This is a genomic window from Ruegeria sp. (assembly GCF_040830605.1).
Taxonomy (GTDB): domain Bacteria; phylum Pseudomonadota; class Alphaproteobacteria; order Rhodobacterales; family Rhodobacteraceae; genus Ruegeria.
Genome location: NZ_JBFOMD010000015.1, coordinates 1 through 55,318 on the forward strand (window position 1 = coordinate 1; position 55,318 = coordinate 55,318).

Annotated in this window: 59 protein-coding genes and 3 tRNA genes (1 of these 62 cut by a window edge); 25 read left to right on the plus strand and 37 right to left on the minus strand. The window is 62.7% G+C overall.

Going from position 1 to position 55,318, the window contains the following annotated elements:
• Positions 1-148: FAD-dependent oxidoreductase (locus tag AB3N21_RS19095; protein WP_367936842.1), on the minus strand; the 148-nt coding region annotated here is incomplete at its 3' end.
• A gap of 318 nt (positions 149-466) precedes the next feature.
• Between AB3N21_RS19095 and AB3N21_RS19100 the strand changes: the two genes are divergently transcribed.
• A complete protein-coding gene (locus AB3N21_RS19100) occupies positions 467-886 on the plus strand; it encodes a hypothetical protein (protein ID WP_367936708.1) in 420 nt (139 codons plus the stop codon).
• Here the strand turns inward: AB3N21_RS19100 and AB3N21_RS19105 are convergent.
• The 4 genes from AB3N21_RS19105 to AB3N21_RS19120 form a co-directional block, all read right to left on the minus strand.
• Positions 883-1,479 carry a DUF924 family protein gene (locus AB3N21_RS19105; RefSeq protein WP_367936709.1) on the minus strand — a complete coding sequence of 199 codons (597 nt, stop codon included), beginning with the start codon at positions 1,477-1,479 and terminating at the stop codon, positions 883-885. The genes AB3N21_RS19100 and AB3N21_RS19105 overlap by 4 nt on opposite strands.
• 107 nt (positions 1,480-1,586) lie before the next feature.
• A complete protein-coding gene (locus tag AB3N21_RS19110; protein ID WP_367936710.1) occupies positions 1,587-2,858 on the minus strand; it encodes an MFS transporter in 1,272 nt (423 codons plus the stop codon).
• A gap of 110 nt (positions 2,859-2,968) precedes the next feature.
• Positions 2,969-4,015, minus strand: coding sequence for a tRNA preQ1(34) S-adenosylmethionine ribosyltransferase-isomerase QueA (gene queA, locus AB3N21_RS19115; protein WP_367936711.1), 1,047 nt, complete (start codon positions 4,013-4,015; stop codon positions 2,969-2,971).
• 45 nt (positions 4,016-4,060) lie between these two features.
• Positions 4,061-7,450 (minus strand): DUF3971 domain-containing protein, encoded by a 3,390-nt coding sequence (locus AB3N21_RS19120; protein ID WP_367936712.1) that lies wholly within the window; start codon positions 7,448-7,450, stop codon positions 4,061-4,063.
• Positions 7,451-7,510: 60 nt separating this feature from the next.
• On the opposite strand from AB3N21_RS19120, the gene AB3N21_RS19125 reads away from it, so the two are divergent.
• The 7 genes from AB3N21_RS19125 (at position 7,511) to AB3N21_RS19155 (ending at position 12,377) form a co-directional block, all read left to right on the plus strand.
• The gene (locus tag AB3N21_RS19125) at positions 7,511-7,975 is read left to right on the plus strand and encodes a peroxiredoxin (RefSeq protein ID WP_367936713.1); all 465 of its coding nucleotides are present in this window, start codon (positions 7,511-7,513) and stop codon (positions 7,973-7,975) included.
• 69 nt (positions 7,976-8,044) lie between these two features.
• Entirely contained in the window at positions 8,045-8,884 is an 840-nt protein-coding gene (locus tag AB3N21_RS19130; protein WP_367936714.1) for a ferritin-like domain-containing protein, read from the plus strand.
• A gap of 184 nt (positions 8,885-9,068) precedes the next feature.
• Complete coding sequence (locus AB3N21_RS19135) at positions 9,069-10,397, plus strand: DUF5930 domain-containing protein (RefSeq protein WP_171179479.1); 1,329 nt, start codon at positions 9,069-9,071, stop codon at positions 10,395-10,397.
• Positions 10,387-10,893: a polymer-forming cytoskeletal protein gene (locus AB3N21_RS19140; RefSeq protein WP_367936715.1), complete on the plus strand. Its 507-nt coding sequence runs from the start codon at positions 10,387-10,389 to the stop codon at positions 10,891-10,893. Before AB3N21_RS19135 ends, AB3N21_RS19140 begins: the two co-directional genes overlap by 11 nt.
• 282 nt (positions 10,894-11,175) lie before the next feature.
• Entirely contained in the window at positions 11,176-11,634 is a 459-nt protein-coding gene (locus tag AB3N21_RS19145; RefSeq protein WP_367936716.1) for a MarR family winged helix-turn-helix transcriptional regulator, read from the plus strand.
• Complete coding sequence (locus tag AB3N21_RS19150; protein ID WP_171179473.1) at positions 11,631-12,008, plus strand: hypothetical protein; 378 nt, start codon at positions 11,631-11,633, stop codon at positions 12,006-12,008. The genes AB3N21_RS19145 and AB3N21_RS19150 overlap by 4 nt, the downstream gene beginning before the upstream one ends.
• 51 nt (positions 12,009-12,059) lie before the next feature.
• Positions 12,060-12,377 carry a monooxygenase gene (locus tag AB3N21_RS19155; protein WP_367936717.1) on the plus strand — a complete coding sequence of 106 codons (318 nt, stop codon included), beginning with the start codon at positions 12,060-12,062 and terminating at the stop codon, positions 12,375-12,377.
• Positions 12,378-12,447: 70 nt separating this feature from the next.
• Here AB3N21_RS19155 and AB3N21_RS19160 read toward each other — a convergent pair whose 3' ends face one another.
• Positions 12,448-13,410 carry a DUF3179 domain-containing protein gene (locus AB3N21_RS19160; RefSeq protein WP_367936718.1) on the minus strand — a complete coding sequence of 321 codons (963 nt, stop codon included), beginning with the start codon at positions 13,408-13,410 and terminating at the stop codon, positions 12,448-12,450.
• Positions 13,411-13,875: 465 nt separating this feature from the next.
• On the opposite strand from AB3N21_RS19160, the gene AB3N21_RS19165 reads away from it, so the two are divergent.
• Entirely contained in the window at positions 13,876-14,730 is an 855-nt protein-coding gene (locus AB3N21_RS19165; protein WP_367936719.1) for a sulfotransferase family 2 domain-containing protein, read from the plus strand.
• Between the two features lie 47 nt (positions 14,731-14,777).
• Here AB3N21_RS19165 and AB3N21_RS19170 read toward each other — a convergent pair whose 3' ends face one another.
• The 3 genes from AB3N21_RS19170 to AB3N21_RS19180 form a co-directional block, all read right to left on the minus strand.
• On the minus strand, positions 14,778-16,454 hold the full coding sequence (locus AB3N21_RS19170) for a Hint domain-containing protein (RefSeq protein ID WP_367936720.1): 1,677 nt from the start codon (positions 16,452-16,454) through the stop codon (positions 14,778-14,780).
• Between the two features lie 201 nt (positions 16,455-16,655).
• Entirely contained in the window at positions 16,656-17,231 is a 576-nt protein-coding gene (locus tag AB3N21_RS19175) for a peptidylprolyl isomerase (RefSeq protein ID WP_367936721.1), read from the minus strand.
• Positions 17,224-17,730 (minus strand): peptidylprolyl isomerase, encoded by a 507-nt coding sequence (locus AB3N21_RS19180; RefSeq protein ID WP_367936722.1) that lies wholly within the window; start codon positions 17,728-17,730, stop codon positions 17,224-17,226. Before AB3N21_RS19180 ends, AB3N21_RS19175 begins: the two co-directional genes overlap by 8 nt.
• Before the next feature lie 135 nt (positions 17,731-17,865).
• Between AB3N21_RS19180 and pgk the strand changes: the two genes are divergently transcribed.
• The 6 genes from pgk (at position 17,866) to AB3N21_RS19210 (ending at position 23,694) form a co-directional block, all read left to right on the plus strand.
• Entirely contained in the window at positions 17,866-19,062 is a 1,197-nt protein-coding gene (pgk, locus tag AB3N21_RS19185) for a phosphoglycerate kinase (RefSeq protein ID WP_367936723.1), read from the plus strand.
• Between the two features lie 201 nt (positions 19,063-19,263).
• On the plus strand, positions 19,264-19,563 hold the full coding sequence (locus tag AB3N21_RS19190; protein ID WP_367936724.1) for a septum formation initiator family protein: 300 nt from the start codon (positions 19,264-19,266) through the stop codon (positions 19,561-19,563).
• A 176-nt stretch (positions 19,564-19,739) separates the two neighbouring features.
• A complete protein-coding gene (pdhA, locus tag AB3N21_RS19195; protein ID WP_367936725.1) occupies positions 19,740-20,729 on the plus strand; it encodes a pyruvate dehydrogenase (acetyl-transferring) E1 component subunit alpha in 990 nt (329 codons plus the stop codon).
• Positions 20,730-20,743: 14 nt separating this feature from the next.
• Positions 20,744-22,120 carry a pyruvate dehydrogenase complex E1 component subunit beta gene (locus tag AB3N21_RS19200; protein ID WP_367936726.1) on the plus strand — a complete coding sequence of 459 codons (1,377 nt, stop codon included), beginning with the start codon at positions 20,744-20,746 and terminating at the stop codon, positions 22,118-22,120.
• Positions 22,121-22,124: 4 nt separating this feature from the next.
• Positions 22,125-22,385: a hypothetical protein gene (locus AB3N21_RS19205; protein ID WP_367936727.1), complete on the plus strand. Its 261-nt coding sequence runs from the start codon at positions 22,125-22,127 to the stop codon at positions 22,383-22,385.
• A gap of 1 nt (position 22,386) precedes the next feature.
• Positions 22,387-23,694 carry a pyruvate dehydrogenase complex dihydrolipoamide acetyltransferase gene (locus tag AB3N21_RS19210; protein WP_367936728.1) on the plus strand — a complete coding sequence of 436 codons (1,308 nt, stop codon included), beginning with the start codon at positions 22,387-22,389 and terminating at the stop codon, positions 23,692-23,694.
• 45 nt (positions 23,695-23,739) lie between these two features.
• Here the strand turns inward: AB3N21_RS19210 and AB3N21_RS19215 are convergent, their stop codons facing one another.
• The gene (locus AB3N21_RS19215; protein ID WP_367936729.1) at positions 23,740-24,429 is read right to left on the minus strand and encodes a winged helix-turn-helix transcriptional regulator; all 690 of its coding nucleotides are present in this window, start codon (positions 24,427-24,429) and stop codon (positions 23,740-23,742) included.
• A 96-nt stretch (positions 24,430-24,525) separates the two neighbouring features.
• Between AB3N21_RS19215 and AB3N21_RS19220 the strand changes: the two genes are divergently transcribed.
• Positions 24,526-25,332: a class I SAM-dependent methyltransferase gene (locus tag AB3N21_RS19220; RefSeq protein ID WP_367936730.1), complete on the plus strand. Its 807-nt coding sequence runs from the start codon at positions 24,526-24,528 to the stop codon at positions 25,330-25,332.
• 48 nt (positions 25,333-25,380) lie between these two features.
• Here AB3N21_RS19220 and cysE read toward each other — a convergent pair whose 3' ends face one another.
• The gene (gene cysE, locus AB3N21_RS19225; RefSeq protein ID WP_171179445.1) at positions 25,381-26,190 is read right to left on the minus strand and encodes a serine O-acetyltransferase; all 810 of its coding nucleotides are present in this window, start codon (positions 26,188-26,190) and stop codon (positions 25,381-25,383) included.
• Positions 26,191-26,275: 85 nt separating this feature from the next.
• On the opposite strand from cysE, the gene AB3N21_RS19230 reads away from it, so the two are divergent.
• The gene (locus tag AB3N21_RS19230; protein ID WP_367936731.1) at positions 26,276-26,614 is read left to right on the plus strand and encodes a TraR/DksA family transcriptional regulator; all 339 of its coding nucleotides are present in this window, start codon (positions 26,276-26,278) and stop codon (positions 26,612-26,614) included.
• Here the strand turns inward: AB3N21_RS19230 and AB3N21_RS19235 are convergent.
• The 20 genes from AB3N21_RS19235 to hemA form a co-directional block, all read right to left on the minus strand.
• The gene (locus AB3N21_RS19235; RefSeq protein ID WP_367936732.1) at positions 26,595-26,891 is read right to left on the minus strand and encodes a hypothetical protein; all 297 of its coding nucleotides are present in this window, start codon (positions 26,889-26,891) and stop codon (positions 26,595-26,597) included. The two genes, AB3N21_RS19230 and AB3N21_RS19235, sit on opposite strands and share 20 nt — an antisense overlap.
• 7 nt (positions 26,892-26,898) lie before the next feature.
• A complete protein-coding gene (locus AB3N21_RS19240; protein ID WP_367936733.1) occupies positions 26,899-30,837 on the minus strand; it encodes a glycoside hydrolase/phage tail family protein in 3,939 nt (1,312 codons plus the stop codon).
• Positions 30,837-31,280 (minus strand): NlpC/P60 family protein, encoded by a 444-nt coding sequence (locus AB3N21_RS19245; protein WP_367936734.1) that lies wholly within the window; start codon positions 31,278-31,280, stop codon positions 30,837-30,839. The genes AB3N21_RS19240 and AB3N21_RS19245 overlap by 1 nt, the downstream gene beginning before the upstream one ends.
• Positions 31,280-32,167 carry a DUF2163 domain-containing protein gene (locus AB3N21_RS19250; protein WP_367936735.1) on the minus strand — a complete coding sequence of 296 codons (888 nt, stop codon included), beginning with the start codon at positions 32,165-32,167 and terminating at the stop codon, positions 31,280-31,282. Before AB3N21_RS19250 ends, AB3N21_RS19245 begins: the two co-directional genes overlap by 1 nt.
• On the minus strand, positions 32,167-32,799 hold the full coding sequence (locus AB3N21_RS19255) for a TIGR02217 family protein (RefSeq protein ID WP_367936736.1): 633 nt from the start codon (positions 32,797-32,799) through the stop codon (positions 32,167-32,169). Before AB3N21_RS19255 ends, AB3N21_RS19250 begins: the two co-directional genes overlap by 1 nt.
• A gap of 14 nt (positions 32,800-32,813) precedes the next feature.
• On the minus strand, positions 32,814-33,476 hold the full coding sequence (locus tag AB3N21_RS19260; protein WP_367936737.1) for a phage tail tape measure protein: 663 nt from the start codon (positions 33,474-33,476) through the stop codon (positions 32,814-32,816).
• Complete coding sequence (locus AB3N21_RS19265; protein WP_171179431.1) at positions 33,463-33,672, minus strand: rcc01693 family protein; 210 nt, start codon at positions 33,670-33,672, stop codon at positions 33,463-33,465. Before AB3N21_RS19265 ends, AB3N21_RS19260 begins: the two co-directional genes overlap by 14 nt.
• Positions 33,669-33,989 carry a gene transfer agent family protein gene (locus tag AB3N21_RS19270; protein WP_171179429.1) on the minus strand — a complete coding sequence of 107 codons (321 nt, stop codon included), beginning with the start codon at positions 33,987-33,989 and terminating at the stop codon, positions 33,669-33,671. The genes AB3N21_RS19265 and AB3N21_RS19270 overlap by 4 nt, the downstream gene beginning before the upstream one ends.
• A 6-nt stretch (positions 33,990-33,995) precedes the next feature.
• Positions 33,996-34,409, minus strand: a complete 414-nt coding sequence (locus AB3N21_RS19275; protein WP_171179427.1) for a phage major tail protein, TP901-1 family — start codon at positions 34,407-34,409, stop codon at positions 33,996-33,998.
• Positions 34,410-34,433: 24 nt separating this feature from the next.
• Positions 34,434-34,847: a DUF3168 domain-containing protein gene (locus AB3N21_RS19280; protein ID WP_171179425.1), complete on the minus strand. Its 414-nt coding sequence runs from the start codon at positions 34,845-34,847 to the stop codon at positions 34,434-34,436.
• Positions 34,844-35,182, minus strand: a complete 339-nt coding sequence (locus AB3N21_RS19285) for a phage head closure protein (RefSeq protein WP_171179424.1) — start codon at positions 35,180-35,182, stop codon at positions 34,844-34,846. Before AB3N21_RS19285 ends, AB3N21_RS19280 begins: the two co-directional genes overlap by 4 nt.
• Positions 35,179-35,778 (minus strand): head-tail connector protein, encoded by a 600-nt coding sequence (locus AB3N21_RS19290; RefSeq protein WP_367936738.1) that lies wholly within the window; start codon positions 35,776-35,778, stop codon positions 35,179-35,181. The genes AB3N21_RS19285 and AB3N21_RS19290 overlap by 4 nt, the downstream gene beginning before the upstream one ends.
• A 174-nt stretch (positions 35,779-35,952) precedes the next feature.
• Entirely contained in the window at positions 35,953-37,131 is a 1,179-nt protein-coding gene (locus AB3N21_RS19295; protein WP_367936739.1) for a phage major capsid protein, read from the minus strand.
• Positions 37,132-37,166: 35 nt separating this feature from the next.
• Entirely contained in the window at positions 37,167-37,724 is a 558-nt protein-coding gene (locus AB3N21_RS19300; protein WP_367936740.1) for an HK97 family phage prohead protease, read from the minus strand.
• A gap of 28 nt (positions 37,725-37,752) precedes the next feature.
• Entirely contained in the window at positions 37,753-37,977 is a 225-nt protein-coding gene (locus tag AB3N21_RS19305; RefSeq protein ID WP_367936741.1) for a hypothetical protein, read from the minus strand.
• Entirely contained in the window at positions 37,970-39,142 is a 1,173-nt protein-coding gene (locus tag AB3N21_RS19310; protein ID WP_367936742.1) for a phage portal protein, read from the minus strand. The genes AB3N21_RS19305 and AB3N21_RS19310 overlap by 8 nt, the downstream gene beginning before the upstream one ends.
• A 333-nt stretch (positions 39,143-39,475) precedes the next feature.
• Positions 39,476-39,943 (minus strand): N-acetyltransferase family protein, encoded by a 468-nt coding sequence (locus tag AB3N21_RS19315; protein WP_367936743.1) that lies wholly within the window; start codon positions 39,941-39,943, stop codon positions 39,476-39,478.
• Positions 39,944-39,946: 3 nt separating this feature from the next.
• A complete protein-coding gene (gene ispG, locus AB3N21_RS19320) occupies positions 39,947-41,080 on the minus strand; it encodes a flavodoxin-dependent (E)-4-hydroxy-3-methylbut-2-enyl-diphosphate synthase (protein WP_367936744.1) in 1,134 nt (377 codons plus the stop codon).
• 70 nt (positions 41,081-41,150) lie between these two features.
• Entirely contained in the window at positions 41,151-42,365 is a 1,215-nt protein-coding gene (locus AB3N21_RS19325; protein WP_367936745.1) for a helix-turn-helix domain-containing protein, read from the minus strand.
• 130 nt (positions 42,366-42,495) lie between these two features.
• Positions 42,496-43,719 (minus strand): 5-aminolevulinate synthase, encoded by a 1,224-nt coding sequence (hemA, locus tag AB3N21_RS19330; RefSeq protein ID WP_367936843.1) that lies wholly within the window; start codon positions 43,717-43,719, stop codon positions 42,496-42,498.
• A 346-nt stretch (positions 43,720-44,065) separates the two neighbouring features.
• Between hemA and AB3N21_RS19335 the strand changes: the two genes are divergently transcribed.
• Positions 44,066-45,451, plus strand: coding sequence for a M20/M25/M40 family metallo-hydrolase (locus AB3N21_RS19335; protein WP_367936746.1), 1,386 nt, complete (start codon positions 44,066-44,068; stop codon positions 45,449-45,451).
• A gap of 35 nt (positions 45,452-45,486) precedes the next feature.
• Here the strand turns inward: AB3N21_RS19335 and AB3N21_RS19340 are convergent, their stop codons facing one another.
• From AB3N21_RS19340 to AB3N21_RS19355, 4 genes are all read right to left on the minus strand, one after another.
• Positions 45,487-46,512, minus strand: a complete 1,026-nt coding sequence (locus tag AB3N21_RS19340) for a hypothetical protein (protein WP_367936747.1) — start codon at positions 46,510-46,512, stop codon at positions 45,487-45,489.
• Positions 46,513-46,636: 124 nt separating this feature from the next.
• Positions 46,637-46,713 (minus strand) — tRNA-Asp (locus AB3N21_RS19345).
• 52 nt (positions 46,714-46,765) lie between these two features.
• Positions 46,766-46,842, minus strand: a tRNA-Asp gene (locus tag AB3N21_RS19350).
• A gap of 368 nt (positions 46,843-47,210) precedes the next feature.
• Positions 47,211-47,396 carry a hypothetical protein gene (locus AB3N21_RS19355; protein ID WP_367936748.1) on the minus strand — a complete coding sequence of 62 codons (186 nt, stop codon included), beginning with the start codon at positions 47,394-47,396 and terminating at the stop codon, positions 47,211-47,213.
• Between AB3N21_RS19355 and AB3N21_RS19360 the strand changes: the two genes are divergently transcribed.
• Positions 47,395-48,372 (plus strand): LysR family transcriptional regulator, encoded by a 978-nt coding sequence (locus tag AB3N21_RS19360; protein ID WP_367936749.1) that lies wholly within the window; start codon positions 47,395-47,397, stop codon positions 48,370-48,372. The genes AB3N21_RS19355 and AB3N21_RS19360 overlap by 2 nt on opposite strands.
• 59 nt (positions 48,373-48,431) lie before the next feature.
• On the opposite strand, the gene AB3N21_RS19365 is transcribed toward AB3N21_RS19360, so the two are convergent.
• Entirely contained in the window at positions 48,432-49,304 is an 873-nt protein-coding gene (locus AB3N21_RS19365) for a MurR/RpiR family transcriptional regulator (RefSeq protein ID WP_367936750.1), read from the minus strand.
• A 181-nt stretch (positions 49,305-49,485) separates the two neighbouring features.
• Here AB3N21_RS19365 and AB3N21_RS19370 point away from each other — a divergent pair, with 181 nt between their 5' ends.
• From AB3N21_RS19370 to AB3N21_RS19395, 6 genes are all read left to right on the plus strand, one after another.
• Entirely contained in the window at positions 49,486-50,004 is a 519-nt protein-coding gene (locus tag AB3N21_RS19370) for a TRAP transporter small permease subunit (protein WP_367936751.1), read from the plus strand.
• Entirely contained in the window at positions 50,004-51,329 is a 1,326-nt protein-coding gene (locus AB3N21_RS19375) for a TRAP transporter large permease subunit (RefSeq protein ID WP_367936752.1), read from the plus strand. Before AB3N21_RS19370 ends, AB3N21_RS19375 begins: the two co-directional genes overlap by 1 nt.
• A gap of 62 nt (positions 51,330-51,391) precedes the next feature.
• Positions 51,392-52,423, plus strand: coding sequence for a TRAP transporter substrate-binding protein (locus AB3N21_RS19380; protein ID WP_367936753.1), 1,032 nt, complete (start codon positions 51,392-51,394; stop codon positions 52,421-52,423).
• A 254-nt stretch (positions 52,424-52,677) separates the two neighbouring features.
• Positions 52,678-53,400 (plus strand): porin, encoded by a 723-nt coding sequence (locus AB3N21_RS19385; protein ID WP_367936754.1) that lies wholly within the window; start codon positions 52,678-52,680, stop codon positions 53,398-53,400.
• Between the two features lie 140 nt (positions 53,401-53,540).
• Positions 53,541-53,615 (plus strand) — tRNA-Val (locus tag AB3N21_RS19390).
• A 71-nt stretch (positions 53,616-53,686) separates the two neighbouring features.
• Positions 53,687-54,211, plus strand: a complete 525-nt coding sequence (locus AB3N21_RS19395; RefSeq protein ID WP_367936755.1) for a GNAT family N-acetyltransferase — start codon at positions 53,687-53,689, stop codon at positions 54,209-54,211.
• A 227-nt stretch (positions 54,212-54,438) separates the two neighbouring features.
• Here the strand turns inward: AB3N21_RS19395 and lon are convergent, their stop codons facing one another.
• Positions 54,439-55,318, minus strand: partial view of an endopeptidase La gene (gene lon / locus AB3N21_RS19400; protein WP_367936756.1) — the 3' end only. Its footprint extends 1,532 nt past the window's final position; only the last 880 of its 2,412 coding nucleotides appear in the window; its start codon lies off the right edge, out of view; its stop codon occupies positions 54,439-54,441.

Here is a 55,318-nt window from a genome sequence, read left to right on the forward strand (position 1 = left end):
GAATGCAGCCCCAGTTCAGGCAGATGCCGCCCAGATGCTCACGCTCGACCACCGCCGTCTTCAGCCCCAGCTGAGCGCCCCGGATTGCAGCAACATAGCCACCAGGGCCCGCGCCAATTACGATCAAATCAAAGGAGTGTGCAGCCATGTTTTCCTCTCGGCGCAGGTCGGTTGAAAACTAGTTTACCGTTAAACTATTTTCCTCACGGCAGCAATGCCCACCTCCCGCGACATATAGGACGCAGGCGCAAACTCGTGTTTTCCGGCTGATTTCAGCCTATACCCGGGATTGGCAAATGACTACAGCGTTTCGAGAATCCGTAGAGGCCCTTACATCGCCAATGTCCCAAAAGCACTGAATATGTGGCAGAGTATTGGCGATTCAACATTCCCCCGAAACACTGTAGCATCTGAATTCAGACGGATGTCGCCGGCTGGTCCGGTCACCAATTCAGGAGGTTGTAAGTTGATCAAAACGCTCAAAGATCTGGTGCTGGCACTGCTCAATGCAACGCTCATCCTACTGTCCATATGCCTGTTTCTGGGATGGAAGCTGTTTGCGACGCTGAAGGAAGCCCGCGAAGGTTTCACCGAAAACCTCAGCCTTGTCGCGCCCCTGCGGGATGACGTCCGGGGCGTTCGTTCGGACTTGCAGGGCCTGCGGTCACAGTTGGCAACATTGAGTGAAACCGGTGCTGCTCAACCACAGATCCAAAGAACACTGGCGCGTCTGAATGAAATCGAGGGCAGAATCGAAGCAGCGCAAACGCGACTATCGGACCTTGCCGACAAACCAGAGCAATTGATCGACTACACGATCACCAAATCCGCCGACGCATTTGCCAATCGCGTCGCCGATTTGCGAGGCTGTTCGCCCGCGTCTTAGCCGGTCGCCCGCAGCTCGGTCGTAGCCTGCATTTCACGCAGGGTCTGGCCATAGCCGCCATTGCTGACATAAGCCGCTTCCAGCTCGGTCGTTTCGCGATCCAGCGCCTCGTTGCGGTATGGGAACCGCCCGAACTTGCGGATAACCTCGCGATGGGCCCGCGCATGCAACAGGTTGGACGGACCGCCTTCGGGCATCCGCTGGCACATCAGGCGCACGCAGCGTTCCTGATCACACAGGTTTTCTGAATGCATCATCGGCAGGTAAAAGAACTGCCGTGCGGGTTCGTCGATCCGCATGTCCCAGCCCTTGTCAACTGCGCATTTCGCTGCCGCCAAAGCCGCCCGATCCGAGGCGAATGCCCGCCCCTCGCCGCGGAACATGTTCCGCGGGAACTGATCCATCAGGATGATGTATGCCAGTGAACCGCTCGGATATGTCAGCCAGAGGGAGAACTTGCCCTCGCATGCTGCAATCCAGGTCTCAAGGAAACGATCACGGATTTGCGCATCAAGCGCGTCATCCTGCTTGTACCACCCCTCAGGACCAATTTCATCCAACCAAAAACTCAGTACCTCTTCAGGACTTACCATTGCCCTTGCTCCACTATTAAATCCCCCCCAGGGGTAACTGTATTAAATGCACTTTTACCAAAAGCTAACAGTAACATATTGCAACAGAGCCGACATAAAACCAAGCCCTAAGCGACTTCTTGCGGATTTTGCTCCTCTTGATCCGCCTCGATGGCCACTTCTTGCGCAACTTCGACCGCAACCGGAGAGATGGTTGGATAGATCGGGGCCATCATGCCTGTCTCATCCACCGGCACCGAGGCGCGCTGAGTCATCCGGTAGGCGGCATAGACCGCGGTGATGAACAGCAGCGCGGCGATGATGAGGAAAAAGCCGGACGGGCCAAACACCCCGTCCCCCATCAACCAGCCGGTAATCACCGGCCCTGCAATGGCGCCCAGACCGTTGATGAACACCAACCCGCCCGAGGCCGCCGCCATATCTTCGTGGCCCAGGTAATCGTTAGTGTAGGCGATCAGCAGCGAATAAAGCGGGTTCGACATCCCACCGATCATGAAGGCCGCAACCAGCAGCATCGGGAACTGTCCGCCAAAGAACATGCCGATCAGCGCGCCGGACCCACCGACAACCCCGACCAGCAGGATCAGGAACCGGCGATCCATCCGGTCCGAGAACCACCCCAGCGGGTATTGCAACAGCATGGCACCCACATAGAAGGACGCGACAAAGATCGAGATCTGCGGCAACGTCAGGTTGGCTTGTGCGCCATAAACCGCAGCCATGCCGAACTGGGCCGAAAAGATGCCGCCCAGCAGAAACATGCCAACACAGCCCAGCGGGGAAATGTCCATCAGTTGCTTCAGCGTCATCGGCTTGGCCGTATCAAAGGCCGGCGTCGGAGAAATCGACAGCAGGATCGGCGCAAAGGAGATCGAGACCAGGATCGAAGCGATCACGAAGGTCTCGTATCCTGCCGGATCGCCGACCAGCATCAACCCCTGCGCACTGACGATACCGATCATCTGCACGATCATGTAAAGCGACAGCGCCTGGCCCCGGTTTTCGTTGTTCGCCGCGTTGTTCAGCCAGCTTTCGGCGGTCACGTACACGCCGGAAAAGCAGAACCCAATCACCACACGCCCCAGCGACCAGGCGATCGGGTCGGCCAGCAGCGGGTACATGATCATCACCGCCGAGATAAACGACGCCAGCGCCGCGAAGACGCGCACATGCCCTACTCGCCGGATCATCTCGGGCGCCAAGCGCGATCCGCCCAGAAAGCCCACGAAATAGGCCGACATCACAAAGGACATCTGCAGCGTCGAGAACTCCTGAATTTCTCCGCGAACACCCAGCAGCGTGCTTTGCAAGCCGTTGCCGACCATCAGCAATCCCATGCCGAGGAGAAGCGCCCAAGCGCTGGAAAGAACCTGAAGCATTGCGGGCCTCCGCCTTGTGCCTGTTCGCGTTGACGTCAGGGGCGATCACATACCGCCCTCAGCGCGCTTGTCCACGACAATTCGGGGATTCGGCCCGGAAAACGCGCCATTCAAGGGATCAAAAGCGACGCGTCGCCATAAGAGAAGAAGCGGTATTTTTGCGCGACCGCATGGGCATAGATCTTGCGCACCCTGTCCTGCCCCACCAGTGCCGAGACCAGCATCAGCAAGGTCGATTTCGGCAGGTGGAAATTGGTCATCAGGGCATCGGTGACCCGGAAGGTAAAACCGGGATAGATGAAGATGTCGGTGTCGCCCTCCCACGCCGCGATCTCGCCGCCGCGTGCGGCGCTTTCGATCAGACGCAGGGCGGTGGTGCCGACCGGGATCACCCGACCTCCGGCGGCCTTGGTGGCGCGGATCTCGGCGACGGCCTCGGCGCTGACCCGGCCCCATTCGGCATGCATCTTGTGGGTGGTCACATCCTCGACCTTGACCGGCAGGAAAGTACCCGCGCCCACATGCAAGGTTACATGCGTGATCTCGACCCCGCGTGCGACCAGCGCCGCCATCAGCGCGTCGTCGAAATGCAGCGAGGCTGTGGGGGCCGCGACGGCACCGGAATGGCGGGCCCAGATCGTCTGGTAATCGGTCTTGTCGCGCTCATCCGCCGGGCGCTTGGCCGCGATATAGGGCGGCAGTGGCATGGCCCCCGCCTGCTCAAGCGCGGCGTCGAAGTCATCGCCCGTCAGGTTGAAGCGCAGCATCGCCTGCCCGTCCTCGACCCTCTCCAACACGGCGCTGAGCTGGTTCGAGAACACGATCTCCTCGCCCGGCTTCACCTTTTTCAGCGGCTTGATCAACGCGGCCCAGGTGCCGTCGGCGCGCGGGTCGAGCAGCGTCGCCTCGATGCCGGCCGAGACCGGGCCTTGCGCGCTTTGCCGGTGACGGCGTCCGCTCAGCCGGGCGGGGATGACGCGGGTGTCATTCAGGACCAGCCGGTCGCCGGGGCGCAGCCGGTCCGGCAGATCGCCGACGCTGGCATCGGTCAGCGCATCGCCCTCAGCCACCAGCAGCCGCGCGGACGAGCGCGGGCTGGCCGGGCGGGTGGCGATCAGGTCCTCAGGCAGGTCGAAGTCGAAGTCACTCAGTTTCATGGGCCGCGCCTTAGCCTGCGCGAAGAGATTCGGCCACAGCCGTCCTTACCGGTCTTCGCCCCGCGGGGTCACTCTGGGTTTCTCGCGCGGCGCTTCGGGGATGATGATGTCCGTTGCTCCCCCTGGCACCCGGGGTGGCGGCGCCCGTAGCAGGTTGCGTAGGAAGGCGGGCGCCAATCCCGACAGCGGATTGACGTTGACCTGCGGATTATCGAGCGGCCCGGTCAGCGTATAATTGAAACCGATGATCCCCTCGCCTTTGCGGGTCAGCACGGCCCCGATGGCATTGACCAAGTATATCGGAGACACCACACCGCGCAGGTTCAGCCAGTGCCGCTCGGTATCCACGCGCCCATCCACCGACAACCCGATTGAGGGGCCCACCGCGCTGCCGCTCAGCACGGTGATCTCGTTCGGCGTTACCCGCATGCGGCTTTCGATCTCGTTGAAAACAATGCCCTGCCCCGACATCTCGTCGAGCAGCCCGACCAGACTGATCGCATTCAACAACGCAGCCATTGCAGGCGCGTCCCGCACCCGGGTGTCGCGGATTTTCAACAGCGCGTCATAGTTCCCCGGTCCGCCCACCGGTTCCAGCGCCAGCCGGAAATCGCCGCCACGCGCCTGGTTGAGCACCCGGGCCGAGCGCAACACGCCGCCTGCATCATCGGATTGCAAAAAGACCCGGCTGCGATTGCCGCGCGGCGACACCTCGCCATTGATCGCCGTCGCGCCGTTGACGCGGCCGGTAAACGCCCCCTTCAGGCCGCCCGTCGTCGTGAAGCCACCCTGCACACCGGTCAGTGCTACGGTGTCGGTGATCTGCAACCGGTCAAGCCGCATGTCGATTCGGGGGCTGCCACCGCCGCCGCCTCCACCGCCGGCCCCGAAGGTCGAATTGCGCATATCCAGCACGCCGCCCAGCACCCGGATATCCGGCACCGCCGCACCGCGCCCGACCAGTTCGGCAGGCACCGCCAGCCAGTTGCCCAGCTCGAACGAGGAAAACCGCAGCCGCTCGAGATTTTCGTCAGCGGTGAAACTGGCCGAACCCTGTGCCCGCAGGCCTGCAGCGTCGATGGAAAGCGCGTCTATCCGACCGGGCTTGCCCAGCGTCGCCTCCATCTCGAACGCTCCGGAGGTTGAGGCACCCTTGCTCCAGCCCAGCTCGGGCACGGACAGGCGCACACCGGTCAGGTCAGACCGGGCGACAAGCGCCGGTGGGTTCCCACCGCCGAGATCCACAGTCACGTCGGCCACACCCTCGCCGGTGACCATCCCCCGCGGCAGCCCGGCGCGGATCTCCTGTAGCAGCCGCGGCGACAGCTCGATCTGCCCGGTCAGGCGGCTGCGCACCGGCTGCGGACCACCAATCGGCTGGCGCCAACTGGCCTGCATCGGCACTGCCCCGAACAGCCCCTCACCGCTGAGCGTGAGCTGCGTCTGATCCCCGACGACCCGCAACCGCTCGGCGCTGACCGTGACATCGGGCACCAGCCCGTCGCTGCGCAGGTTGCTGAGATTTCCGGACAGATGGAACGTCATATCCTCCAGCTTGACCTTGTCGCGCAGTGGCAGGGCCAATGTGCCCTCGATCCGCGCCGCGCCCTCGGCGACATCGACCGGCAGGTTCGCCTTGGTCAGCAGTTGCAGCGGCGGTCGGTCCAGTAGTGACAGCGCGGCCGTTACGCTGCCCTTGGCCCGGATGCGGGCAATCCCGGGCGCGGCCTTGGGGATGCCGATATCGGGAATGATGAACGAGGTGCCCGTCGCGTCGACCGGCCCGCCGGCCTCCGGGAAAATCTGTCCACTTTGTGCGATGACGGCAAAGCGGCGGTCGATCAGGCTGGCTTGCCCTTGCGCGTCAACCAGCGGCGGCAGGGTCTTGGCGAACTTGATCCGTGCCTTGTCGAAATCGAAATCGGCATACAAGTCGGGCGAACGCCCCGGTTGCAAACGCAACGCCAGATCGAGATCGGTCAATTCCCCTTCGGTCAGGTTATCGCTGACCCACTCGCGGGGTTTGATCGCCGCCCCCTCGGGCCAATACCGCAACAATTGCGCCGGGGTCAGCTCGTCCATCTGCGCATCCAGACTGACACCCCAGCCGTCAGGCAGCCCGGTCAGGTTGCCCAACAGGCGCAGCCTGCGGTCCTCATGCTCGACTACCATCTGCCCGAGTTGCAGGCGGAACGGAGCCAGCTTCATCTGGAAATCCACCTCGGCCCCAGAGAGAGCCAGAGGTTCGGGATAGACATCTGCCGGGTTCACCCGCAGCCCGGACAGGCGGAACTGCGCGGCCAGGTTCTGCAACCGCCCGGTCTCAACCCCATCCAGATAAGCCCGCCCCTCAGCGGTGGCCGAGCCCCAGGCGGAATCGATTGAGACCTCGTTGAAATCCAGAAGCTGTTGCGCCGGATCGTAGGTGAAATAGGTCCGGGCCGATTGGAACGGAACCGGGCGGGTTTCCGGGTTGGGCTGCAGCACACCTTCGTCAATCTGCAATGTTGCAAAAACCGGCCCGAGCGCGCCCTCGGCATCGATGCCGCCGCGCAAAGCGCCCGAGATCGGCGCGCGCAGCACCTGCAGCCAGGCCAGCGCCGGGCTTTGACCGGCGATATCCTCGGCGGCCAAATCCGACACGGTGATGCCGAACTGCGCAGCGGGTGAGCCCAGCTGGCTTGTATAATTGGCCTCAATCGTGCTGGCAAAGTCGCGCCCGCCCAGCAGCGAAAACCCGGTGGCGATGCGGATCTCGTCCTGACTGCGCGTGACCTGAAGATGGCCGCCATCCAGCGTCCAAGACCGGCCCTGTCGCTGGTCCTGGTAGTCTAGAGTGATGGCGTCCAGCTCGAACGATGTCAGCGCTGACAGCAACGGTGCCAGAAACAGACCGTCGGCGCTTTCGATCAGGCGGGCCATGTTGGGCGCCTGCTCGACCGGCGCGCTCTCCGGGCCGACCGCCAGGGAAAACGCCCCGTCCTCGCCCCGGCGCAGGGTCACATAGGCCCCGCTGAGCATGATACGCTTGGGCCGGACCTGCCCCCGCAATAGCGGGCGCATCGCCAGACTGGCGCGCATCTCGGAGAGCTGCGCAATCGCACGCCCCTCGGCATCGCCCAGCGTCACATCCTGCAGCCGCAGCCGGGGCCGCCAGCCCTCGTGAATGATAAAACTGACCTCACCGAAATTCAGCTGCAGCCCGCCCAACGAGCGCTCCAGCCGCGCCTCGATCCGGTCGCGCAGCCAGGCTGGCGCGTGCAGCCTCTGGCCGATCACCATCAGCGCCGTGAGTGCGGCAAGAAACAACAGGATCAGCGTCCCCCGCATCGCCCACAGGCTGGCCCTGCGGCGGCGCGAGCGGCGCGGCGGCGCATCCTTGGCCGGGTTCTCCCCGCCCCCCTGCGCCTGATTTTTTTCCTGTGCGTCTTTCAACTTGCCGGTCCCGGCCTATGTTGCGGTTCGTCTGATTTCAAACTTCGCCGGAGTAAGCCCATGCCCGAGATTTCCGATACTGCCCCCGACTTTACCCTGCCCCGCGATGGCGGCGGCGAGGTCACCTTGTCGGACCTGCGCGGTGGTGCGGTTGTTCTGTTTTTCTATCCCCGTGATGATACTCCGGGCTGCACCAAGGAATCCATCGGATTTTCCGAACACTTGCCAGCCTTTGCCGATGCCGGGGCGCAGGTCTTTGGCATTTCGCGCGACAGCGTGGCCAAGCACGACAAGTTCGTGGCCAAGCACGGGCTGACCACACCGCTTTTGTCCGACGAAGGCTCGACCGTGTGTGAGGATTATGGGGTGTGGGTGGAAAAGAACATGTATGGCCGCAAGTCCATGGGGATCGAACGCTCGACCTTCCTGATCGACTCTGACGGCAAGATCGCGCGCGTCTGGCGCAAGGTGAAGGTGCCCGGTCACGTGGATGACGTGCTCGAGGCAACGCGGGCGCTGGCCTGAGCCAGCTCTCGACGCTCGGCCCCAACCGGTCTATGACCCGCGCGGAAGATTTCCGAACGGAGCAAGTATGTGAGCCAGACCCTGACCCAGATGGCGACCGAAGTGCTGGAAACCGCCGACGGGCGCGCCAAGACCGCGCTGTCGCGAAGGCACGCCGCCACCTGGTTTGCCTCGCGCAAGGGTGAGGCGCCCGCGATCGAGATCGGCATCGCTCGGCCACCGATGCATCCCGCCCGCCCCGAGCGGCCTGAGTTGTTGTCGCCGCGCGACGTGCCCAAACGCCGCCCGGGCTCCGAGGCCGGGCGGATCGCTTTGTTACATGCGGTGGCGCATATCGAGTTGAACGCGGTCGATCTGCACTGGGACATCATCGCGCGGTTCGGTCATGTATCGATGCCCATCGGGTTCTACGACGATTGGGTGAAATGCGCCGAAGAGGAATCGCGCCATTTCGAGTTGGTCTGCGATTGCCTGCAGTCCATGGGCAGTCACTACGGCGCCTTGCCCGCCCATGCGGGTATGTGGCGTGCCGCCGAAGACACCGCCGAGGACCTGATGGGCCGTCTGGCCGTCGTGCCCATGGTGCTTGAAGCGCGCGGATTGGATGTGACCCCGGGCATGATCGACATCTTCCGCAAGGCCAAGGCCGAGCAGGCGGTCGCTGCGCTTGAGGTGATTTACGCCGAAGAGGTCGGTCATGTGGCCTATGGTTCGAAATGGTTCCACTTTCTGTGCGGGCGCGAAAACGCGGACCCTAAGGATGTGTTCCACACGCTGGTGTGCCGCTATTTCCACGGCGCGCTGAAACCGCCTTTCAACGAGGAAAAGCGCGCCGAGGCCGGGCTGCCCCCGGATTTCTACTGGCCGCTGGCCGAGGATATGCCCCCGCCGGGTACAGCCGGTCGGTGATCGCAACTCCGCTGGCCGCCGTTACGTAATCGGCAATTTCTTGCTCAAGTTGCGTGCAAATCTCCGTGAAATCCCGATGCGCTGTTAACAAACTTGCCCAAAACGCCCGCCAAAGGTATGCAAACGCCCCAAGGGACGGCACGCCACTCATGGCCTGTCTCGGTATGGGGAAAAGGAAAGACGCGTGAGAACACGTCTGGCGATTAAACTGCACGCTCTGCTCGAGAAGCGTTTTCCTGAACGCAGGGTGTTTCTCAAATCCGACAGTGATACGCGATTCATCCGGTTGCGACCTGAAACTCAACTTCTGGCCTTTGCCGGGGTTGCGGTGACGGTCGGCTGGACCATCGTGGCCACCGCGATCATCCTTATGGACAGCATCGGCTCGGGCAATTTCCGCGAACAGGCGAAACGGGATCAGGCCACGTATCAAGAGCGGCTGAACATCCTGTCCGGCGAACGCGACATGCGGGCCGAGGAGGCGCTGGCCGCGCACGAACGCTTCAATGCGGCGCTGGAGCAGATCTCGATGATGCAGTCCGAGCTGCTGGACTCGGAAAACCGACGCCGCGAGCTGGAAACCGGGATCGAGGTAATCCAAACCACCCTGCGCTCGGTCATGGATCAGCGCAAGGAGGCGCGCATGGCACTGGCCAAGCTGGAGCAGGAAACCGGCGACGAGACGGCGACCTATAAGATGGCCATGTCGGCGCCCGCTCAGATGACCTTCATGTCCGAAGCATTGGGCCGCACCGCGCAGGAGCGCGATCAGATCCTGGCCGATGCGCAATCGGCGCTGGATGAGCGCGACGAACTGGAGCTGGAGATTCAGCTTATGCGCGAGCGCAGCGACCAGATATTCCGCCAGTTGGAAGAGGCAATGGTGATCTCGGTCGAGCCTCTGGACAAGATGTTCCGCAGCGCGGGCATGCCCACCGACCGCATCATCGAACAGGTGCGGCGCGGCTATAGCGGTCAGGGCGGTCCGCTGACCCCTTTATCCTTCAGCACGCGCGGTGAAGAACCGTCTCCGGACGAGATCCGCGCGAACCGTCTGTTGCAACAGATGGATCAGCTGAACCTTTATCGTATCGCTGCACAAAAGGCGCCCTTTGCAAGTCCGGTTCATGCGGCCGTGCGCTTTACCAGCGGATACGGCACACGCCGGGACCCAAAAACCGGTGGTCGGCGTATGCATAATGGCGCGGATTTCGCAGGGGCGCACGGCACCGATATCTTTGCCACTGCCGATGGCGTCGTGACACATGCCGGGTGGCAATCGGGCTTTGGACGCCTGGTCAAAATCAAGCACGCCTTCGGGATTGAGACACTTTACGCTCATAACACGAGCATTCGCGTCAAGGTTGGTCAAAGGGTCTCGCGCGGGGATCATATTGCTGATATGGGTAGCACCGGACGGTCTACCGGCACGCATCTGCACTACGAGGTGCGCGTGAACGGCAAACCCGTGAACCCAATGACTTACATCAAGGCTGCGAGAAATGTTTTCTAAGAGCAAAATCAACGAGCCCGGTTCCAAGGCGCCCGAAGCGGCCAAGCCCGCTACGCCTGCAACTCCTGCGGCACCCGCCCCGAGCGAGCAGAAACCCGCCGCACCCAAGCCCAAGCCGCCGGCATCGGTGCTGTCCTCGGACCTGCATATCACCGGCAACATCAAGACCACCGGCGACATCCAGGTCGAAGGCACGGTCGAGGGTGACATCCGCGCGCATCTGCTGACCATCGGCGAAACCGCCACCATCAAGGGCGAAGTCACCGCCGACGACGTTGTGGTCAATGGCCGCATCGTAGGCCGTGTGCGTGGCCTGAAAGTTCGCCTGACCTCGACCGCACGGGTCGAAGGCGACATCATCCACAAGACCATCGCGATCGAAAGCGGCGCCCATTTCGAAGGGTCGGTGCAGCGTCAGGACGACCCGCTGAACCCAGGACGCTCCAGCAAATCCTCGGGCAACCCGGCTGCCGCGACCGCCGAGGTCAGCCAGTAAGGCAGGCAAACCCGAAGCTCTCAAAGTCGAACGCGCCGCAGGTCCATGCGGCGCGTTTTGCTTTTTCAGGCCTGGTCCGTGCGGCGTGCGCGCTTCGGCTAAGCGTCTGTCTTGGTCAGTAGGTAGGGATTGATGGCGTACCTCAGCCCCCCCCTCTGCTGACGGAGTTTACCGGCACGGGATCGCGCTTACTTTAGAGATGTAGGCCGATCCGAATGGCTTTATTGCAAACAATCGCGGGGGGGGCTTGAAATTATCCCTAACTAGGGATAAATACACTACATGAGCACACAGGACCAAGACAAAGAAAACCAAACCCTGGTGTTGGCGCTGCTGCGCAGTCATCAGCTGTTCCAACGCGCAATGGGACCGGTTTTTCGGGATGCGGGCCTCACGGCTCCGCAATGGGACACGCTGGAAACACTGAACAGCAAGAAAGCACTGTCCATCAACGACCTGATGCAGCAGACGCTCGGCACCTCGGGCAACCTTGACGTTGTGGTCAAGAACCTGATGCAGGCGGGTCTGGTCGAGAAGACCGTGGATGAGAAGGACCGAAGGGCGCGGGTTTTGCGCCTGACGCCTGCCGGGCGACAGAAAGTCAAAGACTTCATGCCGGCGCATAACCGGGCCCTGGACCAGATATTCGGCCAGCTCAACCCCGAGGAAAAGCGTCACACAATCAAGACACTCATCCAGCTCCGAAAGAAGCTGGCCCAGACAAAGAAAGATCAAGGATGACAAACCGAACCTTCCTGACAGCACATGGTGCCGTTTACGCCTTTTTCGCACTGGCGCTGTTCTTCATCCCGACAGTTCTCTGGCCGAATTACGGCCTGCAACTGAATGACCGGTACGCGGTCTTCCTGTCGCAGCACAACTCGATCTTTCTCGGCGGTATCGGGATCATCAGCCTTCTGTTTCGCGACGCGGATCACGGGAGCGACACGGCCCAACGGATTCTGACGGGCCTGATGTGGACCAATATCCTTGGGGTCGTTATCACCCTTTACGCCTGCCTGACCGGCGTCTTTACCGGGTTTGGCTGGTCCGATCCGATCTTCTTTGCACTGCTGGCCGTTCTCAGCTTCATCCAGATCGGCAAGAACCGCTGAGTTTCACCGGGCGCATCAACCACACTCACAACCAATCGAAGGCACACTGCAATGAGCACACTGAAAATCTGGGACCTTCACATGACCTATGATGGTCCGATCACCGAGGAGTTTCTGGCCGGGACAAAACAACTCGCTGAGAGTATCGCCAAGGAGCCGGGGATCATCTGGAAGATCTGGACCGCCGAAGAGGGAACGAACCACTACGGCTCAACCTATCTGTTCAGGAACCGCGACTATCTCGAAAAGTACAAGGCGATGCACATGAAGCGACTCAGCTCGATCGGCATCACCGTCACCGCGGATCATGTCTTTGACATCATGGAGGATGTCAGCGCGATCAACAACGCGCCCTTAGGTGACGGTTGACCACGTGCAACGCAAGATCGGACATGTGGCTGAACTGCAGATGTCCGGGCAAGCCTCCGCTGGCAGACGCTCAGTTTGCCAGCATCCACCTACCGTCCGGCCAGAATGCGTGAAAGGCAAAGGCGAACATCACATCATGAGACACGTCCCTTCCCTGCCCGTCCTTCACGCGAATGGACCCCACGTCGCGCCCCTTGCCGATCCGCCCGCTATCAAGCGCCGAGGCCTGGCCCTCGGTCCAACTGATCGTCACCCCCGCCTCCTTGACCACCCCGGCACGGGCAAGACGGCTCATCGGCCAGGCCCTGTTACCCACCCGCACGATGCGTTCCAGAGGGTTGATGCCATGGGGCGGCATCTCGCCCGAATAGAGGAACGGACGACGGGAGGTATCGTATCCGCGATACGGATTGCGCCCGTAGTCGCGGTTGTGCCGCGGCTCGGCCATGACAAGCCCCTCCGGGTTGCGGGTGCGAAATTCATCCCAGCTCTCCATCCAGGCCGGCAGGGTTTTCAGCTTCGTGCCAGTCAGATCGCCGACAATCGCCTCGCCAACGGCCTGCTGCCACCAGCTCTGGGTTTCGCGGTCATACATGACCATGTCGGAATGGCGCAGCTTGCCTGAGACGCCAAAGCTCAGCACCCCGTGGCGGGTGCGCCGATCAAAGGTGATGGCCGAATTGCAGAGTGGGCAATAGGTGACGGCGATGGGGATGCCGCCGACCCGGTCATTCACGATCTCATGCCAGATCAGGTAGCGGATCGGATAGGCGCGCGGTTCAGCGCCCCCAATCTCAACCGTAATCACCGGCTCGCGCAGGTCGATGCCGCGCTTGCCGGAGGCGCGCACGAAACTTGGATCGCTCAACGCGGGAATGCCATCCTTTGGAGGGCCACCGGACAGGATCTCTCCCCAGTTCGCAACACTGGTCTTGTCGAAATTGGTCTCAGGCCACTCATTGCGCCAGAAGTCTGGGCTGGCGTGCACGGCACCGGCCAAAAGAGCGGCGAGGAGAACGGCGAGGATACGCATGGCTCTGTTCCGGTCTGATGCACAATCGTGACCCGCGGCGCGCGCAGGAAACAGCCCTTCACACGCAGACGTGAAAGGAGTTTAGGGGCTGCGCGCAGATTTGAGTGGCCAAGTCCCATCCGCCCTGAGCAGAAAATCCCAATCCCGCCGGGACCAATAGAATCCGGGACGCATGAGAGAGCACCGACGGGTCGACCTCTGGCGAAGATACAACCCATGAGTGGCGCCTTTCCGGCTTTGCGCACCGGCCAGACCTGACGGCGAAGCGTGCGCACACATAAAGAAAAGGTTCCCAGGGGCCGGGCTTTGTTGCTTGTCAGTTTCAGCAACACTGAGGTAGGTACTGCCACTAAGAACCGCGATTGCGGCTTGTCATCGGGACTCAATACAAAACCCTCTCGACGCAAACGAAAATTGACGGGACAGCCCCGGTGGTATCCCTTTTTCCTGTTCAGGAGCCTGAATATGCAGAGCGAGCGCGACCAGCTTCGGCTATTCGACGAACCGGTCCCAGTCTCCCGGCGCAATGCCGCCATAGAGGCGTCGCGCAAGGCCTTTCCTGAGGAGCTTCCGACGGTACACGCGGCGCGACGTTTTCTGTCGCAGGTGATCATACCGCCCTCGATGCGCTGGGGCTTTATTTCCGTGGGCAAGAATGCGTCGACATCGACCCTTCGTTTTCTCTTTCAGGCGGAGTTCGGCTGCGATCTGACCGTTGATGTCACCCCGTTGCACGACATCAACCCTTCGGCCTCTGTACATATGATTGCCGACCACGACGTGTTCTCCCGCGCCCTTTTGCGCGGCATGGCAGCACAAGAACTGTCTGGCCCGCAAGGCCCGGAGGAGCGTGTCTGCATCGTGCGAAACCCCTTGTCGCGAGCGGTCTCAGCTTATCGCTATCTTTGCAAAAGCCATCATATGGCCAGCCGGTGGTTCGCGCGTGACAGGTTTCGGATGAATGCTGTCACAGGCTTCGACTGGGGCCATCATACCGATACCGAAGAAGGCTTCGTGCGGTTCCTCGATTACGTTGCGTGGCAAGTCAACACAGAGGGCGCCGATAAAGTGAATGCACACTGGTGTCCTCAGGCAAGCTTCATCAAGCCAACCGTTTTTAAGCCCACGATTATCGGGAAAATGGAAGATCTGGATCATTTTTTCCGGATGCTTTCCTCGCGTCTTGGCACTCCTCCGACCGATACCGCGCCGTGGGAGAACCGTCAGTCAGGCAGAGCAGACGCCCTGCTCGAATGCCCGCGAGCCCGGGCTCGGTGCGAAGAGATTTATGCCGAGGATTATGGGACGTTTGGATACTAAGTTTTTGAGCGCTACGGTTTCGCCTAGAGACGTCCCCGACTGCTCCGCTATGCGATCTGAGCGGTCCGCGCGAACCTAGCCTGATTGGCCGTATCACCAGTGCGGATCAGAGGTTTACCATTCTTTAGATGCCGCTCGATCAGCCGCTTCTGCCGTTTAGCGGGCGGGATCGGACGGGCCGGCATCGGAACATGATCCGGGCGCCGGATCTCGGGAAACAGCCCAAAGATTTCCGCCCGCGCCTCCGGAGCAAGGGCTTTCAGGGCTTGCGGGCCGGTGTAGAGGCTTTCGGTCGGCGCCCCTTCGGCAAAAATGACCTGATGCTCGTCAAACAACAGGTGGTAGTAAGTTACGCTCTCGACTTCCTGCTCGACGGATATTCCCGGCAGACGGGTTAGTTTGATCGCGGGAACCAGAACCTCGGCACTGCCGAACATGCGGGTGGCGATGGCCGAGTCCACGACCATCCTGTGCTGGCGCGAAACCAGCAGATCGTTCACCGGCAGACCCCGGCCCAAGGCCCCTTTTGAGATGCGCACAGGTCGGAATTCTGGCCGTTGGCGCAATTCGTCCACCCCCACCGTCCGGCTGAACACGCGCCGCAGGACGGCATGAGACGGCCCTTTGCTGTCGGAGCAAGGGCACACTTCGACCAGATCGCCCTGCTGCAGCTCTTCAATCGGTTTAAGCCCTGCCGCTGTCGCAACCTTTGTCCCCCCTGCCAGACACGGAATACCAACTGCGCGCAGTTCGGGTTTCGTGTCCAGATCAGAGGGCGGCACGTCCCGCAATATAACCTGTTCGCCGTTGGGAAAGGTCAGGATCGAACCACCCTGCCCGTCCGAGGTAACAACCACATCCTTGAGACCGATCGGGTTTCCGTTTGCGTCGGTCAGGCCCGAGACGTCCAGCAGGTCCTCACCAATGGTGAAATCGCCGACTATATCGGTGCCACCACCGTCGGTCAGGGCAATGGTATCGTCGCCGATGCCGCCTTCGATGTAATCATTCCCGGTTCCACCGGTGATGACATCGTCGCCCTCCTGACCATAGATGCGGTCATCGCCTGCACCGCCGTTCAGCGTGTCGTCGAAACTGAACGCGCTCGCGGCAGCGGACGCCTCGGTCAGGGTGATCTGAACATTGTCCAGCAACGGCCCGAGGCTGTTGTCCTGACTCGGTAGTTCGCGGAAACCGATGGTGTCGGTTCCCGAAACACCGGTAATCGTCAGTGTGGTGGTGGTGAAAGTAGTCGTCGAGGACGGTGAGATCGTGGCTATCACCACCCCGTTATGGGTGACCTGGAAATCGTCGTTCACGGACGATCCGGCACGCGCCGCGTGATCGAAACTGAGCGTGTACGTCACGCCCGTATCCAGCTCGACATTGGTTTGAACGTGGTCGATACCGGCCCGGTTGCCGTCCAGTTCGATAAAGGTGCCGCCGTCATCCGTCGGCAGCCCGAGGAACCCGTCCCCCCAACGCTCGATGGTCCCGTTTGATCCGGGGTTGAACCAGCCATCGACGGCACCGGGCGACCAGCTGTTGTCGGGCTGATCCGAGTCGAGCCCGCCATTGGTCAGATAGGTGACGTCGCCATAGATTATGTCGGCGCCACCGCCGCCATCTATGACATCGTTGCCCTCTTCACCGGCAATCACGTCGTCGGCGTTATCGCCGACAAGCGTGTCGTCGCCCGAAGTTGGTGTTCCAGAGACCGCCATGGCCCATCCGCTCGCGAAACCGGGCCCATTCAGCCCTCATTCGACGCATCGGATATCTTGGGTACGGGTCGGATTTAAGGCCAAATTGGGGCCAATGGCGTCAAAAACAGAATATTATGTCAGAATCTGCCTCAAATGACCGATCCGTGAGCCAGTCGGCAAGCGACTGGACCCGGCACGCAAACGCGCCGGGTCAAAGAGTCACTCTGTTACCGTGACCTTCTTCATCACATCAGGCTGGCCGATCACCGCCCCGTTCGGGCCGTCACCGCGCTTGATCGCGTCGACCACATCCATACCGCCGGTCACCTTGCCCACGACGGTGTACTGACCGTCCAGAAACGGACCCGGCTCGAACATGATGAAAAACTGCGAATTGGCACTGTCGGGGTCTTGCGCCCGCGCCATGCCCACCACACCGCGGTCATAGGTGATGTCCGAAAACTCGGCAGGCAGGTCGGGACGGTCAGACGCACCGGTGCCTGCCCGACGCATGTCACCACCCAGCTTGCCGAACTGCACATCCCCGGTCTGAGCCATGAAGCCCTCAATCACCCGGTGAAACACCACCCCGTCATATTTGCCTTCAGCAGCAAGGGCCGCGATCTGCTCGACATGTTCGGGAGCCACATCTTCCAGCAGGTCGATGGTGACGGTGCCGTTGGCGCCTTCGCCCTCGATCTCGATCTCCAGGCCCGTCGCGCCCGCAGGCGCGCCACTGAAAGCGACCAGCGCGGGGCTGGCCATCACGGCAAAAACAGCGGCCAGCTTACGCATCGGCGGCCACCTTGACGCTGATCATACGGTCAGGGGTCGCTGGCGGCTCGCCACGCACGATGGCATCCACATGCTCCATCCCTTCGATTACCCTGCCATAGACGGTGTACTGGCCGTTCAGGAAATGGTTGTCCTTGAAATTGATGAAGAACTGCGAATTGGCCGAGTTGGGGTTCTGCGACCGTGCCGCGCCCAGTGTACCCCGGTCATGTGGTAGCTTCGAAAACTCCGCCGGCAGATCCGGCAGCGACGAACCACCAGTACCCGCCATGCGCAGGTTGAACCCGTCTTCCATATCCCCATGCTGCACGTCGCCGGTCTGCGCCATGAAGCCGTCGATCACCCGGTGAAAGGCCACGTTGTCATACTCACCCCCGCGCGCCAGTTCCTTCATCCGCTCGCTGTGCTGGGGTGCCACGTCGGGCAGCAGCTCGATAACGACATTGCCGTCCTTGAGTTCGACGATGATGGTGTTTTCGGGATCCTTGATCTCGGCCATTGGGCCCTCCTGTCTTTGGATATTGGCCGAATACCTAAGCCGGGCCTGCGCGAAAGCCAAGTGACGCATTGACCTGAGCGCGGATTCCGGGGAAAGAGCGCGCAGTTTTGCGAAAATTCAGGCGGAGTGTCTCAGATGGGCTGGAAAAACCTCGACGACATGGATCTCGGCGGCAAGTGCGTTCTGGTGCGCGTGGACATCAACGTCCCGGTCGAGGATGGCAAGGTGACCGACGACACCCGCATCCGCCGCGTGCAGCCCACGATCCGCGACATTCTCGCCGCCGGAGGCCGCCCGATCCTGCTGGCCCATTTCGGCCGCCCCAAGGGCAAGGTGGTACCCGAGATGTCGCTGCGCCCGCTGGTGCCCGCGCTTGAGGCCGCCTTCGGCGCGCCCGTCACCTTCTGCGCCGATTGCCGCGGCCCCGCCGCACAGGCCGCCGTGGACAGCCTGGCCGAGGGCGCGATCCTGCTCTTGGAAAACACCCGCTTTCATGCGGGCGAGGAAAAGAATAACGCGGGTCTCGCCGCGGAGATGGCAGAGCTGGGCGATATCTATTGCAATGATGCTTTCTCGGCAGCGCACCGCGCCCACGCCTCGACCGAAGGCCTCGCGCGCCTGCTGCCCGCCTGCGCGGGCCGCCTGATGCAGGCCGAGCTTGAAGCGCTGGAAAGCGCCCTTGGCCAGCCCCAACGTCCGGTCGTAGCCGTGGTGGGCGGCGCCAAGGTCTCCACCAAACTAGAATTGCTGGGCAATCTGGTGGAAAGGGTCGACCATCTGGTGATCGGCGGTGGCATGGCCAACACCTTCCTCGCGGCGCAAGGCATCGACGTCGGCAAATCGCTCTGCGAGCATGAGATGACCGGGACGGCGAGAGAAATACTCGTCAAGGCAGAGACAACCGGGTGTAAGATCTTGCTGCCCTCGGACGTGGTCGTGGCGCGCGAATTCAAGGCCGGGGCCGAGAATGAAACTGTCGCCGCCGACGCCTGCCCCGCCGACGCGATGATCCTCGACGCAGGCCCCGAGACCGTGGCCCGTGTGGCCGAGGTGATGGAGGGCGCCAAGACCCTGATCTGGAACGGCCCCATGGGCGCCTTCGAGATCGCCCCCTTCGACGCCGCCACCAACGCGGCAGCGAAGCAGGCCGCTGCTCTGACCAAGGCCGGACAACTGATCACCGTCGCCGGCGGCGGCGATACCGTGGCCGCACTGAACCAGGCCGGGGCCGCAGCGGACTTCACCTATATATCCACCGCAGGCGGCGCCTTTCTGGAATGGATGGAGGGCAAGACCCTGCCCGGCGTCGCAGCACTAACCCCGCAGGCCTAAGCCCCCTAGAGCTTCTTCTTGCGCCAAATACGCAAGCCGAAGGCGGCGCCCCACTATGGGGCGCTTTTTCGCCAGCCCATTGGAATCACGGGCGGATTTTTGTGACAAAGGGGATTCACATCGCGAATCACCTATGACATAGTGACCGCAGATGCCCGCAAAGGGCACGTTTCTGAGGCAGTTCATACGGCGGTAAACAGAGTGTCCCGTTCCCATCGGCCCAGCCTGGGCGCAGTGTTGTTCTTCGCGGTGGCGTTTGCGCTGGGTGTCTATTTCACCTTCGCGGCCGTGCAGGGCGATTTCGGCCTGTTCCGGCGGGTCGAGATTGCAGCGGAGCGGGACGCCCTGTCGCGCGACCTCGCCCGGCTTGAGGGTGAGATCGCAGAGATGGAAAACCTCACCCGCCGCCTCTCGGACACCTATCTCGATCTCGACCTGCTCGACCAGCAAGCCCGTTCGATTCTGGGCCTGCTGCGCGCAGATGAGATCGTGATCCGCTAACCCGAGCTCAAAAACCGCGGTATTGCACCCTCTTTCCTTGTTCAAACCGGCTACTCTCTGAGCGGTCTCCGGCCCGCTCCGACGCTGCGTCACATTTCCCCTCGCCAGACAGCACGAAATGCATTATGAGATAGTTTAACGCTAAACTATCTTGCCGAAAGGGAGAGGTCGCCACGATGGCTGCGCGAAAAACCACAAAGAAACCAAACGTTTCGGCGGACGAGCTGAAACACTACTACCGCGAAATGCTGCTGATCCGCCGATTCGAGGAAAAGGCAGGCCAGCTTTATGGCATGGGTCTCATCGGCGGTTTCTGTCACCTTTATATCGGACAAGAGGCCGTTGTGGTCGGGCTTGAGGCGGCGACCGAAGAGGGCGACAAGCGCATCACCTCGTACCGCGATCACGGCCACATGCTGGCCTGCGGCATGGACCCGGGCGGCGTGATGGCCGAACTCACCGGGCGCGAGGGCGGCCTGTCCAAGGGCAAGGGCGGCTCGATGCACATGTTCTCGAAAGAGAAGCACTTCTATGGCGGCCACGGCATCGTCGGCGCGCAGGTGCCGCTGGGCGCCGGTCTGGCCTTCGCCGATCGCTACAAGGACAATGGCCGCGTGACCTTCGCCTATTTCGGCGATGGCGCCTCGAACCAGGGTCAGGTCTATGAGACCTTCAACATGGCAGCACTTTGGCAACTGCCGGTGATCTTCGTGATCGAGAACAACCAGTACGCCATGGGCACCGCCCAGAAACGCTCGACCTCGACACCGGACATCTACACCCGCGGCGAAGCCTTCGGCATTCCCGGCGAAACCGTCGATGGCATGAATGTTCTGGCCGTCAAGGAAGCCAGCGAAAAGGCCGTCGCCCACTGCCGCGCGGGCAAGGGCCCCTACATCCTCGAGGTCAAGACCTACCGCTATCGCGGCCACTCGATGTCGGACCCGGCCAAGTACCGCACCCGCGAAGAGGTGCAGAAAATGCGCGAGGAACGCGATCCGATCGAGCAGGTCCGCGAGATGCTGCTGACCGGCAAACACGCGTCCGAAGACGACCTCAAGGCGATCGACAAGGAGATCAAGGAGATCGTCAACAAGGCCGCCGATTTCTCGAAAGAAAGCCCCGAGCCGTCCGTGGATGAGCTCTGGACAGACATTTACGCCTGAGAGGACGATTAGACATGGCAACCGAAATTCTCATGCCTGCACTCTCGCCCACGATGGAAGAGGGCACATTGGCCAAATGGCTGGTCAAGGAAGGCGACACCGTAAGTTCCGGCGACATCATGGCCGAAATCGAAACCGACAAGGCGACGATGGAGTTCGAGGCCGTTGACGAAGGCATCGTCGGCAAGATCCTGATCGCCGAGGGCACCGAAGCCGTCCGCGTGAACACCCCCATCGCGATCCTCGTCGAAGAGGGCGAAAGCGTCGACGCCATCCTGTCGGCACCAGCCGACGCGGGCAACGAGGCGGCCCCCGCAGGGGGCTCCGAGGCGCACGCAGCCCCTGCCCGGGCAACTGCACCCGCAGCACCTAAAGTGGACCTCTCGCCCGACTGGCCCGCAGATGTCGAGATGAAGGCACAGACCGTGCGTGAAGCCCTGCGCGACGCGATGGCCGAGGAAATGCGCGCCGACGAGGATGTCTACCTGATGGGCGAGGAGGTCGCCGAATATCAGGGCGCGTACAAGGTCAGCCAGGGTCTGCTGGATGAGTTCGGCTCTAAGCGCGTCATCGACACCCCGATCACCGAGCACGGCTTTGCCGGGATCGCCGTGGGCTCGGCCTTTGGCGGATTGAAGCCCATCGTCGAGTTCATGACCTTCAACTTCGCCATGCAGGCGATCGACCAGATCATCAACTCGGCGGCCAAGACGCTCTACATGTCCGGCGGTCAGATGGGCGCGCCGATGGTGTTCCGCGGCCCCAACGGCGCCGCAGCCCGCGTGGCGGCGCAGCACAGCCAGGACTATGCCGCCTGGTACATGCAAATCCCCGGTCTGAAAGTGGCGATGCCCTACTCCGCCGCAGACGCCAAAGGCTTGCTGAAATCCGCGATCCGCGATCCCAACCCGGTGATCTTCCTGGAAAATGAAATCCTCTACGGCCGCAGCTTCGACGTGCCGGTCGTGGATGACCTCACCATCCCCTTCGGCAAGGCCCGGATCTGGCGCGAGGGCTCGGACGTCACCATCGTCAGCTTCGGCATCGGCATGCAATACGCGCTCGAAGCCGCCGACAAGCTGGCCGAAGAAGGCATCAATGCCGAGGTGATCGACCTGCGCACGCTCAGGCCCATGGACACCGGCACCATCATCAACTCGGTGATGAAAACCAACCGTCTGGTCACGGTCGAGGAAGGCTGGCCGCAAGGCTCGGTCGGCAGCTACATCTCGTCGGTTGTGATGCAGGAAGCGTTCGACTATCTCGACGCCCCTGTGACCAACTGCACCGGCAAGGACGTGCCTATGCCCTATGCGGCCAACCTGGAAAAACTCGCACTGGTCACCACCGATGAGGTGATCGCGGCGGTGAAACAGGTGACCTACCGGTAAGACGATGGAGATCAGGGGCCGCGATCCAGCAACGGAATGCTACCGCGTCGATTTGGACGTCGACGGTCGCACCGTCACTGCGCTCGTGCCCGAGCGTCTGGCGGCGGATATGCGGCTGATCGGCACGCGCCCCTCCCATCAGACGGCCTATGTCTGGATGGCTGAAAACAAAGAGAAAATCGAGGCCGCGATCGCCATGCTCGCACGCGGTACCGGGCGCCCCAGGGCGCCTTTTGACCAAATTACTCTGATTGAGGAGCGCTGAGATGCCCACCGAAATCCTAATGCCTGCCCTCTCTCCCACGATGGAGGAAGGCACGCTCGCCAAATGGCTTGTCAAAGAGGGCGACACCGTCTCCTCCGGCGACCTGCTGGCCGAAATTGAAACCGACAAGGCCACGATGGAATTCGAGGCCGTCGACGAAGGCGTGGTCGGCAAGATCCTGATCCCCGAAGGCACCGAGGCGGTCAAGGTCAACACCCCCATCGCTGTGCTGCTGGAAGACGGCGAAAGCGCTGATGATATCGCCACCACCCCGGCCAAGGCGCCGGAGGCTGCACCCGCAGCCGACGCGGGAACCGGGGCGGCCCCCTCAGGGGGCTCCGAGGCGCCCGCCCCTGCCCCGGCAGCCCCCAAGGCGGCAGATGGCAACCGCATCTTCGCGTCGCCGCTGGCCCGCCGCATCGCCGCCCAGAAAGGCCTGGACCTGAGCCAGATCGCCGGCTCCGGCCCCCATGGCCGCATCGTCAAGGCGGATGTGGAAGGCGCGACCGCAACCGCCCCGGCCCCGGCTGCCGCCCCCGCCGCAGCAGCGCCGACACCTGCCGCAGCCCCGGCAACCGGCCCCTCGGCGGACATGGTCGCCCGCATGTACGAGGGCCGCGACTACGAGGAAATCAAGCTCGACGGTATGCGCAAGACCATCGCCGCACGTCTGGGCGAGGCCAAGCAAACCATCCCGCATTTCTACCTGCGCCGCGACATCAAGCTCGACGCGCTGCTGAAATTCCGCAGCCAACTCAACAAGCAGCTTGATGCACGCGGGGTCAAACTCAGCGTCAACGACTTCATCATCAAGGCGGTTGCCAACGCGCTGCAGCAGGTCCCGGAATGCAACGCCGTCTGGGCAGGCGACCGGGTGCTACAGCTCAAACCCTCGGATGTAGCCGTCGCTGTCGCCATCGAAGGCGGCCTCTTCACTCCGGTTCTCCTGGATGCCGACACCAAGTCGCTCTCGGCACTTTCGACCGAAATGAAGGACCTTGCGGCCCGCGCCCGCGAGCGCAAACTCGCACCGCATGAATATCAGGGCGGTACTTTCGCGGTCTCGAACCTCGGCATGTTCGGCATCGACAATTTCGATGCCATCGTGAACCCGCCCCATGCAGGTATCCTAGCCGTCGGAACCGGCGCCAAGAAACCTGTCGTGGGCGAGGATGGAGAACTGACAGTGGCCACCGTAATGTCCGTCACCATGTCGGTCGATCACCGCGTCATCGACGGCGCGCTGGGGGCGCAACTGCTGCAGGCCATCGTCGACAATCTGGAAAACCCGATGGTCATGCTGGCCTGATCCAGTCTGAAACATCCAAAGCCGGTCCTTAGGGCCGGCTTTGCACTATCCGGCGACGCGACGGGACCCCACTTTGGTCAAAGGGCTTAGGTTGAGCCAGCGCGTGAATGCCCGGTGCGCCCATCCATCGCCCAGAAGTTCCAGACGCCGGGTTTCTACCGCCATCTCAGGCGTCAGATCGCCCCTGACGATGTAGATCGCGTCCGCCAGCGTGCAGGCCAGATACAGATTCACCTCCCCCCCGGGATCGTCCACGCACAGCTCGCATTTTTCCTCGTGGTTCAGAAACCACCAGAACTGTTTGGACGGAATCTGATCGGTCAGTTCCAAGCGAAGCAGGCATCTTTTTCCATCAAACGCGCCCGGATCGCAGGAACTTTCAAGGCTCCACACCAGCAGCCCCACATCCATTTCCTGCTCTTCGAGTTCACGACGCGTCCACCGCTGTCCCCAGATGCCAAGCGCCTCGACAAGGGGGACGAATTCGCGCCCGGCCTCGGTCAGCACATACCCTTTGTGCTGGCCATCCAACTCGCAGCGCTCGATCACGCCCTCGCTGACAAGCCACTTTAGCCGCGCGGATAAAAGCGACGGAGACATAAGCGGTACGCCGCGCTGCAACGCGCCGAAGCGGCGCGGACCTGCGGCAAGATCCCGTATGATGAGCGCGTTCCATCGTTCACAAAACAACTCAGCCGCTTTCGCGACCGGGCAGAACTGACCGTAGGACTTCATGGCCTCGCCTTTCGTGCCACTACAAAATTCGAACTATACTTCGTGGCACGCAAAAGGTCACGCTGCCCCAGGTGAACAACATCGACAGGTGACGACATGACGACGCAAGCTGCCATCGCGGGCCAGGTCTCGACCACCGCCGCTGAAATCTACGATGAAATCTTCGTTCCCGCGCTCTTTGGCGCGTGGGCGGGGCCTCTATGCGACCGGGCCCGCGTTGCGCCCGGCCAAACCGTGTTGGACGTCGCCTGCGGAACCGGCGCGACAACCCGCGAAGCGGTGCGACGCGTATCACCCGGTGGCGGGGTGACCGGGCTTGACCGAAATGAAGGGATGCTCGCAGTGGCAGCAACCCATGCAGACGAAATCGAATGGGTGGAGGGGCTTGCCGAAGCGCTGCCGTTTACCGATGGAGAATTCGACGCCGTACTGTGTCAGTTTGGCGTAATGTTCTTTGACAATCGAACACAGGCCTTGAACGAGATGCGACGCGTGGTCCGCCCGAATGGCCGGATCGCCCTGTCCGTCTGGGATCGGGCCGAAAATTCCCCTGGATATGCCGAGATGATCGGACTGATCGAGTCGATGTTCGGAGCCCAGGCCGCTGACGCCCTGCGCGCACCCTTCAATCTGGGTGACCGGCATGAGTTTCAGAATGTGCTTAACGCAGGCGGGTTGGACGCCGCGCACATAACCACCGAACCCGGCGTCGCCCGGTTCGCCTCAATTCGCGAGTGGGTTCGCATGGACGTTCGCGGCTGGACGCTATCCGATTTCATCGACGATGACGGTTTTGAGGCACTCGTTGCTGCGGCCGAAGAAACCTTCGGTCAGTTCACCAACCCGGAAGGAGCGGTCGAGTTTCCCGCCCCTGCCCATATCGCCGTTTGGGAATATCATTAACGAAAAAAGCCGCCCGGATTGGGCGGCTTTTCTATTTTTCGGCAATGGTTATTGATCTTTGCCCAGCATGTGATCCATCGAGATCGCGGGCTGATCGCACCCAGCCTCGCCGACGATCTTGGCGGGGATTCCAGCCACGGTCTTGCACGCCGGCACCTCCTGCAGCACCACCGAGCCTGCCGCAATGCGGCTGCAATTGCCGACCTTGATATTGCCCAGAACCTTGGCCCCCGCCCCGATCAGCACACCGTTGCCGATCTTGGGATGCCGGTCCTCTTCCTCCTTGCCGGTCCCGCCCAGCGTCACCGAATGCAGCATCGAGACATTGTCGCCCACCACCGCCGTCTCACCGATCACGATGGAATGGGCGTGGTCGATCATGATCCCCTTGCCGATCCGGGCGGCGGGATGGATGTCGATGCCGAAAATCTCGGATGAGCGCATCTGGAAGAAATAGGCCAGATCGTACCGGCCCTTCCGCCACAGCCAATGCGCCACGCGATAGGCCTGCATCGCCTGATAGCCCTTGAAATACAGGATCGGCTGCAACAGGCGGTGGCAGGCCGGGTCACGCTCGAACACGGCCATCAGGTCGGCGCGCGCGGCCTCGACCACGTCGGCGTCATCCGCATAGGCCTCATCGACGATCTCGCGCAACACCATCATCGACATCTCGTTCGAACACAGCTTGGCCGAGATGCGATAGGACAGCGCCCGCTCAAGACTCTTGTGGTGCAGAATACAGGCGTGCACGAGCCCGCCCATCAGCGGCTCTTTCGCCACGGCGTCCTGCGCCTCAGATGAGATGCGGTCCCAGACAGGGTCTACGGGTGTCAGTTTTCTGCGCGTTTCGATCATGGCCAAACGTCCTTTGCTGCGCCTAGAATACCCATCTAAGGCGGAAAATACCAAACGCAAACCCATGATGCGCGGGATAACAGAAATGAATGAGACCGATCTCGACCATTTCAGGCAGATGATCCGCAATAAGCTGGCAGAACTGGACGAAAGTTCCGCCGCCGGTCTCGATGCGCAGGCCGTTGTCCAGCTCGACCAGCAGGCGGTCGGCCGCCTGAGCCGGATGGACGCACTGCAGAATCAGGCCATGGCCAAGGCGCAACAGGCGCGCCGGGATGTCGAGGCGCAGCGACTCCGCGCCGCCCTCCAGCGGATCGACGAAGGTGAATACGGCTATTGCGAGGAGTGTGGCGAGGATATCCCTCGTGGTCGTCTTGAGCTTGACCTCGCCGCCAGCCGCTGCGTCAGTTGTGCCTCCGGCTGAGCCGGAATCGCACTACCTGTCGCAACACCATCTCGAAACAGGCGCAATAGTTCGGGTCGTCAAACCCGGGCTCATCCGCCAGCATCCGCTTGCGCGCCGCCGCCATCAGCGAGCCGTTGCCATAAAGCGGATGCAGCCTGCCGGTGGCCGCCACATGCCGATCCGCAATCTCGGCCTCGACCACCAGACGCCTGCACAACCGGTCCCGCTGCGCGGGCGGCGCATACAGCAGCGCCCGCGCAGCCGAGCTGACATCACCGTGCAAAACCGGGCGCATGGCCGCCTCAATCCACGGTGATGCGTGAGGCCGGGCCTGCGCCATATGAGGCGGAGACCTGCGCCACCTCAACCTCGAACGGGGTCGTAACCCCATCCTCGGCCTGCATCGCCGCGCCATAAAGCCAGCCGGGTGCCCCCAACGTCACCTCGCGCAGAACGCTGCCATTCTTGCGTACCCGCAGCAGGTAGGATTCGCTCTCTTCGCCCAGCGGCACCTCGACGCCGCTCCAATCGTCCCCATCGATTCGGGTCCGTCTGATCCAGCTGATCCGGGTTCCGCCCCCCTCCGGCATCGCGCTCAGGTGCGCGGGCGAATAGGGCCGCAGGCCGTTGCCGTCGAACGCCTCAACCAGATGCCCATAGGAAGGGTCGTCATAGCCACGGCGCGCGGGCCCGATGCGGTAATGCTTGGCCACCCTGCGCTCGGACCGGGTCAGGCGGGTCTGCACCACTCGGCGATCCAACAGAACAAAGGTCGACCCGGCAGGCCAGACATCCGGCATCAGCGCGTCGCTTCCCAACTGCCCCCGCAAGCGCCCGGACAGCAGATAGGTCCCTTCGGCCACTAGATCGGCATCGCTGAACTGAAACAGCTCCCACCGCCCGCTGCTGCCATCCCCGATCGCGGCTAGATTGGCCCCGTTCAGCACCGCATCCCGGGGCCGCGATTCCAGCGCCCCGCTGATCAGCTTCACCCGCAGCGCTAGGCCATCATCCCACAACCCCACCGAGGCCCGGGGCAAGGCCGTCTCGGTCATCCCTACGACCGCCCGGCTGGCAACGATCTCCTGCAGCGCATAGTTGTCGTCGCTGGGCGAGGAATAGACCGCCACGCTGCCGGGCCACGGCTCAGCCGTAACCGCCAGGTGCGGCGCGTGCGGCACCTCGTCCCCGGTCATCAGTGGCAAGTCCATGAACAGCGGCAGCACCGGCAAAGGCGGCACGAAACTCCGGACGCCCGGCAGATCCTCCTGGATCTCCGATGGCACGTAGAAATTCGGCTCGATCCGCACCGCGTCCACCAGTTGCAGCTCGGCCTGCTCGACCCGGTCGATACGATAGCGCACCTTGTCGCCACCGTCCGTCTCGGGCAGATGCACGATATCCCCCGCACCCAGCGCCATCATCGACGGCGGCAGCGCGAACCGCGCCGTCTCGCGCGAGACGCGTGCCTCGGTCAGCCACCGCTCAACGGTTTGACGACCCTCGGAACGGGTCATCGACAGCGGCATCTCATTCGTGGCCACCGCATGGGTCGCGGTATCGGGCAGCACCGCCTCTTCCGCGACCACATCGTGATCGGCATCCGACTGCACGAATTTCAACCGCACCCGCCCGGTCATCTCGGCCTCGGCCTCGCGGCGATGCTCCACCGTCCCGTCCACCTCGGAACTCCGGGCAAACTGATCCGCTTCCAGATCCAGCGGCCGCACTCCGTCACGCATCCGGAACTTCAGCACCCCGTCCCGTTCGATCGCATCGAACCCGTAGCGCAGCATCAGCGGCTGCAGCGCCGAGCGTGCGTCCGAGACATCCTCGATCAGATAGCCGCGCACCACGCCCCACAGCTCGGACGCATCGATATCGGTCACACCCGAGCGGCGGCAGATCTCAGTCACCACCGAGGCCAGCGTGCGATTGCCCGCCCGCCCGTTCAACCAGTGACCACGCGCATAGTTGCTGCCATCGCTCCACAGCTCCCGGTGGTTCGGAAACACCGGAAACGGGCGCGCATCCCAGGCCCAGACATAGGCGTTCGACAGATCGATCATCCGCCCGCCATATTCGGACGAGATCGGGTTGTTCCTCGACTGCCCCCAATATCCCAGCATCGCCCGCAGGTACTGGATCTGGATCAGATCGTCCCGCGCGCCGCTGGATTGTTTCGGCAGCTTCGATTCCGAGGATTTCGGGTCCAGAAACTTGTTCGGCTGATTGGTCCCCTTGTCGATGGCCGCACAGCCCAGCTCGGTAAACCAGATCGGCTTCGACTTGGGCTCCCACGCCGTCGCGTTCGCCTGCCGCACGCCCCCGATCCGCTCGTGATGAGGCTCGGACCACCAGCTGCGCAGGTCCTTGTAGCGCCACACCCACGGCTCGTCATGCTCGCCATCGGTGATGGGCGTGCGGATCTGCGCCTGCTCCGCCTCAGACGAGTGATAATACCAGTCGTAGCCCTCGCCTCCCTCGATATTGCCTTGCAGGTAATCGAGCTCATAGATCGAGCGCGTACCGGCCCTGGCATCCACATGCTCATCCCCGTCGCGCCAGTCTGAGAGCGGCATGTAATTGTCGATGCCAACGAAATCGACATTGTCATCGGCCCAGAGCGGATCGAGATGGAAGTACCGGTCCCCACTGCCGTCCTCGGGCTGATAGCCGAAATATTCCGACCAGTCCGCCGCATAACCGATCTTGGTGCCCGGCCCCAACAATGCGCGCACCTCCGCCGCCAACTGCCGCAACGCCGCCACCGCCGGAAAGCCCGCCGCGCCCCGGATCTGGGTCAGCCCGCGCATTTCCGAGCTGATACAGAAGGAGGATACGCCGCCGGCTGCCGCACAGAGGGCCGCATTATGCAGGATGAACCGGCGCAGGCTCCACTCATCCGGCCCCGAATAGGTCACCGTCCCGTCTCCCACGGCAAAATCCGAGGCCGAGGCTGTGCCGAAAAACGCAGCCACCTGCGCATCCGCCTGCGCCGTCCCGTCGGGTGAGCCCTCCTGTCCCGGCGCCGCGCTCAGCGTGATCCGCCCCCGCCACGGCAGATGCGGCTGATCATCCGCATCGCTCCACGGGTCCGGCAGGCCATTGCCCTCAAGCTGATCCATCAGGATGAACGGATAGAACATCACCCGCTTGCCACTGCCGTTCAGATGCCGGATCGCCTCAACCACCGCCGCATCCGCAGGCGTGCCGCCATAGATCGGACGGTCGTCGACCCGCACGATCTCCTGCGCGGTGGCCCGGGTCAGCCCCGAGACCCGCCACGGCATGTTGTGCCCATCGATATTGGCGCGCTCGATCTTGGGCCGGATCTCACAGGACCCGCAGCGCAGATCGCCCCCGAACCACGACACGATCAGCGAGGCCGCCTCGCATCCCGGCAGCTCCGCCTCCAGCGCGTCCATAGAGGTCAGGAAATCGGTCTTGCCCGAGGGCGAGTTCGTGTTCGCCGCCCAGTAACTGCCCGGCCCGTTGGTATAGTTCACCTGCGTGGTCGCCAGCGAATACTCCCCGGTGCCCGGCATCAGCGCCACGCCCTTGACGATCTTGCTCAGCCGGTCGCCGTAATCGGGCTGCCCCGGCTGCTCCTGCCGGACCACCTCGAAGGAAAACTGCGGCACCCGGTTGCCATAAGGTTCAAGCGGCAGATCCTCGATCACCACATACGCGGTGCCCCGATAGGCGGGCACCTGCCCGGCGCCCTCGACCGCCTCCATCAGCGGATCGGGCAACTGGGTCTTCGTCCCGCGATAGGCGCGCATGTTCAGATCGGCATGCGGGATTTCCTCGCCATCCGCCCAGATCCTGCTGATCCCGGCAATCTGCCCGGCACCCACCGCAATGGCCAGCGACACCGAGTAGCTGTGGCTGGTGGTCGTCACCTCCGGCTGCCGGGGCGCCCCCTTGCCGCCACCGCCGCTGGTGGTGGTCTGCGTGCTCTCCAGAAACTCCGAGGCCCAGATCACCTGCCCGCCCACGCGCATCCGCCCGTAGACATCCGCAACCGGAGACCCCTCGCCCGATTGCGTCAGCCGGAACCGGTCGACCTTGCCGGTCTCGACCGCCTCGCTGCCGCCGCCCAGCAGGCGCTGGTCGATTAGTCGCCCCAGCGTGGCCCCAACCGCCCGGCCGATCACGGCGGTCGAAAGCCCCGCCACCGTGCCGCCGATTGAGCCACCAATCGCGGCCCCCGCCGCAGACAGAAGTATCGTCGCCATCAGAGCACCTCCAGGGGAAATTCGAACCGAGCGACCACCCGTTTCAGCCAGGGTTCGCTCAGGGGGCTTTCGACAACGCCACGCCCCGAATAGGCGTGCACGAAACTGGGCCGTGCGCCGGTCCCGGCCGCGATCCCCACATGTTTGGCCACCGCCTCCGCCCGCATCCGGAAAAGCAGCACGTTTCCGGGCTCCAACCCGTCCCGGGGCGCCTCGCTCAGATGCCGCCGCGCGGCGGCCCACATCCGCTCTTCACCCTGCGGCTCGGACCAGTCCATGCTGTAGGCCGGCACCGCCTCGGGTTCGGCCCCATAGAGCTCCCGCCACACCCCGCGCAGAAGCCCCAGACAATCCGTCCCGGCCCCCCGAACCGAGGCCTGATGTCTATAAGGCGTGCCCAGCCAACCCCGCGCCGCCTGCACCACATCCATCCGCGCGCCCATCACCTGCGGCTCCCGCCGGTATTGGCGCCGGTCTTCTTGGGCACCACCATCACCCAATCCTCATTGGGCAGGTCCGGAAACCCCTGAAAATTCACCAGATTGTTGAACTTCAGCCGACAGGTCCCCATCCGCTTGTCGCACCCCGCCACCAGCTGCACCCGGTCTCCGGCCTGCACCCCGCCGCGCACCGGTTCCCACAGCTCGATGACCCGAAACCCGCCGTCAAAGGCATCCCGCTTGATCGACCCCCACAGGTCCTTCGCCGAGCCGCTGACAACCGTCAGCCGCCCGCGCTGGAACCACCCCGGCTCGAACCCGGTCATATCCGGCCAGCGAAAGACCCGCGCATCATCCACATACGCAATCGGCACCTCGGTCGAATAGCCAGGCGTCGAGGTCTTGAATTCGCACTGCGCATCGCCCAGCACGGCGGTACACGGCTTCTGATAAATCCGCCCCAACGGACGGTTCAGCGCATCCGTCAGCCCCCGGATCTCGGCGTGAAACGCGCCACCCGCCCTGCGCAGCTCGCCAATCGAGCCGCGAAACTGCAGCCACCGCTGATCCGGTTTCGCCCAGTTGACCAGCCAGGCGCGCACCTCGGCCCCGTCGAACCGGCCCGCCTCGATGTCCTCGTCGCGCACGGCGGCATCCGACAGAACCCCCATCGCCTCGCTGTTGTCGATCGACAGCCCCGTCGCCTGCTCGACCGCCATCGCGGTCAAACCGGTATCGGCCTTGAAGGTCATCCCCTCGAACGACAGCGCGCAATCGTGATCGGTAAACCCGTATTCCACCCCGTCCGCGCGGGTGATCGCCCAGCAGCGGCAAAGCGTCGTCAGGCCGCTCTCAACATGGGCGCGAAATGCCTCGCTCATCCCCGCCATCAGACCCGCACCTCCACCACGGGCACGTTGGGCACGTCACCGGCCTGAAAACTCGCAACGCTGGTCTGAATCCGGTCGGTGTCAAAGCGCACCGGCACGTCGAACTCGAACCCGGCGGTGATCTGAACATCCTCGGCAGGCGGTGTGGCAAAGGTGACAAGGCCCGAGGTCAGATCCACCTCGAAGTCCACCGCCTCCCTCATCTCGTCCTGCTCGATGCCGATCCGCACGGTGCCCTGCACCGGCTTGACGATGGGCCGCGCATAGCTGAACTCGCCCGACCGGTAGGTCTTGATCAGCGGAAAGGCGGTCTTCACCCCGTCCCCCTGCGCGATCACCTGATCGCCAAACGCGACATCGCCCGAGGCCAATCCGGATTTGAAATCCGACCAGTCCTTCCAGCGAAACCCGTACATCTGCCCCTGCCGCGCCTCGAAAAACGCAATCAGCGTCTCGATATCGTCCAGCGACCGCATCCCCAGCCCAGCATCGTAGCGCCGCCGCGAATGCGCCCAGGGCGTGTTGCGCTCTTCGTACCCGTTGGCCAGCGTCACCACATCCGTGCGCCGCTCCGGCCCGCCGACCGAGCCAAAGCTTAAGTTGGCGGGAAATCTCACCTCGTGAAAATTCATGTCTATCTCCCCGATCAGCGATTGCGGTTGCCACGGCCCAGCGCGCGGCTCATCTGCGCCGCGATCTGCCCCTGGCTGCGGCGGAACCCCTGCACATCGGGGGTCGAAATGTTCATCACCACGCTCACAGGCCGCCCGCCGCCGGAATTGCGCACCCCCAGCTTTCCGTCCGCACCCCGCGCCAGCGGCATGATCGCCTCGGGCCCGGCCTCACCCATCAACCCGATGCCACCGCGCATCGGAAAGGTGGTCGGACCGCTGACCACACCGCCATTGGCAAAAGGCATCACCCGGCCCTGCGCAAAACTGCCGCCATCGGCAAAGGGCAGCAGCCCGCCAACCAGATTACCGACACCCTTGGCCAGCATGCCGCCGAAATGATCCGTCACCGGCTTGATCGCCGCCGAATAGGTGGTCTGGATCATCGACCGCGCGACCGTTTCCAGCGCATCCGACAGCTTCATCCCGTCAAACACCACGCCGTCGAAGGCGCGCCGCAACCCTTTGGACAGCCCCCGCTCCAGCGTCGCGACATCCTTGCCGGTCTCTGCAAAGGCCGACCGCACCCGGCGCAGCTCGGCATCGAAGCCGGCCGCCATGGTCGCCGCATCGCCCAGCGTTTCCCCCAGCGTCTCGCCGGTGTCCTGAAGGTCGTCAAACCCGTCACGATCCGTCATCACTCTCTCCTCGTGTCTTGTCCGGATAAGCCGCCAGCAGGGCGTCCAGCCCCGCCCGGTTCAGCGCGGGGTGCCCGGCGCCCTGCCCCAGCATCAGCCGCAGCTCGGCAGGCGTCAGACGCCAGAACTGCTCCGGCGTCAGCCGCAGCCCCACTAGCCCGGCCCGCATGAGCGCAGGCCAGTCGAACCCGCTCATGCCTCACCCGGCACCATGAAGGCCCGCGCCAGCAACTCCGCCGCCGCCCGCGCCGCCGCCATCGGCCCGCCCGCGATCTCGGCGCGCAGCAGATCGGCCCGCGCCACATCGGCGCCGCCGCCCCGCAGCCCGGCCACGACCAGCGCCAGCACATCCCGGCTGGAATACCCCCCCGCCTCGAACCGCTGCACCAGCTCGACCAGAGACCCCGTTTCCAGTTCCTGCTCCAACTCGGCCAATGCGCCCAAGGTCAGCTTGAGCACCCGCCGCTCCCCGTCGATGGTCAGCGCCACCTCGCCCGTCCACGGATTGGCCATGGCGGTTTACAGCGCGGTAAAGCTCAGCGCCCCGGCGCTGGCCATGCTCATCTCATAGGTCGCCTCGCCATTGTGCGAGCCCGCATACTCGATGCCGGTCACCTGAAACGGCCCCTCGACAATGCCGAAATCTGGGATGATCACCTGGAACGCAGGCGTCTCGCCATCAAAGAACAACTGCCGTGCGCGCTCATCGGTGCCGGCGTCCTTGAACACGCCCGAGCCCGAGATCGAGGCCGACTTGACCCCCGCCCCCGACAGCAGTTCGCGCCAGCCGCCCTGGCTCTCCAGGCTGGTCACATCCACACTTTCCGCGTTGAAACTCACCCGCGTGGCCCGCAGCCCCGCGATGGTCTCGAACAGACCCGTACCATTCATGTCCACTTTGACCAGCAGGTCCTTACCGTTCTGGGCACCCATATGCTCTCTCCAAAGATTGGTTGCTTAGTCGTCTTCCACGCGGGCGCGGAATCTCAGATCGATCTGGCGGATCGCGCCGCCGGTTCCGGTACGCCGGGCCGAAGCCCGCTCGAACCACAGCCCCACCACCCGCCCCCGGGCCAGCGTCAGCGGCGCCGCCTCCAGCGCGTCACACACGGCGCCCGCCAGCGTCTTGGCGGCGCCAAACCCGGCCGCCTCGGACACCACCGAGACCGTGAAGCGATGCACCGCCCCGGCGCCAGTCCCGTCGGAGGCCTCGCGCACCTCCTCGGGCCCAAGCGTCACATAGGTCTGCGGCACAGAACCCGACGGCACCGCGTCGTAAATCGCCCCATCAGCCAGTGCACTGACCTCCGCATCCGCAACAAGCTGCTGATACACCGACGCCTGCAGCGCGGCTGATACGCCATAACTCATGCCGCCACCTCCTCATCCGCGAAACAGGTCAGGTACTGGCCCGCCGGATCGCGCTCGGCCACCGCCCGGATCACGAAGCGGCGCGCACCATCGCGAAACCGCTGATCCGGCGCCGGGCGCATGCTCGACCCTTCCGGAGCCCCCCGCACGACGATGCGATAGCTCACCCGCGACACCGGCACCCCGGCAATCGATCTCTCAGACCCGCTGCGCGCACTCACCTCGGCCCAGAGCGTGCCCAGCACCGCCCAACTCTCGGTGTACCCCCCCGCGCCATCGGCACTGCGCACCGGTGCCTCCAGCACCAGACGCCGGTTCAGATGCGGCGCCTTCAATGCACTACCCCGGCACCAAACCGCACCATCCGATAACGCTGGATCAGACTGGTGACCCCAAAGGGCATGCAGCCATCGCCCAAGGCGGTCTCGTTACGATATTCGTAGTAATGCGCCGCCAGCAGCAGCACCGCCTGGCCCAGATCGGCCGGCAACCCGCCCCAATCCGCCGCCATCCCGGCGGTAAAGGCGATCTTCACCGACCCACCGGTCCCAACCGCAGGCAGCAACGCGCCTGCCGGACGCAAACGCGGCCGCTGGCTGTCGGGTTCCAACCGGTACGAACCAACCTCAACCACCGCTTCGACGCCCTCGGCATCCGCCAGCGTCACCGCGTCGACCCCGGTCACCGGCGCCACCGGCAGCACCTCGCCCCCGCGATCGCGCCAGCCGTTCAGGCTCCAGGAAAATTCCCGCGCGATCAGCACCTTGCCCGTCCGCGCCTCGATCGCCGCAATCGCCGCCCGCAGAAAGCTCTTCAGCACCTCGTCCTGCACATTGTCCTCGGCAAACCCGGTGCCCAGCCGCAAATGCGCCTTGAACTGGTCCACCGGCAGCGCGGCATCCGGAACCGAGGTCTCTTCGATCAACATCATCAATTCACTCCGCAAGCTCGAACCCCTCCGGGGGCCCTCATCTTCAGGAAAAGCGGGCACGTGCCGCCCCACGTTGCTCGGACGGAGGGGAGCAGCTAGACAACGCAGGGGATCTCACCCCGGCCCGTGCCCGCCACCCGGGGCGGGTCACCCCGCCCCGGCTCCGGCGCGCGCTCAGGCGGCGCCGAATTTCACCAGCTTGATCGCGGCAAAGTCGCTCACATCGCCGCCCACACGCTTGGTGGCGTAAAACAGCACATGCGGCTTGGCGCTGAACGGATCGCGCAGCACGCGCAGATCGGGACGCTCGGCGATGGTGTAACCGGCAGAAAAATCGCCGAAAGCAATCGAGAAACTGTCCGATCCTGCATCCGGCATATCTTCGGCGATCAGCACCGGATAACCCATCAGGCGCGCAGGCTCACCGGCGGCCAGACCGTCCGACCACAGAAAGCGACCATCGCTGTCCTTCAGCTTGCGGATCACACCGGCGGTTTTCGAGTTCATCACGAAGGTGCCGTTGACGCGGTACTGCGCGCCCAGCGCATAAACCACATCGACAATCGCATCCGCATCGACGCCACCGTCGATACCGGTCGGCACATAACCGATATTGCCCCAGGTCCAGACATCGTTGTCGACCTTGGCATGATCCAGAATGCCCTTGGGCTTGTCGGCCCCGTCGCCCGAGATAAATGCCGCCGCCTCGGCGCGGGCGAACTTGTCGGCGATACGACCGGCCAGCCAGCCCTCGACATCGAACGCACTGTCATCCAGCAGGCGTTGGGATGCCTTGGGCAGCGCGCTCAGTTCGTGCAGCGCAATCGAAATCCGGTCGATGGACGGCGTCGCCGTCTCGGTCGCCGCCGAATTCTCATCCGCCCAGCCCGCGCCCACATCGGTATGGTCGATCAGCACATCGAACGAGTTCGCCTCGACATTCACCACCGACGCAATCGAACGGATCGACGCGGTCGATTTCAGCACCGACTTGATGATCTCGGCGGTCTGCGGATCGACCAGATAGCCGCCATCGCTGTTGACCGCGCTCGACAGCGACTTAGCCTCCATCTCCAGCCCGCGCAGGCCATCGTCGTCGCCCGAACGCACATAGGCGTCAAAGGCCTTCTGATGCGGCGCGCCCTCGTCGGTAAAGGCCGCCAGATGCGGACGCGCCGCGATGGTTGATTTACGATCCAGCATGGTCAGTCGCTCTTCTGTCTGTTGCAGTTTGGTTTGAACTTCAGCCTGTAGGCCCTTGAACTCATTCACGAAGCCAGTCATCGCCTGCTTCACCTCCTGAGCCAGGGGCACACCCTCTCCGGCCAAGGCCGGCACTTCGGTCTTGCTCATCAGCACTTCCTTCTTGGGGGTGAGTTTTCGGCGCGCTAGTTTCGCGCCAGCTCCAGCCGGGCGTCTCTGAACACCTCGGCAATCTCGCGCCAGATGTCCCCGGCCTCGGGGGTTGCCCCCTTGGCCGCCACCCGCGCACTGGGCAGCATCGGAAAGGTCACCAGCGACACCTCCCACAGCTCCAGTTCCGTCAAGAGCCGCTGGCCCTTCTCGTTCTTCAAGGCCCGCCTGGTGCGATAGCCGATCGACAGCCCGTCAATCGCGCCCGCCTTGATCAGCGCCGCCGCCTCGCGCCCGGTCTGGGTGCTCTCCAGCAGCCGCCCCTTGACCCACAGGCCGGTCTCGTCCTCGCGCACCTCGTCCCAGACGCCGATGGGTTGCGCCGGATCGTGCTGCCACAGCATCTTGACCCGCTGACCCGCCGACTCCAGCCCCTTGAGCGAGGCCCTATACGCGCCCTTCTGCACATTGTCGCCGCCCTGATCGGTCTGGCCGAACAGGCTGGCATAGCCCTCGATCACCGCATCGTCCGTCACCGTCAGCCCGTCGCCGAACCGCGCGAACTTGTGTTCAAGCCCGGTGTCCATCTCCATGAAACACTCCTTGTAACCCGTTGAAATCCTAAGGCGCCGCCACCAAAACCGATTGAAACGCCTGCGCCAGGATCACCGCCACAACCCCGTAAACGGTCAGCCACAACCGCTTTTCCAGCCGCTCCATCATCTCTTCGATCTGATCCAGCCTGCGGCACAGATGCTCATGCTGGATCGCGGCCACCCGCTCATGCGCGGCCAGTTGCAACCCCGGAGCACACTCGAACGGCGGATATCCCGGCCCATCAGCCATCGGCAGTCTCCGCCAGCACCGGCAGCCCCAGCAGCGCCCGCTTCTCGGCATCGGTCAGGAAATCGGCATTCGTCACCCGCGCCCACTGCGCATCCCGCTCGGCGGACAAGGCGGGCACCTGATCCAGATCCGGCTTCAGCACCAGCTCCTCCCCGATGAACCCCGACAACCAGTCCGACAGCGCCGCCGCCACCCGCGTCACCAGGGGCAGCACGGTCAGGCGATAGAACGCCCGGTTGGCCTCCTGATAGTTCGAATAGGTCGCATCCCCCTGAATTCCCAGCAGCATCGGCGGGACCCCAAAGGCCAGCGCGATCTCGCGGGCGGCGGCTTCTTTGGTCTTCTGAAACTCCATATCCGAGGGCGAGAACCCCATAGGTTTCCAATCGAGCCCCCCTTCCAGCACCATCGGACGCCCCGCATTGCGCGCGCCGCGATAATTCGCCTCGATCTCGTCACTCAGCCGCCGGAACTGATCCTCGGCCATCACGCCCTGCCCGTCGCCACCGTTCCAGACCAGCGCACCGGACGGCCGCGCCGCGTTGTCGAGTAGCGATTTCGACCAGCGCGAGGCACTGTTATGCACATCCACCGCCATCGCCGCCGCCTGCATCGGCGAGAACCCGTAATGGTCATCCTGCGGATGGAACGACTTGATGTGACAGATCGCCGAGGCGTCAAAGCGGTGCTTTTTCGCCCCCACCGTATAATCATACCCCACCGGCCAACCATCGGCGCCGGGCACCACGCTCATCCGGTCCGAGCGCAGAACGTGCAGTTCGACCGGCAGACCCTCTTCCGCCTGCACCGCCTCGACATAGGCATTGCCCGACAGCAACAGCTGCCCGAACAGCGCCTCCAGCAGTTCCGCCTTGCCCTGCACCGCATTGGGCCGCCGCATCAGCGCCAGCAAGGGATGCACGTCATAGCGCTGCTCCCGGTCCTGCAGCACCAGCGGCAGCGCCGCCGCCGCCTCGGCAATCAGCTTGACGGACCGGAACCCCACCGGGTTGCCCGAAAAACCCGTCCGCGTCAGCGACACGGTATCGCGCGGGCTCCACGCCACCCGGCCCGCATTGTGCCAGGCCACCACCGGCCCGGCAGCGCTTGCCTTGGCCTCCGGCGCCTCGCCAGCCGATCCACGACGCAAGAAATCGAATACCATATGTGATGCTCCTGTCTGCCCGCCGCGATGCCCGGCCTTTCGTTGCCGAGGGTTATCCCGCAGATAGGTTGAAGCCTTCGAAACCAACCGTGCGCCCCGCCGGCAACACAGGCACCAAACAGGGGCGTGACAAAGATGAGCTGTCACTGATCAGGCCCGAACTGTCGTGTTCGGACGTTGCTTTCCGTTGCCACTGTTTAGGGTCAAATGAGTTGGCAAAGCGCCACCCGTTGGAGTGCTCCAATAGGAAGGGCCGAGGCGTTGTTAGCCAGAGATGCCAACGGGCAACCGGCATCGAACCTTGCTCAGATAATCAGCCGACCAAGGGAGTCCTTAATCCAAAGGCTTCTCAAACGTCGCCCTGGCGAAATCTCCGGCCTCGGGGCCGTCGCGATGAGTCTCGACCCACCCGTTGCGCAGGTAGAATCCAATGGCTTGCGCGTTGCCCACAAAGGTCTGCAGATGCCCCCGGTCATGGCCTGCCGCGCGCATCTGGGCCTCGACCCAATGCAGGATCGCGGTGCCGACACCGCTGCGATGCAGGCTGATCTCCACCATCATCAGGTGCAGAAACCCCTCCCAGAAGATCGCAAAACCGACGATCCGGCCCTCGGCGCGGGCCACATAAAGATTCGACAGGTGATCCGAGATCTCGTCATCCGTCTGCCCGCTTTCGATCAGCGCGGCAACCGTCTCTTCGCCCAGAAACACCGACGCAGTCCGGCGCAGCGTCTCGCGCGCGATGGCCTGAACCGGAGCAATATCCTCAGGTGTTGCGCGCGATATGACGAGGCCATCCATGGTCTATTCGGCGGCGTCCTGTGCAGCGTCTTCGGAGGCTTCGATCTGAGCGGCCTCCTTCTCGACCTCCTCCACGATATGATCGATCATCTGCTCGTTCGACATCTTGTGGCTGGCCTTGCCCGCCAGATAGACCATACCGGACCCGGCCCCGCCGCCGGTAAATCCCACATCGGTCATCAGCGCCTCACCGGGGCCGTTCACCACGCAACCGATGATAGACAGGCTCATGGGCGTCTTCACATGCTCCAGCCGCCGTTCCAGCGTTTCGACCGTCTTGATCACGTCGAACCCCTGCCGCGCACAGGACGGGCACGAGATGATATTGACGCCGCGATGGCGCAAACCCAGAGATTTCAGGATCTCGTAGCCGACCTTGACCTCCTCCACCGGATCGGCGGACAGGCTGACGCGGATCGTGTCGCCGATCCCCATCCACAGCAGGTTGCCCAGCCCGATGGCGGATTTGATGGTGCCGGAAACCAGTCCTCCCGCCTCGGTGATGCCCAAATGGATCGGCGCATCCGTGGCTTCCGCAATGCCCTGGTAGGCGGCAGCCGACAGGAACACGTCGGAGGCCTTCACGCTGATCTTGAAGTTGTGGAAATCGTTGTCTTCGAGAATGCGGATATGCTCCAGCCCGGACTCGACCATCGCCTCGGGGCACGGCTCGCCATATTTTTCCAGCAGGTGCTTTTCCAGGCTGCCCGCATTGACCCCGATCCGGATCGAGCAACCGTGGTCACGGGCGGCCTTGATGACCTCTTTCACCCGGTTCTCATCGCCGATATTGCCAGGGTTGATGCGCAGACAAGCAGCCCCCGCCTCAGCAGCTTCAATCCCGCGTTTGTAGTGGAAGTGGATATCCGCCACGATCGGCACCGGGCATTCGGGTACAATCTCTTTCAGGGCGCGCGACGATGCCTCGTCAGGCACCGAAATCCGCACCAGATCGGCCCCTGCCTCTGCCGCCGTCTGCACCTGTGCGACGGTCCCCGCCACATCGGTGGTCAGCGTGTTGGTCATGGTCTGGACCGAGATCGGCGCGTCGCCCCCCACGGGAACATTGCCAACCATGATCTGACGGGATTTACGGCGGTAGATGTTGCGCCACGGGCGCACGTGATTCAGCGACATGAGGCGAGGTCCGTCTGCTCCGGGTCTGCCGGTTACATAAGCCGCGCGCGAAGGCCCTGCAATGGGCCTGTTAGTCGCTGGGGGTCTCGACGGGGTCTTCGGCGACAGTCTGCGCCTCTGCCACCATACGGGCCAGATCGCCGTCCTGCTCCATATCCGCGACCTGATAGCGCTCGGTCACAGCGTCGATCGAGAGCGCGATGTTCTTGGTCACCACTCCACGTTCGCCCACGGGGCCGAAATGCTCGCCATTGGTGGCAAAGTAGATCGCGCCGCTCTCGCCGGCCCGCAGCGTAGGCGGCTCTTCGGTCAGCGGCACTTCGTAGGTTTCGCCGGGCTCCATGATCTTTTCGAAGATCGAGGTGCCGTCGGCGGCGGTCACCCGCACCCAGGACGGGCGCACGGCCACCATGACCAGAGACGGCGCAACCTCCTCCAGAACTTGCGGTACGGCTGGAAGGTCCGCTGCCGGGCGCTGCGCCTCGGAGATCTGGATCTCGGGCAGGTCCGGCGTTCGGAAGGTGCCGACATTGCGCGGATCGAGGGTCGAGATCGGGGCGTCACGCGCCACCAGAACCGGCACATCCAGCGCCTGCGGACGATAGAGACGGTCCAGCGCATCCGCGCTTGGTGTTACCAGACCGGCATTTGCAGTCACGGTCTCCCGCCCCCGCGCCTCATCCAGCGGGTCCAGATCCGACAGCACCAGCGGCGCCTGCTCCACCGGGGTCACCTGCACCTGCTGCACTTCTTTCAGCACGGTCCAGCCGCCATAGCCGATCCCCGCGATCAGCGCCAATAGTACGAAGGACGAGCCGATGGCGCGCGGTTCGATATGGCTGAAGAACGATTCCTTACCGGGCACAAAGGGTGTGTTGGGCGACATGAATGGATCACGGCCCATCGGGCCCTTGGACGGCAGCGCACCGTCGGATTTCTTGACCACCGAGGCCTGCGCTGACATGCCGTGCGCCACCTGGAACCCGCTCTCCTGGCAGAAGGTCGAGAACGCTTCCTCGGGGTCCATGCCCAGATAGCGGGCGTAGGAACGCACATACCCGGCGATGAAGCCGGGTGTGTCAAAAGCGTCAGGGTCGGAATTTTCGATGGCGGCGATGTAGTTGGCCTTGATCCGAAGTTCGCGCTGTACGTCCAGAAGCGACTTGCCCATCGTCGCCCGCTCGCCGCGCATCACATCGCCGAGCCGCAACTCGAAGTCGTCAAAGCCCCTTGGCCGGACGACTTCCTCTTCGTCTGATTCGCGCTGAGTCCTGCGCCCAATCATTCCTGCTGCCCCATTTTAGCCTGCCGCGAGTTTTGCTGAGTCCAGCGAGTCGTCCCATAACGATTCGACTGAACCTATTGTTAACAACACCATAACACGCGGCACACAAGTTGCACACTAAGCTGTGATGTTAACCTGCAAGTTCGGCGCGATTTAGCGCACAATGCGACCAAAGTGCGTCAAGAGCGTGCACGAGTGCGTTCATCTCGTCCGGCCCATGCACCGGAGACGGGGTGAAGCGCAACCGCTCTGTACCACGCGGGACGGTTGGGAAGTTGATCGGCTGGACATAGATGCCATAGCTCTCAAGCAGCATATCACTCAGCTTTTTGGTGTGGACCGGATCGCCGACGATGACCGGCACGATATGGCTGCCATGGTCGATCAGCGGCAGGCCCATGCCCTTGAGACGGGTCTTGAGGATTTTCGCCTGGGTCTGATGCTGCTCGCGCAACTCCGGCGCGCGCTTGAGATGGGCAACCGAGGCCGCCGCCCCTGCCGCAACCGCCGGCGGCAGTGACGTGGTAAAGATGAAGCCCGGCGCGTAAGATCTTATGGCGTCACACATTTTCGCACTTGCAGCGATGTAGCCGCCCATCACGCCATAGGCCTTGGCCAATGTGCCGTTGATGATGTCAATACGATGCGCCAGACGGTCGCGCTCGGTCACGCCGCCGCCGCGCGGGCCGTACATGCCGACCGCATGCACCTCGTCGATATAAGTCAGCGCGCCGAATTCCTCGGCCAGATCGCAAATCTCCTCGATAGGGCCGAAATCGCCATCCATCGAATAGACCGATTCAAAGGCGATCAGCTTGGGCGCCGTAGGATCGTCGGTCTCCAACAACTCGCGCAGATGCGCCACGTCATTGTGGCGGAAGATGCGCTTGGCCCCGCCATTGCGGCGCACGCCTTCGATCATCGAGGCATGGTTCAGCGCGTCGGAATAGATGATCAGACCGGGAAAAAGCTTGGGCAGCGTCGAAAGCGTCGCGTCGTTGGCAATATAGGCGCTGGTGAACAGCAGTGCCGCTTCCTTGCCATGCAGATCGGCCAGCTCGGCCTCAAGCCGCTTGTGATAGACCGTGGTGCCCGAGATGTTGCGGGTCCCGCCCGAGCCTGCGCCCGCCGACTCGATGGCCTCGTGCATTGCCTCCAGCACGACCGGGTGTTGGCCCATGCCCAGATAGTCGTTACCGCACCAGACGGTGATATCGCGCTCGGAACCGTCCGGACGGGTCCAGACCGCGTGCGGGAAATGCCCCTTGCGGCGTTCGATATCTATGAAGGTCCGGTACCGTCCTTCGTCATGCAGCCTGGCAATCGCTGAATCGAGCTGAGCAGTGTAGTCCACCGGGTCCTCCTTGGTCATCCGCCGCCGACCCCGATCGTGGCGGGCGGACCGAATTCACCAACGCAAACAAATTCACGTTTGTGAATGATTATCTTTTATGCACCTTCAATTCAACTGCCTATATCCGCGGACGGCATCACAGCATTGATTTACATCAAATATAGCTTTGCCCCTTGTCCCACAAGTAAACTTACGGCGCTCGTGCGCGGGGAAACGACGCAGGGCTGCCCCGGCATACAATCGCCGTTTCCTATAATATACACCAGATTGCCCGGCGGCGCACTGGACTGTCGGCAATGCGCTGCTAGGCTCCGCGCCGGAAACGAATAGGACTCAGGAGCCCCCCATGTCGCTGGACGACGTTCTCACCCGCATCGATACAGATCTCTCAGCCGCCACCGACCGGCTGATGGAGCTGCTGCGGATTCCCTCGATCTCGACCGACCCGGCCTACAAAGCGGCCTGCGACACCGCCGCCGACTGGCTGGTGACCGACCTGCAAAGCATAGGAATCGCAGCGGAAAAGCGGGCCACACCCGGTCATCCGATGGTGGTGGGCCATGTGGGCGAGGATGGCGACGGCCCGCATGTGTTGTTCTACGGCCATTACGACGTACAACCGGTCGACCCACTGAACCTGTGGGCCCGCGACCCGTTCGACCCCGCTATCGAGGACACCGAAAACGGCCCGGTGATCCGGGGCCGCGGCTCGTCCGACGACAAGGGTCAGTTGATGACATTCGTCGAGGCCTGCCGCGCCTGGAAGGCCGTGCACGGCACCCTGCCCTGCCGCATCACCTTCTTCTTCGAAGGCGAAGAGGAATCGGGCTCGCCTTCGCTGGTGCCGTTCCTCGAAGAGAACGCCGCTGAGCTGAAGGCCGATCTGGCACTGGTCTGTGACACCTCGATGGTGTCGCGTGGCGTGCCGTCAATCGCGGCTCAACTGCGTGGCATGCTGAAGGACGAATTCACCATCATCGGCCCCCGCATCGATCTGCATTCCGGCCACTACGGCGGCCCCGGCCTGAACCCGCTGCGGGAAATCTCGCGCATCGTAGACTCGTTCTATGATCAGGAAACCGGTCGTGTCGCCGTCGAGGGCTTCTACGAAGGCGTCCACGAAGTCCCGGCCGAACAACTGCGCCAATGGGAAGGCTGCGGTTTCGACGAAGCCGAGTACCTGAACTCGGTCGGCTACACGCAACCACATGGCGAACAAGGATATTCCACGCTGGAACAGCAATGGGCGCGTCCGACGCTCGAGGTGAACGGCCTCTGGGGCGGCTACAATGGCGCGGGTTCCAAGACGGTGATCCCGTCCGAGGCGCATTGCAAGATCACCTGCCGGCTGGTCGGCGACATGGACCCGGACACGCTGCGTGGCAAGATCCGCAAACATGTCGAGGATCGCCTGTCGCCCGATGCCAAAGTGGTCTGGGACAACGATTTGGAAGGCTCGCGCGCCTCGGTGATGAACATCACACGCCCGGAATTCGAGGCCGCGCGCGGTGCGCTCTCGGACGAATGGGACCGCGAGGCGGTGTTCACCGGCATGGGCGGCTCGATCCCGGTGGTCGGGTACTTCAAGTCGATCCTGGGACTGGATTCGATGCTGGTGGGCTATGCCAATGACGACGACGCGATCCACTCACCCAACGAGAAATATGACGTGAAGAGCTTTCACAAGGGCATCCGCTCTTGGGCGCGGATTCTCGATGCGCTGAACAAGTAAGCCGGCGGGGCGCGGCAGAGACTGCCGCGCTCCCGTCACTGATACGCAAGCCGTTCGACAGCGATCAGGTCCGCCGCACATTGTGACATCTCGGCGATCTGCGCCCGATCCGCCAGCAAGGTCAGATTCGTCTCCGCTCGCGCCAGCGCGGCCTTGCGCAGCACCATCAGACGGGCGCGCGGGCTGCTTAGAAAGCGCTCCTGTGGGACCAGCTTTTCCAGCGGGCTGTCAACGCGGATGACCTCGTAATAGCCGCCGAACAGGGCCAGAAAAGCGAAGGCACAGCTTGGGGCCTCCGACCCGCATTGGCTGGTGCACAGACCGGCAATCGGCCTTGTCGCCTGTGCCGACAACAACCAACCCTCGACTGCGGGACGCCACCGGTTCGAAGCGGAGATGTCACCGTACCCGTAGCCAAGCGCCAGAATCCCGGCCATGCCAAGGGTTTCGGGATCGTCGGCACTGACCGGTTGCTGCCCCGCCGTGATGTGGCGCAGGGCGGCTATCCCGTCACCCCGGGGTTCCGGCGGCCCGATGAGATAGTCCAGATAGGGCCGCAACTCAGGCAACAGATCGGGGCTCTGCCGAAAGGCCTCTTTCATCTCTTGGGGGCCATAAAGCGCAATGATACGCGTGGGATAGTCGGTCGCCTGCCTCTCGCCCAACCGGTTCAGTTCCGCGATCAGATCCGGGTCCGGCTCGGGGCGAACGGCCCGCATCAATGCTTGCGCCAACTCGTTCTCAACCGCCGCCTCCATGAACAGCCAAGTCCTTCCAAACACTGTACCTTTTGGCACATGACGGAACAGCGCACGCGCCTCTGCGCTTGGCAGGGACACACGATAAGGGGATGGGCCGAGGTCGTTGGTTTCGATCCGGGCGAGCAGCAGACGGGCGTCGGCGTTGCCCGATCGGGCGAGGTCGGCGAGCATCGGCAGGCTTTGCTGATCGTTGCCCTGCAGCCAGAGCTCCACGGCCTGTTCGAGGTCTTCGTTGGCCTGCGCCAGCGTGGCTGCGCTGGCAGCCAGGATCAGGAACAGGAGCCGGGCGAGGAATGGCATCTCGGACCTCTCAGGGTTGTTTGCTGCAGGATACGGTCATGCCCGCAATCCACAAAGGGCTTACGGCACAGGCGAAACGCCGCACGTAAGGAAAGAGGCTTAAACCTTTGGATTTTCTGGGAAATGGCGCGGTTGACGGGGCTCGAACCCGCGACCCCCGGCGTGACAGGCCGGTACTCTAACCAACTGAGCTACAACCGCGCATCAGGTCCTTGTTTCAATCCCTTGACCCGGATCGAAGGGCTGGCAGCAGTGGCGCGGTTGACGGGGCTCGAACCCGCGACCCCCGGCGTGACAGGCCGGTACTCTAACCAACTGAGCTACAACCGCCCGCTGCCCGCTCATCGCTGAACGTTTGGGTGTATTATGGCCCCGCCCGGGCAGCGTCAAGCGGCGTTTCGAACTTTTTTCGCGTCGGGTGGAATTTTCCTGCGGGAGCCTTTGAGAAAGGAGATGCTCCGGTTTGTACAGGCCCTGTGAGGGTCAGTATCCGGTTTGTACAAAACTGGAGCGTGCGCAAAAGCGCGAAGTATCGTGCCTGTCGCAATAAATTTGCATACTTTAACAATGCCAATTCTCCGAAAACGGAATGCTGGGCACCTGTAGCGCCCGCTGGTTTGAAACGGGATGCGCAACAAAGCGGACTCATTCATTGAACCGGTGTTTGCATTCCCGCGCAGCGGATAGCCGCGCTTCAGTCAAGTGTCCGCCAACTTCGACTGGAGCGTGAACAGATTTGTAAGCGCCGACCAACAGGAAATGATGCGCCGGCTGAATTGGCGTGGCCCCGGCGTCAGCCTCGCTGCAGCGCGTTCGGCCTCCGTCGGCAGTTGATGCCTTTGGGCGCTGTGTTTCAGAAGATTGGTATCGAACGGTGCCATCATGGTCTCTCTCCTTTTCCTGAAGGATGAGCCACAACCGGCGCGGCTGGTATCAGGTAAGAAATTGTGCTGTTCTACAAAAATGAAGACCGAAGGCTGGAATTGGTCGGACGTGCGCGTCTTTCTGGCGGTGTTCAGGGAAGGCTCGACACTGGCGGCGGCGCGTAAGCTGGGTGTTGCGCAGCCAACGGTAGCGCGGCGCATCGAAGAGTTGGAACACCAGACCGGACTTACGCTGTTTGACCGAGATACGCGCGGTTTCAAGCCAACCGCGCAGGCGCACAATCTGATCCCGTTTGCCGAAGCCGTTGAAAAAGCGTCTGAGAACTTTGCCGCCAAATCGCGGGAACTGACAAAGCCGAAACCGATCCGCATCACCGCTCCCGGGTATTTCTCGGACCAGTCGATGGAAATTTTCAGCGAGTTTGCAGCCTTGAATCCGGGCATCACAATCGAGTTTGTTCACAGCGTCGGGGTGTTGAACCTGCTTGAGGGCGAAGCCGACATAGCGTTACGTGTTGCGATGAGCGAGCCGGATGAGAGCTTAATTGGCCGGAAGATCGGGACCGATCATTTCGCACTTTACGGCGCGCAGAACTATGCCGACCAATACGGTTTGCCGAAGTCTTCCGGCGATTTTCGGGGGCATCGTTTCGTTACGCTCAGGCGCGATGATGTGGCCGACATCCAGCACCAATGGATCGCACACCACGTTTCGCCCGGTCAGATCGTAAAGTCATTCAGTGATTTGGACATGTTTCACGCATCCATCAAGGCGGGCCACGGTTTGGGGCTCGTTCATGCGAGATGGGCGGACACTGACAACGCTTTATTACGCTGTTTTGACAACATCTCGGAGTTGTCCAGGCCGGTCATGATGCTGATCGCACCGGAAGCGTACCGCCGATCCGAGGTAAAGACATTCACCAAATTCTTTGCACCACGCTACGCGGCCACGTTCGGTGATCCGTCTTCATAGTAATAGTGGCCGGCACCACAATCTGCTGCCTCATACTGTCCGTGTCGGCTTCAAGATCCCTACCCCTGCCCCCGGAACAGGCGGGTTGAGGAGAACATGGATTCGAGTTCCTCGATCCGTTCCTTGCTTTCCTCCCAGCGGGCCTCCTGCACATGGGCGATCAGGGCCTCGGAGATCAGTTGCAGGGCGATGGTGGAATCCCAGCTTGAGGGCGCCTCGACCAGGCCGTGGAAGGTGAAATCGGCGCTGCGTCCGATGGGCGAGCCCCATTGGTCGGTGAAGAGGATCACGGTGGCGCCACGGTCCGAGGCGATCTGGGCCAGCTTTTCCAGATGCGCCTCGTACCGGCGGATGTCGAAGATCACCAGCACCGCGGCCCGGTCCATGTCGAGCAGGTATTGCGGCCAGACATTGGCGGAGTTGCCCAGCATCGTCACGCCCGGCCGAATGATCTGCATGTGGTTGAAAAGGTAATCGGCGTTCGAGCGGGTGATGCGGCCGCCGACCACGTAGAGGTGGCGCGAGGTGTCGGCCAGCAGCCGCGCGACCGTGTCAAACATGGCGGTGTCGATGCGTTCCAGCGTGTGACGCATGTTGGTCCAGACCGCTTGGGCGAACCGGGTGAGCGCGTGTTCGGCGGCATCGTCCACCACCCAGGCATCGCGTTTCGAGATCGGTTTCTTGATCTGGGCGGCGACCTCATCCCTGAGCGCCTGTTGCAGGTCGGGAAAGCCGTCGAAGCCCAGCTTGCGCGCCATGCGGATCACCGTGGGGGTCGAGACGCGGGCGGCGGCGGCCAGCTTGGTGATCGATTGCAGCCCGGCGATGGGATAGTCCTGCAGCAGGATCGACGCGAGTTGACGTTCCGACCGGGTCAGGCCGTCGATCTCATCCTGCAGCATCTGTTTGACCAGTTTGGCGGGCGGGGTCACGGGTGGGCAGCCCTCATTTTCTAGCTTTTGTTACAGAGTATGGATTAATGTAGTCATGTCTACAGGGATTTTGTTGACAAGCGGCGCCCGGCTGCTCCCAATGTGAGAGGAGCGCTGCGGCGCGACAATCAACGAACCGGCCCCGGAGATGAGGGCGGGTCGTAACAACAGGGAAACAGGCATGAACCTGATGCGGAGATATGTCCGGATCATTGACGGGATGAACCGCTGGATCGGCCGGGTCGTGATGTACGGCATCTTCGTGATGATGGGCATCCTGCTATGGTCGTCGATCTCGAAGACCTTCTTTCTGCCGTCGCTGTGGACGCTGGAAATGGCGCAGTTCGCGATGGTGGCGTACTACATTCTGGGCGGGCCCTATTCGATCCAGATGGGGTCGAACGTGCGGATGGATCTGCTCTATGGCGAGTGGTCGAACCGGCGCAAGGCGTGGACCGATGCGCTGACCGTGCTGTTCCTGATCTTCTACCTGGCGGTGCTGATCTATGGCGGCTGGGATAGCTTGAGTTACTCGCTGCAATATGGCGAGCGCAGTCCGACGGCGTGGCGGCCGTATCTGTGGCCAATCAAGACGATCATGCTGGTGGGGCTGGTGCTGATGCTGCTGCAGGCGGTGTCGGAACTGGCCAAGGATATCCTGCGCATTCGCGGCGAGGATATCCCGCGGGAGGCGATCTGATGTCTTACGAAATGATCGCCATCGTGATGTTTTCCACGATGATGCTGATGCTGCTGACTGGGCAGCGGGTGTTCGGGGCCATCGGGTTTGTGGCCGTGGTGGCGGCGTTGCTTTTGTGGGGGGATCGGGGCGGATACGATATCGGTTTCGCCTCGGCGATGAAGCTGATGAAGTGGTATCCGCTGCTGACGCTGCCGATGTTCATTTTCATGGGCTATGTGCTGTCCGAGTCCAAGATCGCCGATGATCTCTACAGGATGTTCCATGTCTGGATGGGCGGGCTGAACGGCGGGTTGGCCATCGGCACGATCGGCCTGATGGTGCTGATATCGGCGATGAACGGGCTGAGCGTGGCGGGGATGGCGATCGGGGCCACCATCGCCCTGCCCGAGTTGCTGAAGCGTGGCTATGACAAGAAGATGGTGACCGGGGTGATACAGGCCGGGTCATCTTTGGGCATTCTGGTGCCGCCGTCGGTGGTGCTGGTGCTTTATGCGATGATCGCGCGGCAGCCAGTGGGGCAGCTGTGGCTGGCAGGTGTGATTCCGGGGCTGATGATGGCGACGATGTTCATCCTCTACATCGCCATCCGTTGCCGCATAAACCCCGATCTGGGCCGCGCCCTGCCGCAAGAAGAGCGCAACGTGCCCATGGCCGAGAAACTGGCGCTGCTCAGGGCGGGGCTGCTGCCGCTGGGCATCTTTGCGGCGATGATGGTGCCGTTTGTGAACGGCTGGACCTCGCTGGTGGAAAGCTCGGCCATCGGGGCGATCACCGCCTTTCTGGCTGCGGTGCTGAAGGGGCGGATGACGCGGCAGGTGTTCGAGACCTCGGTGCGCTCGACGCTGGGCATTTCCTGCATGTTCATGTGGATCATCCTGGCCGCGCTGGCCTTTGGCGCCGTGTTCGATGGCTTGGGTGCGGTCAAGGCCATCGAGAACCTGTTCACCGAGCGCCTCGGCCTCGATCCGTGGATGATCCTGATCCTGATGCAGCTGAGCTTTATCTTGATGGGCACGTTCCTGGACGACACCGCAATGCTGGTGATCGTGGCGCCGCTTTATGTGCCGCTGGTCAAGGCGCTGGGGTTCGATCTGATCTGGTACGGGGTGCTCTATACCATCACCACCCAGATCGCCTATATGACGCCGCCCTTCGGCTATAACCTGTTCCTGATGCGCGCCATGGCACCGCCCGAGATCACGCTGCGCGACATCTACGGCTCGATCCTGCCGTTTGTGATGGTGATGACGCTGGCGCTGGCGATCATCATGACCTTTCCGCAGATCGCGCTGTGGCTGCCGGACTATGTCTACAACAAATGACCCCGGGGCGAACCGGGGCTGAGGGGAGCACGTTCGCAAGTTCAACAACCGGGAGAGAGAGAATGACATCAAGACGCAAGTTCATCAAAGGGGCCGCCATCGCGCCCGCCGCGGCACTGGCCACGCCGGCGCTGGCGCAATCGACCATCAAGTGGCGGATGCAGACCTATGCGGGCCCGGCGCTGGCCGAGCATGTGATCGTGCCCGCCATCGACATGTTCAACAAGATCGCCGGCGACCGGATGCAGATCGAGCTGTTCTTTGCCGATCAGCTGGTGCCCACCGGCGAGCTGTTCCGCGCCATGCAGCGCGGCACCATCGACGCGGTGCAGTCCGATGACGACTCGATGGCCTCGCCCACCGAGGTGACCGTGTTCGGCGGCTATTTCCCGTTTGCCTCGCGCTATTCGCTGGATGTGCCGGTGCTGTTCAACCAGTACGGGCTGAACGAGATCTGGGATGCGGAATATTCCAAGGTCGGCGTCAAGCATATCAGCGCAGGCGCCTGGGACCCGTGCCATTTCGCCACCAAAGACCCGATCAACTCGTTGGCCGATCTGCAGGGCAAACGCGTCTTCACCTTCCCCACCGCCGGACGCTTTCTGGCGCAGTTTGGCGTCGTGCCGGTCACCCTGCCCTGGGAGGATATCGAGGTCGCGGTGCAGACCGGCGAGCTGGACGGCATCGCCTGGTCGGGCATCACCGAGGACTACACCGTCGGCTGGGCGGATGTGACCAACTATTTCCTGACCAACAACATCTCGGGCGCCTGGGCGGGATCGTTCTTTGCCAATATGGACCGCTGGAACGAGCTGCCCGAAGACCTGCAGACCCTGTTCCGCGTCTGCTGCGACCAGTCGCATTACTATCGTCAGTGGTGGTATTGGGGCGGCGAGGCCAGCCTGCGGGTGAACGGCACCAAGATGGAGCTCACATCCATTCCGGACGAGGAATGGGCCACCGTCGAGGCGGCAGCCGTGCAGTTCTGGGACGAGATCGCCGCCGAATCCGAGACCAAGGCGAAGGTGGTCGAGATCTTCAAGCAGTACAATGCGGATATGCTGAAGGCCGGGCGGCCCTATCGCTACGGCTGAGGCCAGCCGCGTATGGCCTGTCTTCGGAGGGGCCGACACGGAAAGCCGGGCGCAATTTGTGCCCGGTTTTGTTTTTTTTTTGATTCTGCCGCTGCATGACCCTGCTGCGGGATTGCAATATGTTAACGGCGCAACAGGCGGTCGGGAAAGACCATCCACCCCTACTCCCGCGTGTCCTGCCACGGTAAGGACAGCCTGCGCGGCGACTCTCATTTTGGGTCTTCGCGAAACAATGACAAAAACGGAGCAGGATCTTGAAAAACCTGATTATTTCCGGCGCGCTGGCGACCGGGCTGGTTGCTGGCGCGGCCCATGCCGTCGAGGTGACGGGCGGTTATGTCGAGCTTGGATATTCGACCTTTACCGACACCGATATCGGCAGCCGGTACAATCTGAACGGCGCCGGCGAGCTGGCGTTCTCGCGCAGTTTCAGCCTGCAGCTGGATGCGGGCACGTATCGCTTCAACGAAATCGACGAATCCGGAACGAACCTCACGCTGCACGGCAATTTTCATGCCAGCGACAACCTTTCGCTGGGGGCCTTTTACGGGCGTGACAGCATCGATGGCGACGATCTGGATTTCTACGGCGTCGAGGCGGGTTTTGACGCGGGCCAGGTGGACATCGAAGGGTATCTGGGTCGACACGAGGTCGACGGCGTTTCGGGATTGGACGGAAACATCTTTGGCCTGGCTATGAAAAGCTACGCCACCGACCAGCTGGAACTGACCGCCAATTACGATCTGGTCGACAATTTCGGCGGGCTGGTCGATGCGAATGTCTATTCCGTCGGCGCCAACTACGCGCTGAGCGACAACGCGGAAGTGTTCGGCACGCTGGGGGCCGCCCGGCTGGACGCGTTCGGGTTCAGCAACACCGAAGCCTTCGTGAGCTTTGGCGTCCGCATGAACCTAGGCAATGCCCGGGGCACCACCTTTGACCGTCGTGGCGTTCTGGACAAACTTCCCGGCCTCTGAAGGTCTTTGCCCCGGCCCGGGACGACCGGGGCATCCCCACCGGGCCCAAACCGCCGCGTGCCCGGCTTGGCAAAAAAAGGCATGTCGCCTTGAATGCCCTCTTGCAGAGCCCGAAAAGGCGCGGTAATACCCCGCCTCACGGGTGATTAGCTCAGTGGTAGAGCGCTTCGTTCACATCGAAGATGTCAGGAGTTCAAATCTCTTATCACCCACCATTTTCCTTTTACCTGTAGATGAAACAGCCCAGAGTTCGAGCGGCTGCATCAGTGCGGTATCGTGCTGCAGAATGAACGAACGGCTGCATTTTTTTGGGCCACGCTCGGGTGAAACGACTTGCATCATTTGTCCAGGTCGAAACAACATGCCGCACATGCTTGACCTTAGAATAACCGGCCCGCACGACGACGACGGCAAGGCGCTCGCTGAAATCCGAGTGGAGGCCATGAGGTCGAGCCTCGAAGCCATTGGACGATTTGATCCCGTTCGTGCACGAGAACGGTTTCTTGCAAGCTACGATCCTGCCGACACACAGGTCGTTTTCCTTGATGATCAAATAGTTGGCTTCTATGTCGTGCGTCGTCGATCAGACCATCTTTATCTCGATCACCTATACATTCGCCCCCCCCACCAAGGCAAAGGCCTTGGACGGAAGATCGTTCGAACCGTGCAAGAAGAAGCAAGGGAGGCAGGCCTACCGATCCGGCTTATGGCCTTGAAGCAAAGCTCAGCGAATGACTTTTACCGGTCATGTGGATTTGCCTTCGTAACCTCCGACGCATTCGACAACCATTACGTTTGGAATGTCCAGTAACCCAAAAAGAGGCTGCGCTCGGACGTGCGGTCTGCGCAGACGAACGCGCAGAAAAGCTGCGATTAGCCGGCAACGACTCAGGTTTTCCTGACGTTTGGTCGGCAATTGCATGATGCAGCCTGACCACTCCCTGTTTGCAGCTTTGGCTGTCACGCAGGTTCTCAGCGTTTTCCGCCAAATGAAAATGGCGGACCATGAGGCCCGCCATTCTGTTCGATCACCGAGGATCAGTGCGCTGTCGCTGACGCGCCGCTGTCGCCTGCGGTTTTGGCTGCGGCTGCGGCGGCGGCCTCTTCGGCGGCCTCGTCCCATTCGATGGGCTCGGGCTCACCAACAAGCGCGTGTTTCAGCACTTCGGAGACATGGGCCACCGGGATGATCTCGAGCCCTTCTTTCACGTTGTCGGGGATCTCGGGCAGGTCTTTTTCGTTTTCCTGCGGGATCAGCACGGTCTTGACGCCGCCACGCAGAGCCGCCAGCAGCTTCTCCTTGAGCCCGCCGATGGCGCTGGCATTGCCGCGCAGGGTGACCTCGCCGGTCATGGCGATGTCCTTGCGCACGGGGATGCCGGTCAGCACCGAGACGATGGCCGTGACCATGGCCAGACCCGCGCTGGGCCCGTCCTTGGGCGTGGCGCCGTCGGGCACGTGGACGTGGATGTCCAGCTTGTCGAACTGCGGCGGCTTGATGCCGAGCTGCGGGCTGATCGAGCGGACGTAGCTCGACGCCGCCTCGATCGATTCCTTCATCACCTCGCCCAGCTTGCCGGTGGTCTTCATCCGGCCCTTGCCCGGCAGACGCAGCGCCTCGATGGAGAGCAGCTCGCCCCCGACCGAGGTATAGGCCAGACCGGTGACGACGCCCACCTGATCCTCAAGCTCGGCCAGACCGTAGCGGAATTTCGGCACGCCCAGGAACTCATCGAGGTTGTCGGGCGTCACGGTGATGCTGTCCGCCTCTTTCTTGATGATCTTGGTCAGCGATTTCCGCGCCACCTTGGCAATCTCGCGTTCAAGGTTCCGCACCCCGGCCTCGCGGGTATAGATGCGGATCATCTCGGTCAGCGCCTCGTCGGTCAGTTCGAACTCCTTGGCCTTGAGGCCGTGG

Excerpts from the sequence above, each read along its gene's own strand:
- cysE (WP_171179445.1), bottom strand. The coding sequence starts at position 26,190 with ATGATCGAAACGCGCAGAAAACTGACACCCGTAGACCCTGTCTGGGAC.
- AB3N21_RS19395 (WP_367936755.1), top strand. The coding sequence starts at position 53,687 with ATGAACGAACGGCTGCATTTTTTTGGGCCACGCTCGGGTGAAACGACT.
- AB3N21_RS19270 (WP_171179429.1), bottom strand. The coding sequence starts at position 33,989 with ATGGCCAATCCGTGGACGGGCGAGGTGGCGCTGACCATCGACGGGGAG.
- AB3N21_RS19325 (WP_367936745.1), bottom strand. The coding sequence starts at position 42,365 with ATGATTGGGCGCAGGACTCAGCGCGAATCAGACGAAGAGGAAGTCGTC.
- queA (WP_367936711.1), bottom strand. The coding sequence starts at position 4,015 with ATGAAACTGAGTGACTTCGACTTCGACCTGCCTGAGGACCTGATCGCC.
- AB3N21_RS19280 (WP_171179425.1), bottom strand. The coding sequence starts at position 34,847 with ATGAGTTATGGCGTATCAGCCGCGCTGCAGGCGTCGGTGTATCAGCAG.
- AB3N21_RS19175 (WP_367936721.1), bottom strand. The coding sequence starts at position 17,231 with ATGCGTAAGCTGGCCGCTGTTTTTGCCGTGATGGCCAGCCCCGCGCTG.
- AB3N21_RS19160 (WP_367936718.1), bottom strand. The coding sequence starts at position 13,410 with ATGCGTATCCTCGCCGTTCTCCTCGCCGCTCTTTTGGCCGGTGCCGTG.
- AB3N21_RS19255 (WP_367936736.1), bottom strand. The coding sequence starts at position 32,799 with ATGAATTTTCACGAGGTGAGATTTCCCGCCAACTTAAGCTTTGGCTCG.
- AB3N21_RS19305 (WP_367936741.1), bottom strand. The coding sequence starts at position 37,977 with ATGGCTGATGGGCCGGGATATCCGCCGTTCGAGTGTGCTCCGGGGTTG.
- AB3N21_RS19275 (WP_171179427.1), bottom strand. The coding sequence starts at position 34,409 with ATGGGTGCCCAGAACGGTAAGGACCTGCTGGTCAAAGTGGACATGAAT.
- AB3N21_RS19340 (WP_367936747.1), bottom strand. The coding sequence starts at position 46,512 with ATGCCATTCCTCGCCCGGCTCCTGTTCCTGATCCTGGCTGCCAGCGCA.
- pgk (WP_367936723.1), top strand. The coding sequence starts at position 17,866 with ATGGGCTGGAAAAACCTCGACGACATGGATCTCGGCGGCAAGTGCGTT.
- AB3N21_RS19180 (WP_367936722.1), bottom strand. The coding sequence starts at position 17,730 with ATGGCCGAGATCAAGGATCCCGAAAACACCATCATCGTCGAACTCAAG.
- AB3N21_RS19165 (WP_367936719.1), top strand. The coding sequence starts at position 13,876 with ATGCAGAGCGAGCGCGACCAGCTTCGGCTATTCGACGAACCGGTCCCA.
- AB3N21_RS19360 (WP_367936749.1), top strand. The coding sequence starts at position 47,395 with ATGGTCTCTCTCCTTTTCCTGAAGGATGAGCCACAACCGGCGCGGCTG.
- AB3N21_RS19230 (WP_367936731.1), top strand. The coding sequence starts at position 26,276 with ATGAATGAGACCGATCTCGACCATTTCAGGCAGATGATCCGCAATAAG.
- AB3N21_RS19150 (WP_171179473.1), top strand. The coding sequence starts at position 11,631 with ATGACAAACCGAACCTTCCTGACAGCACATGGTGCCGTTTACGCCTTT.
- AB3N21_RS19235 (WP_367936732.1), bottom strand. The coding sequence starts at position 26,891 with ATGCGCCCGGTTTTGCACGGTGATGTCAGCTCGGCTGCGCGGGCGCTG.
- AB3N21_RS19215 (WP_367936729.1), bottom strand. The coding sequence starts at position 24,429 with ATGAAGTCCTACGGTCAGTTCTGCCCGGTCGCGAAAGCGGCTGAGTTG.
- AB3N21_RS19260 (WP_367936737.1), bottom strand. The coding sequence starts at position 33,476 with ATGACGGATCGTGACGGGTTTGACGACCTTCAGGACACCGGCGAGACG.
- AB3N21_RS19370 (WP_367936751.1), top strand. The coding sequence starts at position 49,486 with ATGAACCTGATGCGGAGATATGTCCGGATCATTGACGGGATGAACCGC.
- AB3N21_RS19300 (WP_367936740.1), bottom strand. The coding sequence starts at position 37,724 with ATGGAGATGGACACCGGGCTTGAACACAAGTTCGCGCGGTTCGGCGAC.
- AB3N21_RS19210 (WP_367936728.1), top strand. The coding sequence starts at position 22,387 with ATGCCCACCGAAATCCTAATGCCTGCCCTCTCTCCCACGATGGAGGAA.
- AB3N21_RS19200 (WP_367936726.1), top strand. The coding sequence starts at position 20,744 with ATGGCAACCGAAATTCTCATGCCTGCACTCTCGCCCACGATGGAAGAG.
- AB3N21_RS19105 (WP_367936709.1), bottom strand. The coding sequence starts at position 1,479 with ATGGTAAGTCCTGAAGAGGTACTGAGTTTTTGGTTGGATGAAATTGGT.
- AB3N21_RS19290 (WP_367936738.1), bottom strand. The coding sequence starts at position 35,778 with ATGATGTTGATCGAAGAGACCTCGGTTCCGGATGCCGCGCTGCCGGTG.
- AB3N21_RS19310 (WP_367936742.1), bottom strand. The coding sequence starts at position 39,142 with ATGGTATTCGATTTCTTGCGTCGTGGATCGGCTGGCGAGGCGCCGGAG.
- AB3N21_RS19335 (WP_367936746.1), top strand. The coding sequence starts at position 44,066 with ATGTCGCTGGACGACGTTCTCACCCGCATCGATACAGATCTCTCAGCC.
- AB3N21_RS19145 (WP_367936716.1), top strand. The coding sequence starts at position 11,176 with ATGAGCACACAGGACCAAGACAAAGAAAACCAAACCCTGGTGTTGGCG.
- AB3N21_RS19375 (WP_367936752.1), top strand. The coding sequence starts at position 50,004 with ATGTCTTACGAAATGATCGCCATCGTGATGTTTTCCACGATGATGCTG.
- AB3N21_RS19155 (WP_367936717.1), top strand. The coding sequence starts at position 12,060 with ATGAGCACACTGAAAATCTGGGACCTTCACATGACCTATGATGGTCCG.
- AB3N21_RS19355 (WP_367936748.1), bottom strand. The coding sequence starts at position 47,396 with ATGATGGCACCGTTCGATACCAATCTTCTGAAACACAGCGCCCAAAGG.
- AB3N21_RS19265 (WP_171179431.1), bottom strand. The coding sequence starts at position 33,672 with ATGAGCGGGTTCGACTGGCCTGCGCTCATGCGGGCCGGGCTAGTGGGG.
- AB3N21_RS19250 (WP_367936735.1), bottom strand. The coding sequence starts at position 32,167 with ATGGCGGGGATGAGCGAGGCATTTCGCGCCCATGTTGAGAGCGGCCTG.
- pdhA (WP_367936725.1), top strand. The coding sequence starts at position 19,740 with ATGGCTGCGCGAAAAACCACAAAGAAACCAAACGTTTCGGCGGACGAG.
- AB3N21_RS19240 (WP_367936733.1), bottom strand. The coding sequence starts at position 30,837 with ATGGCGACGATACTTCTGTCTGCGGCGGGGGCCGCGATTGGTGGCTCA.
- AB3N21_RS19315 (WP_367936743.1), bottom strand. The coding sequence starts at position 39,943 with ATGGATGGCCTCGTCATATCGCGCGCAACACCTGAGGATATTGCTCCG.
- ispG (WP_367936744.1), bottom strand. The coding sequence starts at position 41,080 with ATGTCGCTGAATCACGTGCGCCCGTGGCGCAACATCTACCGCCGTAAA.
- AB3N21_RS19295 (WP_367936739.1), bottom strand. The coding sequence starts at position 37,131 with ATGAGCAAGACCGAAGTGCCGGCCTTGGCCGGAGAGGGTGTGCCCCTG.
- AB3N21_RS19125 (WP_367936713.1), top strand. The coding sequence starts at position 7,511 with ATGCCCGAGATTTCCGATACTGCCCCCGACTTTACCCTGCCCCGCGAT.
- AB3N21_RS19380 (WP_367936753.1), top strand. The coding sequence starts at position 51,392 with ATGACATCAAGACGCAAGTTCATCAAAGGGGCCGCCATCGCGCCCGCC.
- AB3N21_RS19140 (WP_367936715.1), top strand. The coding sequence starts at position 10,387 with ATGTTTTCTAAGAGCAAAATCAACGAGCCCGGTTCCAAGGCGCCCGAA.
- AB3N21_RS19245 (WP_367936734.1), bottom strand. The coding sequence starts at position 31,280 with ATGGGCGCGCGGATGGATGTGGTGCAGGCGGCGCGGGGTTGGCTGGGC.
- AB3N21_RS19220 (WP_367936730.1), top strand. The coding sequence starts at position 24,526 with ATGACGACGCAAGCTGCCATCGCGGGCCAGGTCTCGACCACCGCCGCT.
- AB3N21_RS19205 (WP_367936727.1), top strand. The coding sequence starts at position 22,125 with ATGGAGATCAGGGGCCGCGATCCAGCAACGGAATGCTACCGCGTCGAT.
- AB3N21_RS19110 (WP_367936710.1), bottom strand. The coding sequence starts at position 2,858 with ATGCTTCAGGTTCTTTCCAGCGCTTGGGCGCTTCTCCTCGGCATGGGA.
- AB3N21_RS19170 (WP_367936720.1), bottom strand. The coding sequence starts at position 16,454 with ATGGCGGTCTCTGGAACACCAACTTCGGGCGACGACACGCTTGTCGGC.